This is a genomic window from Nocardia sp. NPDC057663 (assembly GCF_042799895.1).
GTDB lineage: Bacteria > Actinomycetota > Actinomycetes > Mycobacteriales > Mycobacteriaceae > Nocardia.
In genome coordinates this window covers 57,672-114,852 of record NZ_JBHVHX010000011.1, presented here as the reverse complement: position 1 = coordinate 114,852, position 57,181 = coordinate 57,672, and the positions used below count along the sequence as shown (strand labels likewise).

The following is a 57,181-nucleotide window of genomic DNA, read 5'->3' as shown; positions in this document are numbered from 1 at the left end:
ACGGTAGGCCTTGAGTCCTTCGAAGATCGCCTGACCGTAGTGGAACACCATGGTCGCCGGGTCCAGCGACAGCGGGCCGTACGGTTCGACCCGCGCGTTACCCCACTCGCCGTCGGCGTAGTCGATCGACACCATGTGATCGGTGAAGAACCGCCCGAAACCGGGGGCCGCCAGTACCTCTTCCCGCTGCTGCGCCGAACGGGGCGCCGGATGCGGAATACGAGTGAACTGTGCAGCGACTGTCATGATGCGATCCTATCCATTGCGCGGAATTACTTCGTTTTGGTGTCGACGAACGGCGGCTTGACCACCTCGCAGCGCAGCCTGCGCCCGCGCACGTCGACCTCCACCTCGTCGCCGGGCTCCAGCTTCGCCGTGGTGTCGAGCAGGGCCAGCGCGATGCCGACCTTCAGCGACGGCGAGAACGTGCCCGAGGTGGTCTCCCCGACCGGTTCGCCGTCGCGCAGCACGGTCTGACCCTGCCGCAGCACGCCGCGATCGAGTGCCTTCAGGCCCATCAGCGTGCGCCGCGGCCCGTCGGCCTTCTCCTGCTCCAGCGCCGCCTTGCCCCAGAACTCCGGCTTCTTCCAGCCGACCGCCCAGCCGGTGCGCGCCTGGTTCGGGGTGATATCGAGCGACAGCTCGTGGCCGTGCAGCGGGTAGCCCATCTCGGTGCGCAGCGTGTCGCGCGCGCCCAGCCCGGCGGGCTGTCCACCAGCCGCCAGCACCTGCTCGGTGAGCGCGCGGAATACCGCTTCCGCGTCGTCCCAGCGCGGCAGCAGCTCGTAGCCGTGCTCGCCGGTGTACCCGGTCCGGCACACCCGCACCGGGCGGCCGTCCCACTCGGCGTCGGCGTAGGCCATGTACTCCATGTCGGTCGGCAGGCCGAGCGCGGCGAGCACCTCGGTCGACTTGGGGCCCTGCACCGCGAACACCGCGTACTCGCGGTGCTCGTCGGTCACGGTGATCCCGGCAGGAGCGACCTTCTGCAGCTCGGCCACCACGGCCGCGGTGTTCGCGGCGTTCGGCACGAGGAACACCTCGTCGTCGCCGACGTAGTAGGCGATCAGATCGTCGATCACGCCGCCGTCGGCCGCGCAGCACAGCGTGTACTGGGCCTTGCCCGGCCGGATCCTGGCCAGATCGTTGGTCAGCGCCGAGTTCACGAACGCCGCCGCGCCGGGGCCCGCGACGGTCGCCTTGCCCAGGTGACTCACGTCGAACAGCCCGACCGTGGTGCGCACGGCGGTGTGCTCGCCGACGGTCCCCCCGTACTGCACCGGCATCTCCCACCCGCCGAACGGAGCGAAGGTGGCTCCGAGCTCGACGTGAACAGCGTGGATGGGGCCCTCGAGCAGCGCGTTGTCGGTCATGGGCCCGAGCTTATCGGTCGATCCCCGCGCCGCGCGAACCTCCCGATTCGGTGGGTAGCCGCTGGAATCGGGGGCATCGTCCTGACTCGATTCACCGAAAGCCGATGTTCGGCAACGGCGGTAAGGTCGTGGCCGTGAGTGAGTTGCCCGGCCGCAGGTTCCGCACGGTCTCCCGGATGGACGTCGTCATGAGCCGGGCGGTGTCCCGGATTCCGGAGTCGTCGGTCGATCGCGGCATGCTGCGGCTGACCAAGTCTGCCAACACCGGTGGCCTGTGGCTGGCGACGGCGGCGGTGCTGGCGGTCAAGCCGGGTCCGCCGCGGCGCGCCGCCCTGCGCGGGGTGCTCGCCCTGGCCGGGTCGAGCTTCGCGGTGAATCTGGTGCTCAAGTCACTGATCCCCCGCCGTCGTCCACCGGCCGAGCTCATGCCGCACAGCCGGCGGCTGGTCGACAAGCCGATCTCGTCGTCGTTCCCGTCGGGCCACAGCGCCAATGCGGCGGCCTTCGCCACCGCCGTCGCCCTGGAGAGCCCGCGCACCGCGCTGGCCGTCGCCCCCGTGGCCGCCGCCGTCGCCTATTCGCGCATCCACACCGGCGCGCACTGGCCCTCCGACGTCCTGGTCGGCGCCGCCGTCGGTACCAGCGTGGCGCTGGCCACCCGCCGCTGGTGGCCGATCCGCGAATCCGACGAGGCCGAGGCGCGGGTGGTGCGCGATGCCCCCGCGCTGGTCGACGGCAAAGGTCTACTGCTGCTGATCAATCCGCGGTCCGGCGACTCCACCTACGACCCCACCCCCGACATCGCCGAGGCGCTGCCCGCGGCGACCCTGCTGCACACCGAGCCCGATCGCGACGCCGCCGAGTTGTTGCAGGCGGCGCTCGACCCGTCGATCGTCGCGGTCGGCGCGGCGGGCGGTGACGGCACCATCGCCGCGGCCGCCGCCGTCGCGCTGCGCAACGAGCTGCCCCTGGTCGTCGTCCCGGCGGGCACCCTCAACCACTTCGCCCGTGATCTCGGCGTCTACGACCTGCGCGAGGTCGCCGACGCGACCGGCGCGGGCGAGGCCGTCGAAGTCGACATCGCCGCAGTGGAATTCGAGACCGCCGACGGTCCGCGCACCCACTACCTGATCAACACCGCCAGCATCGGCGCCTATCCCGATCTGGTCCGCCTGCGCGAGAAATGGGAGGACCGCTGGGGCAAGTGGCCCGCGTTCGCGGCCGCGCTGATCGTCACGTTGCACCAGGCCGAACCGATCCGCATCCGCCTCGACGACCGCTGGCACGATCTGTGGTTCCTGTTCGTCGGCAACGGCCCGTACCACCCGCACGGCGCCGTCCCCGCGTTCCGCTCCCGGCTGGACGAGGGCTTGCTCGACGTCCGGTGGCTGCGCGCCGATGTCCGGTTCTCCCGCACCCGCGCCGTCATCGCGCTGATGCTGGCCGCGATCGGGCACAGCCGGGTCTACGGCGAACGCCAGATGCACGACCTGCCGGTCGCCGTGCACAGTCCCGTCGCGGTGGCCGCCGACGGTGAAGTGGTCGGCACCGCAAGCGATCTGCGCTTCGTCATCGCGGGCAAGGTCGCGGTCTACCGCCGCAACGAGGACAACCCGCGCTGGGAGAACCGCGCCCGCCCGCACCACCGCCGTCCCCTGGCCTGGCTCCTCGACCGTCGTCGCTGATTCCTCACGAACCCGTCTCACCTCGATCACCATCGGCCACAACAACCTTGCGCGGGCCGCGCCGGTGGACATGATGGAGGCATGAGCTCGCCGGACGGTGCACGTCCGATCACCGCAACCGAAGCCGATCGCCGCTGGGACCCGTGGACTCCGAGTGTGGTCGCCGCCCGCCTGAATACCTGCTCCGCACCGTGGGCGGTGGCAGGCGGCTGGGCCATCGATCTGTTCGCGGGCGGGATCTCCCGCGCCCACGCCGACATCGAAATCACCGTCCCCCGAACGGCTTTCCCGGACATCGCGGCCGCGTTCCCGGAGTACGAATGGGACATCGTCGGCGACGGCCACCTCTGGCCCTACGCCCACGCCGCCGACCGCACCGACCTCCACCAGACCTGGCTGCGCGACCCGTTCACCGGTGCGTTCCACCTCGACGTCTTCCGCGAACCGCACCGCGGCGACACCTGGATCTGCCGGCGCGACCCGGCGATCACCCTGCCCTACGCCGAACTGATCCGCACCACCCCGTCCGGCATCCCCTATCTGATCCCGGAAGTCGTCCTGCTGTTCAAGGCAAAAGCCAACCGTGCCAAGGACGATGCCGATTTCCGCCGGGTCCTTCCGCTCCTGACCCAGGCCCGGCGAGCCCGCCTGGCGTCCTGGCTGGCGCGAGTCCATCCTGATCACCCATGGCTGAGTCCTGAAGAGGCTGTGAAATCGGCTGGGGTGCGACGTCAGTACTCGGACTAATCGCGCCAGACGGGTGAGCGCTTCTCCAGGAAGGCCGCCATCCCTTCCCGGGCGCCGGAAAGTTGAGCGGCGGCGGCCATGACTTCCAGCGCGAGGGCGTAGGCGTCTGCTTCGGGGCGGTCGAGTTGGCCGTAGAGCGTGCGTTTGCCGAGTGCCTTGCTGGCCCGGCTGCCCCGAGTAGCGCGGGCGAGCAACTCGTCCACCGCGGCGTCCAGTTCGGCGTCAGGCACCGCCCGGTTGATCAGGCCCCACTGCTCGGCGGTACGGGCATCGATCGGGTCGCCTGTGAGAGCCAGCTCCATCAGGCGTTTACGGCCGACGGCGCGGGCCACCGGCACCGCGGGGGTATGGCAGAACCAGCCGCCCTTGCCGCCGGGGAGCGCAAACCCGGCCGATTCCGCGGCGACCGCAAGATCACAGGAGGCCACCAGCTGGCAGCCTGCGGCCGTGGCCAGGCCGTGCACCCGGGCGATCACCACCTGCGGCACCGATTGAATAGTCGACATGAGTTCGGTGCACAGCGTGAGCAGTTCCCGCACGCCGAGCAGGTCACGCGCGGCGACGTCGGGAAATCGTGTCCCGCGGAGAAGACCGGACCGCGTGCCCCGAGCACTATCCCGGTGGCGTCGGTCTCGCCGGCGGCCTGGAACGAGGCGAGCAGCTCGGCCAGATGCTCACCCGACAGCGCATTGCGCCGATCCGGCCGGTTCATGGTGATGCGCACCGTGTCGCCATCCCGCGCGACAAGCACGTGCTGGTACTCCAAGGCGGTCATATCTCCACCGTAGCTCGCTCCGGGCAACGACACCTCCCGGAGTTCACGGCTGTCCTTCGCCCGGCGGCTTCGCCCCTCCGGGGGCTTGCGAACCGGTCTGCCCGGTCGAGGCGATCTACGCTTGACACCAATCTGGGGATCGCGCCGCGCCTGATCCCTGATGCCGTCGAGGCTCTCCTCGACTTTTCTCCGGCGCCACTGGGGACCGCCGATGCCATCGATTGCCCTATCGGCGATCAGGGCTCAACCGCAGCAGCCTGACCGGATCGGCTCAGCCGGGCAGTCCGCACCATCCCTGCCGATAGTCGGCCCAATCCTGGGGCCTGGCAGCGAAATCCACGTACAACGCCACCCCGAAGTTCGCGCGGTCGACATCGGCCCGCGTGAGCCCGAGCCGAATCCCGCGTACCGCGGCGGCCACCGTCTCGGCCGCACCGTGATGCCCCGGATCGTCGGCCCAGAACGCGGGCGCCCCCATCAGCAGATCCACCTCCTGCGGGGTCACCTCCGCTGCCAGTTCGGTCTGCTGCGCCAAGTACCCGCTGTAGAGCGCCTCGGTCGGCATCGCGGTGTCGTAGGACATCACCGCCACCTGGTCGACCCGGCGCGCCACATCGGCGAAATAGGCTTGGCTCCACCACTTCCCGTGATCGGCGACCGCGAGCCCCACCGAGTGCAGGCCCGGCAGCGGATCGATGACGGGCGCCGACACCGACAGTGGCACTCGCGCAGCCGAGGTCACCGCTTTGGTCGCGTCGAGCAGCGCGAGGAATCCCGGCGACCCCGACCGCACCGGCTCCAGGTCGTAGTGCACGCCGTCGAATCCGTACGCGAGCACCCGCCGCGCGGAAGCGACCACTCGCTCTCGCGACTGCGCCGATTCCACATCCAGGCCGTCGAATTCGGGCTGCACGACATCGCCCAGCCACGACTGCACCCGGATGCCGGGCACCTTCGCGTGCACCGCGTCGACGAACCATTGCGCCCGCGGCGCCAGCTCGTCGCGCAGACTCCCGTCGTGCTCGAGCGGACCGGTGTGCACATACAGGTCACGAATTCCGGTGCCCACCAGCACGGTCGCCAACTGGTCGACATCGGCATCGGTCTTGCGCCCGTCCACCCACGCGTGCCCGAGCCAGAACGCATCCTTCCCCCTGGTCCGCGCCTGGGCGGACTGCTCACCGATGTTCTGGGCCAGCAGGTACGACACCGCGACGACGACCGGCGACGACACCACCACGAGCAGCACGAGCGCGACCACCGCACCGCGCACCCACCACGACCACCCTCGCCACTTCCCCCGCATCCGACCTCCCCATCGTTCGAGACTCCGAGATTACCCGCAGGTACCGGTCGGCAGATTTCCGGCAAACCGCCCAGCCGTGAAACGCTGTGCGCCGCTGCACAACTGATCGGAGCACCATGAAATACGCCGTCACCCTCGGATCCGCCGCCGTCGCGGCCTTCGCCTTCGCGATCGCGACACCGACCGTGGCCACCGCACAACCGTCCGGCAACTGCCACAAGTCCTACTCTCCCTGCCTGCCCATCGTCAGCGATGTGGACTGCGAAGGCGGCAGCGGGAACGGCCCCTACTACACCGGGCGCGTCCAGGTGATCGGCCCCGACGAGTACGGCCTCGACCGAGACGGCAACGGCGTCGGCTGCGAGTAGTACGCGAAAGGGGCGTGCGATGTGGTCATCGCACGCCCCTTGTCGATGTCGATCAGCGGTTCTCTTCGGGCCCGCCGTAGCCCTCACCCGGCTTGCCCAGATCGGGGCCGGAGCCGGGACCACCGGGCGTTCCGTAGCCCGTTCCCTGGCCGGGGCCGCCGTAGCCCTGATCACCCTGGGCCGGGCCGCCTTCCGCCGGACCGCCGTAACCGGGGCCACCGGAGCCTGGCTGACCGCCGGACCCCGGCTGACCGGGCTGTCCTGGGTATCCGGGCTGACCGGGCTGACCGGGGTATCCCGGCTGACCGGGCTGACCCGGGTATCCCGGCTGACCGGGCTGACCCGGGTATCCCGGCTGTCCCGGCTGACCGGGCTGTCCCGGATACCCTGGCTCACCCGGGTACCCCGGCTGACCGAATCCGCCTGCGGGCCCGCCGTACTGCGGGTATCCCGGTTCCGGCGTAGCTGCCGCGCCGACCACCGGTCCGCCGGTCACCACCCGGTACGCGTAAGTGGAGGCGATGATCGTCAGCGGCACCGTCACCAGCAGGCCGAGGCCGCACAGCAGCGCGCCGACGATATTGATACCGAACAGCGCCAGCGCCAGCAGCAGCAACGGTCCGGCATTGCTGGAAATCGCCGAGAAGCTCGATTTGATCGCCGAGATCGCGTCCTGATCGCGATCGATCACGAACTGCATCGTCCACCAGGTGAAGAACGCGATCACCAGACCCGGCAGGATGCACAGCAGGAAGCCGATACCGGTCGCCAAACCGACCAGAATGCCCGCCAGGATCACCGCGCCGACATTCGTGAACTTGAAGAAATCACCGAATCCCGGCTTGCGCCCATCGGTTTCGTGCAGCGCGCCACGCACGAACGCGGCGGAGATCAAATAGCCGACGATGGCGCTGACGACCGTGCCGATGAACTGCCAGATACCGAATCCGATGCTGAAGTCACCGTCGGCATCGGTATCGGTCGTATTACCCAAACCGAACAGGAAGTTGATCGCCACCTGGATGATGAACGCGATGAGCACGATGGCGACCCACACCACCGCGTTGTTCTTGAATTTATCCCACCCGTAACCGATGGCGTCACCGACACCGAGTTTCGGCCCCGCCGGTGGATACCCGGGTTGCTGCTGTCCATACGTCATCCGAATCGCATCCCCTCACCTTGTGCGACGACCGAAGCCGCCGATATGAGTCTTCCGATCCGACGCCACGGTCACGCCGACACACCCGATCATTTCACACCACCCACCCCAAGTCCGGTTTCGTACACCAAAACCGGCGAATCGCGTTATCCCGTCACAACACCGAACCACACATAATCACGTGCCCTGGTCAAGGCCACCATCGTCTGCCGGGCCACCAGCTCGGCGTGATCCCGCTCGATACCATCCGCCGGGACTTGCGGACGTTCTGCGATGTGAAAGACCGCGGCGAAATCGAGCCCCTTCGCCCGATGAACGGTCCCGATTTTCACCGCATCGTGCTGTGTGCCGTCATAGCTGGTGAGCAGGCAAGTGGAGAAACCTGCCCGTTCCAGCCTGTTCTTGATGTTGCGCACGTCCGCCCTGGTCGCGACGAGCACAGCCACGTCGGTCATGTTGACCGCCTTGACCGCCCTGACCAACTCGGTCTCGACCGCGAAGCGCACTCCCGTGAACGTCTCCACCGTGCCGTCCGGCAGCACAGCCTGGCTGTCGCGCAGCGAAACGCCGGTGCCGCCGTCGAGGTCGTCGACGATATCGGTGGCGTCCACGTCTTTGGCATAGGCGTGGATGGCGGCGCGATTGCGGTAGTTCACCTTCAGCACGGCGCCGCGGCCGACGATCGGAATAGCGGCATCGGAGAGCCGCCAACCACCCGGATACACCTGCTGCTGACCGTCACCGACCAGAAGCAGCTGCGAGTTCGGCCGACCACCCGCGATCTGATGTACCAGCCGGAGCTGGGTCAACGTGAAATCCTGTACCTCGTCGACAACCACCACACCGTACGGGTCGGCGAGCGGCCGGGCCACGAGCTCGTCGAGCGCCCGTTGAATCACATCGTCGAAATCCCATATCTGGTTGTCGTGCAACAGGTTCTGATACGGAAGGTAGATCGAGTTCCAGACGATCGCGCGACGATTGCCATCCAGGCGTACCCGATTCCGACCCGGCCGATCGATCGACTGATATTCCGCGAGATCGGCAATTCCCCGGCCTTTGATCACCCGGCTGACTTCGTCGGCCCAGTACCGCCGTTCCGTCCCCCTGACATCGGCGAGCAGAGCTCCCGATTTCGCCCACACCTCGTTCATCGCGCCGCGAGAACCCTTGGCGTTCAACGGCACGTCGATTCCGCGCTCACCCAGGAATTGATTCGCCCACTTGTGCAATCCGGTGAACTCCGCCCGCGCACCGACTTCCGGCGCGATCCGATCAAAACCCGATCGATGATAGGCCGGAAGCGTTCTCACGAAACTCGTGAACAGAATCCGCCCGGGCTCGCGCTTGGCGAACCGCGCCATCCTATGCAGCGCAACCACCGTCTTACCGGTCCCAGCGGGCCCGCTGAGCCGCGCCGGCCCGTTGAAGTTGCGGTGCACCAGAGCCAACTGCTCGGGATCGAGGAAGGTCATCCAGTCGGCGAACGGCCGCCGCAACATCCGCTCGCGCTCGTTCACCCGCAGTTCGTCCCCGGTGAACAGGCCCTCGGCTACCGTCTGCTCCGGCACCGGCGCATCATCGGTGCTGATCAGGACGTATCTCGACGCGCGCCGGACAACGGTATCTACGACCGATCGAGCCCGCGTGGCGGTGAGCGCCCGATCACCGGCCAGAGCGCTCCCCACCGTCGTCGCATCGACCACCGTGACGCGCCCGTCCGCCCATGGCACCGCCCTGGGCAACGCCACCAGCACGCGCACCGTGTGCGGCACGAACGCACTCCCGGCCGATTCCAGCCCGGCGAACACCTCCTCGGCCTGTCGCCGCACCGCCTTCAGCACCGCTTCCGGAGGAACCTCGTCGGCGAAGAGTACGGCGAACGCCCCGGTCCGCCCGACGAGGAACGCGCCGACCCGCCCGCGCACAGGTTTCGCGACAAGGACGTGCCACCCATGTTCCATCAGCGGAACAGACAGCACAGTGCGCTGCTCCCGCCCGAGAAACGGCACAGCCGCCAGCTGTTGCTCGACCCAATATCTCCGTCGATCCCGCCCGATGCCAGCCATCATTCCCCCAAGATCTGATGCACGGTTGCGGATCCCAGGGTAAGCGAAAATGCACATTTCCCGCTGAATCATGCTCAGAATCAACAGGATTCAGCGGGCTGGCTAGTCCCGGGCAGGCGGAACGCCCCGGCAGGAGAGCCGGGGCGATCGGGGGCGGAGTTACTTGTCCGCGTTCTCCCGCTTGGGCAGCTTCCAGCCCGGCCGGGGGAAATGGCAGGTGTACCCGTCGGGATAGCGGATCAGGTAGTCCTGGTGTTCGGGTTCGGCGTCCCAGAAGGTGCTCGCGGGGGTCACCTCGGTGACGACCTTGCCCGGCCACAGGCCCGATGCGTCGACGTCGGCGATGGTGTCGATGGCGGTGCGGCGCTGGTCGTCGTCGAGGTAGAAGATGGCCGAGCGGTAGCTCGAACCGATGTCGTTGCCCTGGCGGTCCTTCGTGGTGGGGTCGTGGATCTGGAACAGGAACTCGAGCAGTGCGCGGTAGTCGGTCTGCGCCGGGTCGTATTCGATCTCGACGGCCTCGGCGTGGCCGGGGTGATTGCGGTAGGTGGGGTGATCGTTGCTGCCGCCGGTGTACCCGACCCTGGTGGACAGCACTCCCGGCTGCCTGCGGATCAGATCCTGCATGCCCCAGAAGCATCCACCGGCCAGAATCGCCTTATGGGTTTCGGTCACGCGTCCTCCTTCGTAGAGCTCCACGGTCGCACAGAACAGCCACAACCGCCTCTATGGAACTCCGATTTCGGGCCCGGAATTCCCACCAGTAAGCTCGCCGCGCAAGCGATACCTCATGAACGTCCGTGCGTGTCCCAGAGTCACCGAGGAAACAGGAGGAAGTCGGCGAAATGCCACGTAGCGTCGTTGCCCGGAGTTTGACGATCGGATTGGCCGCAGTCGCTGTGACAGCAGGCGCGGTGAGCAGCGCGGGAGCCCATCCCAGCGGTGCCTACACGGTCGAACAGATCTCGACCTGCGAAGTCAGACAACCGCGACAAAACGACCTACGCCTACGTCCGCCTAACCCGGCCGCCACCGGCCAGATCGACGCCGTCCTCATCGCCTCGACCACCCGCACCCCGATCGCGGGCGGCAAGGTCGCCCTCACCGGCCTCGACGCGTGTGGCGACACCATCCACCGGCACCTGTCGACCGGTGCGAACGGCCAGGTCAGCTTTCGCGGTCTCCAGCCCGGCCGCTATCGGGTGACGGCCTACCCCGGTGTGCGGAAGACGCAGTCCACGGCCGACGTGGAGCTGTCCACCCCCACCCTGAAAACGCTCCAGTTCACGGTCGCCACGAACCACGACTAGCGGCCGATCGGGCCGGGCGCTCGCCGCCCGGCCCGAAACCCGTTGACACCCAGCGCGGCCGCACGCCCCGTGATAGAACTCACCCCAGAGTAAGAAGGGGTGGTTTCCGCATGGAACCAACGGCCGAACAGCGGGCAACGCTGGGTTTGATCTGTGACACATTCCTGCCGGGTGACGGGCTCGAACTACCGGCGGCGACCGAGCTGGGCACGGTCGACACGATCTTCCGGATCCTGGGCCGCAATCCGCGCGAAGCCGAACAGAAGCAGTTCGCAATGCTGTTGGGGCTGTGGGACTCCCGCGCTTTCGGCCTGGTGACCGGCAGCGGATTCCGCCGGTTCTCGTCGCTGTCGCAGGAGCGGCGCGAGGCCGCGTTGCTGCGGCTGGCCGATTCCGGGCTGGCGCCGGCCAGGGCGGTGTTCCAGGCACTCAAGCAGGCGTCACTGCTGGCCTACAACGTGACCCCCGGCCCGACCGGGACGAATCCGCTGTGGGAGCAGATCGGCTATCCGGCCCCGACCGGCCCGTCGGCGAACGCGCCCGCGCCCGCGCTCACCCCGCAACGGTTCACCGAATCGACCACCCTGGACTGCGATGTCGTCGTGGTCGGCTCGGGTGCGGGCGGCGGCGCCGCGGCGGCGGTACTGGCCGAAGCCGGGCTCGACGTGGTGGTGCTCGAACGCGGAAACTATTACGACGACAAGGATTTCGGCAACGGTGAGCTCGATGCGCTGACCAGCCTCTACGCCCCTGGTCCCGCGGCGTCGACGGAGGGCCAGATCACGCTGGTGGCGGGCACCTGCCTCGGCGGCGGCACCGTCGTCAACTGGAGCACCTCGCTGCCCACCCCCGACGCGGTGCGCAAGGAGTGGGCGGAATCGGGTGTCCCCCAGTTCGCCGACGACGAGTTCGGCGACGCACTGGACGCGGTGCAGCGCCGCATCGGGGTCACCAGGACCAGGTCGCCGCTCTCGGCGCGCGACGGCATTCTCGAACGCGGCGCCAAAGCGCTCGGCTGGGATGTCGACACCTTGCCGCGCAATGTCGGCGATGCCTGTGACGCCGCGGTCGAATGCGGTCGCTGCGGGTACGGGTGCAGGCTCGGCGCCAAGCAGTCGGTGACCAAGACCTGGCTCTCCGACGCCGCCGCGCACGGTGCGCGCCTGGTGGTCGACGCCGACGTCCGCACCATCACGGTGAAAGCCGGTAAGGCGGAATCCGTGTCGGCGCGGACCTCCGACGGCGTCGAGATCACCGTGCGGGCGCGCGCGGTCGTTGTCGCCGCGGGCGCCATCCAGACGCCGGCGCTGCTCCAGCGATCGGGCTTGCGCAACAAGAACATCGGCCGCCATCTGCGCCTGCATCCCGCCGCCGCGGTGTTCGGGGTGTTCGAGGAGGAGATCCGGCCATGGGAGGGCGCGCTGCAGGCCCGGATCAGCAGGCACCACGCCGATCTCGACGGGAACGGCTACGGCGTCATCTACGAGACCGGACCGATCCACCCGGGCCTGGCGACCGGGTTCATGAGCTGGCGTGGCGCGGCGCAACATCGCGCCTCCATGCTCGATTTCGCGCGCACCAACTCGATCGGGGTGATCACCCGCGACCGCGATCCGGGCACCGTGTCGATCGACGGCAGCGGCGAGCCGGTGGTGAAATACCGCCTGTCCGGCTACGACGCCAACCACCTGCACACCGGCATCGTCGGCGCCGCATCCGTATTGGAAGCCGCAGGCGCGCAACGCATCTACTCCGGTCATCAAGCCGGCGTCTCGTTCGAACCCGGCCTCCGCGGTTCGCTCGCGGAGTTCGACGCGGCCTGCAAGAAGGCCGGTTACGGGCCGGGCCAGTGCTCGATGGGCGCGCTGCACATCATGGGTTCGGCCCGCATGGGTGGCACGGCGGAACTGTCGGCGACCAACCCGGACGGCGCCACCTGGGAGGTCGGCAATATCGTCGTGGCCGACGGGTCCAGCTTCCCCACCGCGCCCGGCGTGAACCCGATGGTGACCATCGAGGCCATCGGCTACATGAACGCCAAGCGGCTGGCGGCCGAGCTCGCCTAGCTGTCGACCCGGCGGATCCCCGCGAGGACGGCCCGCAGCACGTCGAGGTCGGCAGTGCCGACCGTCCGGTGCTGCGGGGCGCGGGCGACCAGCCTGCCCTCGTCGAGGAGGTCGGCGATGAGCACCTTGGCCAGGTTCAGCGGCAGGCCGAGGTGGGCCGACACCTCGGCCACCGCCATCGGCGTCCGGCATAGTTCGACGATCGCGGCGTACTCGGGTTCGGTGCGCCGTAAGCCGGTGCCCGCACCGGCGTCGACCAGCAGCGTCGTGAGGTCGAGTTCGTCGCGCTGGGTCCGGCCGCGCCCGCGGGTCACCGCGTAGAGGCGCACGATCGGCCCCGCGTCCTCCTCGTACCAGTGTTCGCGTTCGTCACTCATGCGCGCGGCGAGACGGCGGGGAACTGACCGGAGATCGGCGAGGACTGATCAGCGGCTTCGGCCAGCGCCGACGGGATCAGCACGACCGCGCGTACTCCGCCGTAGTCCGATTCGGCCAGCCGCACCGAGATATTGTGCCTGCCAGCCAGTTTCGCGACCACGAACAGTCCGAGCCGCGAACTGCCGGATAGTGTCGCCACACTGAACTCGGGTGGGTCGGCCAGCACCGCATTACGTTCGGCGAGTTCGGCTTCCGACATGCCGAGGCCCTGGTCGATGACCTCCACGGCCACCCCGCGCCCGACCACGACCCCCGACACGATGACCTGCGCCTCCGGCGGCGAGAACGCCGTCGCATTGTCCATCAGCTCGGCCAGCAGGTGGATCACGTCGGCCACGGCGTGACTGGCGATGCGCACCTCGGGCATCGGCTTGGTCTGGATCCTGGTGTAGTCCATGCTTTCCGCGATCGCGCCGCGCACCAGGTCCACCAGCGCTACCGGATTGCGCCAGCGCCTGCCCGGCTGCTCGCCGCCGAGGATGATGAGGTTCTCGGCATTGCGGCGGGACCGGGTCGCGAGATGGTCGAGCTGGAACAGCAGTTCGAGCTGGTCGGCATTGGCTTCGTCGCGTTCGGCGCGGTCGAGCAGGGCGAGCTGACGGTGCACGACCACCTGGCTGCGGTGGGCGATATTGAGGAACACCGTATTGATGCCGGCCCTGGTCTGCGCCTCGGCGACGGCGGCCGAGACCGCGGCGAGGTGGGCGCGGTTGAACGCGGCCGCGACCTGGCCGAGTTCGTCGGAGCCGAAGTCGAGCCGGGAGGACTCCTGCTTCGCCTCGACCTTCTCCCCCGCGGCGAGCCTGCGCATGAGATCGGGCATCCGCTCGTCGGCCAGTTCCAGGGTGTCGTGGCGCAGTCGTTGCATGCGGGCGATGAACCGGTTGGCCAGGAGCAGTGCTATCAGGAACGCGACCACCGCGAACAGCGCGACGACCGCGCCGCCGAGCAGCGCGTTGCGGCTGTCGGTCTCGCCCTGCTGCCGGGCGATGGCTTGCGCGTCGACGCTCTGGCCCAGCCACAACTTCTGCAAGGCGAGATTCACCTGGCGGGAGGCGTCCTGCCATCCCGCCAGGCTCAGCGGTAGCGACGCATCACCGCGATCGCTGGTGACCGGACCGCGCGACACCAGCGCGTCCTGCATCGACACCACCTGCTGCCAATCCTGACTCGCGGTGATGGCATCGAGTTGCGCGCGCCGGGTGCCCTTCAGCACCGTGGCGGAATAGGCCACCTCGCCCCGGAACTCACCGACCCGGCGACCGAAATCGAGCAGTTCGGCGGCCGACATCCGGCCGTTGGTCAACGCTACCGAGCCCAGGGTGTCGGCCTGCGAGAGCGCCTCGGCGGCCCGCAACTGCTCCACGGCATAACCCAATTCGATGCCGATCTTCGCGTCCGGCGCCACCCGGGCCGCCAGCACGGACGCGGCGACGATCGTGCCGATCACCTGGGTGAAGAAGGTGAATACCTCCCCGGGTGGGAGCTGCAGCGTGTCGACGCCACCGCGCACGGTCGGCACCATGGCGAACAGCTTGTTGTAGCCCTCGATGTCTTCCCGGGAGCCGTCCGGATTGAGCGCGCGAGCGGCGTCACCCTTGGCGATCACCGCGGCCAGCGCCTCGTCGGAACGCTGGCGGGCAGTGACCAGGGCAGGCGTGGACGGCGGATCACCGGCCAGGCGCAGCAGCGATAGTCGGCGTTCCTCCTGGAACGCCGAGACCATCAGGGTCGCGGGCGCGCTGGTGCTGGCGGCCAGATCGGCCCATTCGGTGGATTCCCGCGCCGAATCCACCAGGTAGACCGCCGTCCCACCCCCGATGGCCAGGAGAACGACACTGGAGCTGAGCACGATCGACAGGAGCCGGGTCCGCACGCTCACCCGGCCGCGAACACCGCGCCCGCCCCGCGAGTTCCCGAGCCATGAGCTACGCCAGATCTTCACACCGAATCTTTCCGCTCCCGGAGCCGCCCCCGGCCCTCCGCTGCGTGCCCGTATCGGGCGAAACCAACAATTCGGCACGCTTGTCTTCGCGCAGAGATTAGCCGACCCGCCGCGCCGGTGCGCGATTTGTGAATGAACCCAAAAAGCGGATACCCCAAGCAAACTCGCAGCTTACGAGTACCCGACGCCCGCAGTGCCCCGACTCTCCACGGCGCGGCCGCACCCCGCGGTCCGAGCGGCAGGTACGCCCGAATCAGTCGGCCGCGCGCACCCGGTGCCGAGACAGATGACTCAGGACGGCCTGATTCGCCTCCCAGCCGTCGGGGAACTTCACCGGCACGCCGAGGTGCACCGGCTCGGCCGACGGGTGCGCGTCGAGCAGTTCGGGGATACCGGCCCGGCCGACGAGGATGCACGCGTGCCGATGCCGCGAGGCCAGCACGCACAACCGGCCCGCCTCGAGGTGGAAAGCACTGGCGTCGCGGCGGCCCGACAGCGGATGCAGCACCAGGGTGACGTCGTATTCGCGGCCCTGCAGCCGGTTGGCGGTGTCGACGGTGACCGGCTCGGCCGCGGTGCCGCGCAGCGCGGTGCGGACGGCGTCGGCCTGATCGCGGTGCGCCGTGCCGATCGCGACCCGGTCGGTGGTCACCGGGCGGCTGCCCGACTCGGAGTGCGCGGTGGCGCCGCGCTCGATCAGCCGGGCGGCGATCGCGGCGATCGCGTGCACGGCCTCGCGATCGGTGCGCAGGGTGTGCCGGGCGGGCAGTTCGTACCAGCCCCACCCCGATGCGGCCGCCTCCTCGAGCACCGCGTCGATCGGGCCGCCCAGGCCGCGAGTCGTGAAATCCATTCGGCGGTCGCCGAATCCGGTGCCGGACTCGAAACCGGTGAAGGGGTAGAAGGCCTTCGACACGACCGGGGCCGCGGTGGCGGGCAGCCGCCAGGACACCGGGAGCCGGTGGATGGGGATGTTGTCGTTGTTGGCCAGCATCACGGTGACGGCACTCATCGTCGGGTCCCAGGTGAGACCGGCCCAGCGCGCGGTCTCGACCGTGGCGAACGGGTCGAGCTGCCCGGGATCACCCACGAACAGGCCGCGATCGAAGCGATTCGCGATGCGCAGCAACATGTCCGAGCGCATCTGGTAGGCCTCGTCGATGATCGCGTGCGACCAGCTGCCGTCGGTGATGGTGGCCCATTTGGCGGCGGTCCCGATGACGATCGTGGCATCGGCGAGGTCACCGGGTTTCGTGGCGACGCGGACGTTCTCGTGCTGGTCGACGCGATCGCTGGTCACATACGTGGCGCTGGAGAGCCTGCCGATGCGCAGCGCGGGGTCGGCGCCGGCCAGGCGGTCGATGAGGTCGTCGACCTGCTCGTTGGTCTGGGCGACGATCATCCGCTGGTCGTCGTCCTCGGCCAGCTGGCGGGCCGCGCGCACCACGAGGGTGGATTTGCCCGCGCCGGGCGGTGAGTCGACGACGATCGCGCGATGGCTGTCGTCGCGCAGATCGGTGAGGATGCCCGCGACGGCCTCGTCCGGTGTGGTCACTGGAGGTCCTCCCCGTCGTCGTCGATGTGCGGTGTCCATTCCGGCGGTGGGCCGCCGTGGGTCCACGGAGTGTCTTCGCGGGCAGGCAGATTCAGCTGACCGTTGAACGGTGCGGGCTTGAACCGCGCGAAGCCCAGGTTCTCGTGGGTCTCGGGCACGGTCCCCGGTTCGGCGACGAGTTTGCGTCCCATGCCGCCCGAGAGTTCGAGAACGATGCTGTCGCCGTCGATCTCGACCACCACCCCGCTCTGTTTCGGGCGTTCGACGCAGGTCAGTTCCTCGCCGACGACCGCGGTGAACGGGTCGGTGGTGCGAATGTGGATGTGCGGGCGCAGTTTCGGGCGCGCACCCGACCGGTCGAGGCGGTCCGGTTCGCTGTGCACCACTGTCCCGCGGAAGGCCGCACCAGTGACCCGGTGTTCGAGCATGAGCAGCGGATCGTCGAACGCGCACTGCGCTTGCAACGCCTCCAGCGCCCGCTCGCGCTCCAGCAGCCTGCGCACCGCGCGGACGGCGGGATCGCGCCGAGCCTGCGGTGTTCCCTCCGCCACCTCGGCCGCGAAATAGGAGAACGCGCCGCGATCGTCGGTCCACCGGTTGTCGACGCTGGCGCCCGGCGGCACGGCGCGGAGCAGCTCGATCGCCCGCCACATCAGCTGCCAGGTGGGTTCGAGCTGGCCGCGCAGGGAGCGCTCGAGCCGTTCGGCGGCAACGGATCTCGCGGTGTCGTCCGCGGCGGCGTTGTAGGCGGCGATCAGCGGGGCGAGCTCTTCGTTGTCGAAGCCGGGATCGGTCGCGGGACCGGCAGGTGGTGACTGCAGCGGGTCTTCGGCGATGGCGGCGGCTTCGGCGCCGGTGCGCCCGCGCGGCGGGTCGATCCAGCCGAGCAGGGCGGCGAGATTGCCGTCCTCCAGCGAGGATTGGCCCGTCGCCCAGTGCATCGACAGCACCGAGGTCATCGCGGGCAGCACCGCGGAACCGGGATGCTCGGCGCGATCGCCGAACCAGGTCAGCCAGCGACCCAGCAGCGGAATCGATGCCGGCACCGGATTGTCGCCGTCGGTGCGGTGGAAACGCACCGAGCGGCCGAGCAGTTTCAGGAAGGTCACCCCGCCCTGGTTCGGCGTCCACAGCTGGGGCGCGTCCAGGCAGCGGGTGTAGGTCTCGCCCGCCTTGCTGGTGAGTTCTTCGGTGTCGGCCAGGAACGACGAAAGATAGGGCAGCACAACATCGGCCAGCTGCTCGATGAACCGCAACCGCAGCACCCGGTCGCGCGGCTGCGGCACGATCAGCACATTCTGATCGCCGGGCGAGGTGCCGATCATGATCGCCAGCGGCGCCGCCGCCTCACCGGCCAGCCGCAGCGGAACCGCGACCAGCGGCCGATCGGCGAGATGCAGATGCCGCACCGCCGCGGTGGGCTGCGCGCGACCCGCCCGGACCGCCTCGGCCTTGGCGAGGGCCGACAGCACACTCATCCCGCGATCTCCAGCCGCAACCGGTGCGCGGTGCGCAGCATGGCGGTGATGTCGGCGTGCTCGGGCCCTGGTTCCAGGGTCCCGTCGGCCAGGCCGAGCACCGTGTGGATGTTGTCGATGCCGCCGACCTCGTCGCACACGCCGCGGCCGAGCGCGTCCACCGAACCGCAGGTCCTGGCCTCGTCGCGGCAGGCGAAGGCGAGCTCGCAGCTCGACATGCACTCCGGTGCGTACCGCGCGGGGATCGCGGCGATCGTCTTCTCCAGATCGTCGCCCGGCGCGAAGGTGGCCTCGGGCGGGAGCAGATCGAGCAGGTCGGGGATGGCGGTGAGCCGGGTCAGCTGCCGGGAGACGACGGCGAGCTGCTTGCGCAGGTCGACCAGCGCGGCGGTCGGCCGGTTGGTGAAGTCCTTCGCGCACACCAGGATCGTGTTGTGCGACACCAGCTCCGGTGACTCACCGATCTCGGTCATCAACTCGCGCAGCGCGATCACGTACACCGCGGACTGGCGTGCGGCGGCCGCGACCTGCGCCGGATCGGCCTGCCCGTCGATCACCGGGAACGCCTTGATCTCGACGACATGGAACTTGCCGTCGAGCTGCACGGCGACCACGTCCGGTTCCAGATAGGCGGTGGCGCCCGCGATGTCGAGACGCAGCATCGGATGGTCGAACAGGGTGCCGTCGCCGGCGGCGATCGTCGACTTCAGCAGCTGCCTGGTGCGCTGGTAGCGCACCGCGTTGCCGGTGTTCTCGCCGACCGAATTCAGGTCGTGATAGGCGACTTCGGGGATCGTGAGGCCGAGCTTGTCGCGCAGCAGCGCCAGCAATTCGGCGCAGCCGTTGGCCTTCACCATCGATTCGAAGGCATTGCCGCGGGTGATGGCGAACTGGGACTGGCCGAACTGCGGTGGGAAACCGAGCGATTGGGCGATCACGGTCTTGTCCACCGCGGCCGCGTCGAGCAGGGCGCGCCGGGCGCATCCGGGATTCGCCGTCAGCGCGGCGATGGTGCGGGCATTGTGCCTGGTCGCGGGCGCTGCGCCGCGCAACTGGTCCAACTGTGCTGCGAGAGTGCTCATTTCACCTCGATTCGTCGCCGATCGGCTACCCCGAGCCGAACACCGAATAGTTGTGCGGCCGGATCGGCCAGCTGCTCCCCCGCCCGACGCGCGGCCGCTCTCCGCTGCCGCGCGTCCTCGTCTTCGTGGACCGCCAGTTCCCGCCGGGCGGCCTCGATCACCAGCGCCGGATCGAGCGCGTCCGGCGCGCCTGCCACGCCCGGAATCGATACGGCGAGCCGCCACAGTACGCGCCTGCCCGCCTGCGCCACGGCAGGCTGCGCCGACAGATGTTCGGCCAGGCGGATCGCCGAGGTCAGCAGGTCGACGCGCGGACTCAGCGGACCGACCATCCGGCGCTCCAGCGGCCACGAGCTCACGGCCATCACGCCGCGCGCCGGGGACAGCAGATCCGTGGTGAGCGCCGCGCAGATGTAGTACGGGCGGGCATACGGCGCCGAGCGGAACGAGCGTTCCTCGTCGCGGCGCAGGCTGGTCAGCCGGGCGGGCAGGAGTTCGCCGGAGAAGAAGGCGTCATGGGTGGCCAGCACGAGTTTGGGTGCGGACGGCACCGACAGCAGCGTCAGCGCGCGGTGCACGTGCTCGCGCACCGGCACGGCGGGTGCGTCGGTGCGATCCGGTGCGGTCGGAGCCTCCGGGATCGATCCGAGTACGACTGCGTCCCAGGCGGATTCGGTCTTGCGCAGTTGCGCGCGCAACTGCCGGGCGGTGGCCCGGTCACCGGACGCGGCGGCACGGCGCACCTCGGCCCTGAGGTCGGCGATGCGCGCCTCCAGCTCCTCGGCCGAGTCCGTCACGAGCGTGAGCGTATTCAGCTGTTCCAGTGTTGTCCAGTGTTTGCCAGTATTCACCATGGGATTGCCACTCGGCACGCGATTGCGCGCCGAACTCACCGAAATCCTCGACCCGCGCACCCGCCCGGTCCTGCACCGGATGTTCGCCGCCGAGCCGCACGGACCCGACCTGGACTTCGACGAACTGCTCACCACCGGTGTCGGACTGCTGCTCGACGGCGTCGCGATGCGGCACCAGACACCGACCGCATAATCTGGGGCGATGACCGCTGTAGCAGATCGTTCACTCGGACCGGAATTGGCGCGCATCGAAACCATCAGCCCGGACACCGATGTGCTGGTGATCGGATTGACGTCCTCGGAGAACGGACCGGCCATCGTCCCCGCCGACCTGTTCGGCGACGTGCTCACCGCCGAGGTTCGGGCCGAACTGCTGGATGCCCTCGGCGCGGTCGGCGCCAAGGGCAAGCCCGAGGAACTGACCAGGGTGCCCGCGCCGGCGGCGCTGTCCGATGTGACCAGCGTGCTCGCGGTCGGCCTCGGCGCGGCCGAGAAGATCGATGCCGAGCAGGTGCGCCGCAGCGCCGGGGTGGCCGGGCGCGCGCTCAGCGGCACCGAACTGGTGGCGACCACCCTCTCCGGTGTCGACCTGGCCGCCGCGGTCGAGGGCTTCTACCTCGGCGCCTACACCTTCACCACCTTCAAATCCGCCAAGAGCGCGCCGAAGCCGGACGAGCAGCCGGTGCTGCGCGTCGAGTTGCTGGTGCCCCAGCCGGAATTCGGCGTGCTGGAACTGCTGCGCGCGCAGCTGGTCGCCGAGGCCGTCGCCACCGCCCGCGATTTCGTCAACACCCCGCCGAGCGCGCTGTACCCGGCCGAGTTCGCCGACCGGGCCCGCGTGCTCGCCGAGGCCGCGGGCCTCGAGGTCGAGGTCCTCGACGAGGACGCCCTCGCCGCAGGCGGTTACGGCGGCATCGTCGCCGTCGGCCAGGGGTCCTCGCGCCCGCCGCGGCTGGTGCGTATCACCTACGCGGGCGGCCCGAAGAAGATCGCGCTCGTCGGCAAGGGCATCACCTTCGACACCGGCGGCATCTCGATCAAGCCCGCGGCCAACATGGAGAACATGACCTCCGACATGGCAGGCGCCGCGGCGGTCATCGCGACCACCCTGCTGGCCGCCCGCCTCGGCCTGCCGGTCACCGTCACCGCGACCGTCCCGATGGCCGAGAACATGCCATCGGCAACCGCGCAGCGTCCCGGCGACGTGCTCACCCAGTACGGCGGCACCACCGTCGAGGTGCTCAATACCGATGCCGAGGGTCGCCTCATCCTGGCCGACGCGATCGTGCGCGCCGCCGAGGACGAGCCCGACTACCTGATCGACGTCGCCACCCTCACCGGCGCGCAGATGGTCGCGCTCGGCACCCGCACGCCCGGCGTGATGGGCACCGACGAATTCCGTGATCGCGTCGCCGCGGTGTCGCGTACGGTCGGCGAGAACGGCTGGGCGATGCCGCTGCCCGCCGAGCTGCGCACCGACCTCAACTCCAAGGTCGCCGACCTGGCCAACGTCGCACCGCACCGGTGGGGCGGAATGCTCTCGGCCGCACTGTTCCTCAAGGAGTTCGTGCCCGAGGGCGTGCAGTGGGCGCACCTCGACGTCGCGGGTCCGGCCTACAACACCGGCGGACCGTTCGGCTACATCGGCAAGGGCGGCACCGGCGTCCCGGTGCGCACCCTGATCACGGTGATCGAGGAGATCGGGGCGGAGTAGTCACTGCTCCTGCTCGCGGGCCCGCCGCTGCTCGATGCGGCGGCGGGCGTCGTAGTCGCGCATGCGCTGCGGATAGCCGATGCGGTTGACGTCGTAGACCGGGATCTTCAGCGCACCGGCCAGCCGCCGCGCGCCGCGCTCACCGACAATGCGACGGGTCCATTCGCCGTCCGCGGCCACCAGAACCGCCGTGACATCGGTCACAGCGGTTTTCGGTTCGACGAACGCCTCGACCCCGCGTCGCGCCGCCGCCCACTCGGCCAGCGCGGCGATCTCCGACGCGCTGTCACGGGCGACTGTCCTGCTCCTGCCGCGCGTCCCGCGGAAACGATCCAGCATACCCACCGGTAGCAACCTCCTGCTTTCCGACGGAATTCTGCTCACCGCCGTACATTCCATGGTGCCAGCTCTGCCCGTATTGCCGCCCTGCGCTACGTCGGCGGCGAGCGGGTGCAAGGATGGTTGCCGGAACAAGAAACCGACGATTCCCGGACGCCTCGCTCGTTGCGGCGGGGTGGACGTACGCCGCGACCCGCGACGCGTGTCTGCCGGGGTCGAAGCACTGTTGTATTACCCGTCTAACAGTCAGAGGAGACAGAGGACATGGCCTTCTCCGTCCAGATGCCGGCTCTTGGTGAGAGCGTCACCGAGGGAACGGTGACCAGGTGGCTGAAGCAGGAAGGAGACACGGTCGAGGTCGACGAACCGCTGCTCGAAGTCTCCACCGACAAAGTCGACACCGAGATCCCGTCGCCCACTGCCGGTGTGCTGTCGAAGATCGTCGCTCAGGAAGACGACATCGTCGAGGTCGGCGGTGAGCTCGGCGTGATCAGCGACGCCGGCGAAGCCCCCGCCGTCGCTCCCGCGCCTGCTGCCGCACCTGCCGAGCCCGCTCCGGCCCCCGAGCCCGCCCCCGCGGCGCAGGCTCCGGCCGCAGCCCCCGAGCCCGCTCCGGCCGCCGCGCCCGTCGCCGCGTCCGGCACGCCCGTCAAGATGCCCGAGCTGGGCGAGTCGGTGACCGAAGGCACCGTGACCCGGTGGCTGAAGGCCGTGGGTGACAGCGTCGCGGTCGACGAGCCGCTGCTCGAGGTGTCCACCGACAAGGTCGACACCGAGATCCCCTCGCCCGTCGCCGGCACGCTGCTCGAGATCTCGGCGCAGGAAGACGACGTCATCGCCGTCGGTGGTCAGCTGGGTGTGATCGGCAGCGGTGCGCCCGCGGCCGCTCCGGCGCCCGCGCCTGCCCCGGCACCCGCTCCGGCACCTGCCCCGGCTCCCGCGCCTGCCCCGGCTCCAGCGCCCGCCGCCGCTGCTCCGGCACCGGCCCCCGCGCCTGCTCCGGCGAAGGCTGCTGCTCCGGCGTCCTCCGCCAACGGCAGCACCCCGTACGTGACCCCGCTGGTCCGCAAGCTGGCCGACGAGAACAACGTCGACCTGGCGACCCTCACCGGTTCCGGTGTCGGTGGCCGCATCCGCAAGCAGGACGTGCTCGCCGCCGCCGAGGCCAAGAAGGCGCCCGCCGCGGCTCCGGCCGCCGCGGCCGCGCCCGCCCCTGTGGCCAAGCAGGCCGCCGCGCCGAAGCTGGCCGGGCTGGTCGGCACCACGCAGAAGGCCAACCGGATCCGGCAGATCACCGCGACCAAGACGCGCGAATCGCTGCAGACCACCGCGCAGCTGACCCAGGTCCACGAGGCCGACGTCACCAAGATCGCGCATCTGCGTCAGCTCGCGAAGGCCTCGTTCAAGAACCGTGAGGGCGTCAACCTGACGTACCTGCCGTTCTTCGCGAAGGCCGTCGTCGAGGCACTCGGTGTGCACCCGAACGTGAACGCCTCCTACAACGAGGACGCCAAGGAGATCACCTACCACGCGTCGGTGCACCTGGGTATCGCGGTCGACACCGAGCAGGGTCTGCTCTCGCCGGTCATCCACAACGCCAGCGACCTGTCGCTGGCCGGGCTGGCCCGCGCGATCGCCGACATCGCCCACCGCGCCCGCACCGGTGGCCTGAAGCCGGACGAGCTGTCCGGTGGCACCTTCACCATCACCAACATCGGCAGCGAGGGCGCGCTGTTCGACACCCCGATCCTGGTTCCGCCGCAGGCGGGCATGCTCGGCACCGGCGCGATCGTCAAGCGCCCGGTGGTGGTGACCGACGAGACCGGTGGCGAGTCCATCGGCGTCCGCTCGATGGTGTACCTGCCGCTGACCTACGATCACCGTCTCATCGACGGTGCCGACGCGGGTCGCTTCCTCACCACCATCAAGCACCGGTTGGAAGAGGCGGCGTTCGAGGCCGATCTCGGTCTGTAGTCGAGGAATTCGACAGTTATGAAGGTGGTGATCGCCGGTTCGTCCGGGCTGATCGGGACAGCGCTCGTCGCGGCTCTGCGCCGCGACGGGCACGAGGTGTCGCGATTGGTGCGCCGCGCCCCTGGCGCGCCGGACGAATTCGCGTGGGACCCCGCGCGCGCCCAGCTCGACGAGCGGGCGTTGCGCGGGGCCGACGCGGCGGTGAATCTGTGCGGCGCGAGCATCGGCGGGCGCCGCTGGAACGGCGGCTACAAGCAGTTGCTGCGCGACAGCCGCATCACCCCCACCGACGTACTGGCCACCGCGGTCGCCGCCGCGGGAGTGCCGACGCTGGTCAACGCCAGCGGCGTGCACTACTACGGCGGCGACACCGGTGACACGGTCGTCGACGAGACCTCCCCCGCCGGAACCGGTTTCCTCGCGACCCTGTGCCGCGACTGGGAAGCCGCGACCGCTCCGGCGAGCGCTGCGGGCGTGCGCACGATCCTGGTGCGCAGCGCCGTGGTGCTGGCCCGCAACGGCGGCATGCTGAGCATGCTGCACCCGCTGTACTGGCTGGGCCTGGGCGGACGCCTGGGCAGCGGCCGTCAGTACACGCCGTGGGTCTCCCTCGACGACGAGGTCGGCGCCATCATCTTCGCGCTCACCCATCCCGAGATCTCCGGCCCGATCAATTCCGCGGGCCCGGCACCGGTCACCAACGCGGAATTCAACCGCGCCCTGAGCCGCGCCGTGCACCGCCCCGCCCCGTTCATCGTTCCCGGTTTCGCCCTGCGCGCCCTGGTCGGCGAGCTCGCCGACGAGGCGATCCTGCGCGGCCCCCGCGCCATCCCGGCCGCGCTGGAACAGGCCGGCTACACCTTCCAGCACCCGACGATCCGCGCCGCCCTGGCCGCCACCGTCGCCCGCCCCGGAGCCCACTGATGTTCATCCGCGACGCCGACAAGGCCGACCTCCCCGCCGTCCTCGCGATCCACAACACCAATATCGCCGAGTCGACCGCGATCTGGGACACCGACGAGGTAGACCTCGACGACCGCATCACCTGGTTCGCCGACCGCACCGCCGCGGGCATGCCGATCCTGATCGCCGAGATCGACGGCGAGGTCGCCGGTTACGCCTCCTACGGCCGGTGGCGCCCCAAATCCGGCTACCGCTTCACCGTCGAGAACTCCGTCTACGTCGACCACCGCTTCCAGCGCCGCGGCGTGGCCACCGCCCTGCTCACCGAGTTGATCGCCCGCGCCGCCGATTCCGGCCGCGTGCACGCCATGGTCGCCGCCATCGAATCCGGCAACGCCGCCTCGATCACCCTGCACGAACGCTTCGGCTTCCGCACCGTCGGCGAACTCCCGGAAGTCGGCCACAAGTTCGACCGCTGGATGGACCTGACCCTCATGCAACGAAACTTCCCGGTCGAGCCGTGACCGGGGGCGATGACCGGTCTGCGCCGCCGTCGGCCGCGGGGCGTAACGTCGGGACGGTGAACGACACGCGCCCCACCGCGTCCGCTCGATTCGATACGACCCCGATCGTGGTCGAGGATCTCGGACTCATCGAATACAACGCCGCCTGGGAGCTGCAGCGGCAGATCGCCGACGAGCGCGCCGCAGGCGAAGGCGCCGACAAGCTGCTCCTGCTCGAGCATCCGTCGGTCTACACCGCGGGCCGCCGCACCGAGGCCGAGGACCTGCCGATCGACGGCAGCCCGGTCGTGCAGGTCGACCGCGGCGGCAAGATCACCTGGCACGGCCCTGGCCAGCTCGTCGGCTACCCGATCGTCCGCCTCGCCGAGCCCGTCGACGTCGTGCAGTACGTGCGACGGCTGGAGGAGGCCCTGATCCAGGTGGTCTCCGGCCTCGGGATCGAGTGCGGCCGCGTCGAAGGCCGCTCGGGCGTGTGGCTGCCCGCCACCGAGTGGTTCGCCGAGCGCAAGATCGCCGCGATCGGTGTGCGCGTGCAGCGCGGCGTCGCCCTGCACGGCATCTCCCTGAACTGCAATTCCGCCCTCGACGGCTTCCAGGCGATCGTGCCCTGCGGCATCAAGGACGCCGGTGTCACCACGCTGAGCCGAGAACTAGGCCGTGAAGTCACCGTCGCCGAAATCAAGCCCCTCGTCGCGACCGCCATCGTTGCCGCCCTCGACGGCGAAATTCCCGTTCAGCCGCATGATATTGATCGCACCACCATCGCCGCGGACGCCGTGGCCCCGAGCGTAGAGTCGGTTCAGTGACCTCCGTAGACGCCTCTGCCCCCGCCGGACGCAAGCTGCTGCGCATCGAAGCGCGCAACGCGGAGACCCCGATCGAGCGCAAACCCAAGTGGATTCGCACCCGCGCGACCATGGGCCCCGAATACACCGAGCTCAAGGGCCTGGTGAAACGCGAAGGCCTGCACACGGTCTGCGAGGAAGCGGGCTGCCCCAACATCTTCGAATGCTGGGAGGACCGCGAGGCCACCTTCCTCATCGGCGGTGAACAGTGCACCCGCCGCTGCGACTTCTGCCAGATCGACACCGGCAAGCCCGCCGCCCTCGACCGCGACGAGCCCCGCCGCGTCGCCGAGAGCGTCCAGGCGATGGGCCTGCGCTACTCCACCATCACCGGCGTCGCCCGCGACGACCTCGACGACGGCGGCGCCTGGCTCTACGCCGAAACCGTGCGCGCCATCAAGGCACTCAACCCCGGCACCGGCGTCGAGCTGCTCATCCCCGACTTCAACGCCGACCCCGACCAGCTCGCCGAGGTCTTCTCGACCAGCCCCGAGGTCCTTGCCCACAACCTGGAGACGGTGCCGCGCATCTTCAAGCGCATCCGCCCCGCCTTCCGCTACGAGCGCTCACTGGCGGTCATCACCGCTGCCCGCGAAGCAGGCCTGGTCACCAAGTCCAACCTCATCCTCGGCATGGGCGAAACCCCCGAAGAGGTCACCGAGGCGATGCGTGACCTGCACGAAGCGGGCTGCGACATCCTCACCATCACCCAGTACCTGCGCCCGTCCCCGCGCCACCACCCCGTCGACCGCTGGGTGAAGCCGGAGGAGTTCGTCGAGCACTCCAAGGTCGCCGAGGAACTCGGTTTCGCCGGCGTCATGGCAGGCCCACTGGTCCGCTCCTCCTACCGCGCCGGCCGCCTCTACGCCCAGGCCATGGCCCACCACGGCCGCGAGATCCCCGAGGCCATGGCCCACCTGGCCCAGGAAGGCACCGCCTCCCAGGAAGCCAGCTCGGTCCTGGCCCGTTACGGCAGCTGACCACGCCGGGCCAGGGCTCGGTGAGCCCTGGCCCGCCAGTAGACTAAGGGTCCCCTCACCCCCGGAAGGACCCATGTCGAAGTTCGAGAACGTCTCCGTTGTCAAGAAGGCCAACGTCTATTTCGACGGCAAGTGCGTCAGCCACAACATCGAGCTGCCCGACGGCACCTCGAAGTCCGTCGGCGTGATCCTGCCGTCCACCCTGACCTTCACCACCGGCGCCCCGGAGATCATGGAGCTCATCGACGGCGAGGCGAAGGTGACCCTGCCCGGCGAGACCGAGCCGAAGACCTTCCGCGGCGGCGAGTCGTTCTCGGTCCCGGGCAACAGCGCCTTCGACATCGAGGTCGTCGAAACCCTGCACTACGTCTGCCATTTCGGCTGATCGTCACGCAGACGAAGGCGGTGGCTCACCCCGGCCACCGCCTTCGTCGCATCCATACCCCCACTGACCTGCGGTGACACCATAGATCGCGCCGATGTCGGTGTGCCTTGCTACTTTTCGCTCGTTCGACACACCGCACGAGCTCAGCGAGGATCCATGACGACCGCCGAAACCACCTACCTGGAACTGTCCGACGACACCGGTTCCTCGCACAAGTTCTACGAGGTGATCGTCACCGGCACCCAGGTGAACATCCGCTACGGCCGGATCGGCGAGCAGGGCCAGTCCAAGGCGAGCTCGTTCGCCACCGAGGACAAGGCGAAGAGCGCCGGCCAGAAGAAGATCGGCGAGAAGGTCCGCAAGGGCTACGCACCCGCCGTGATGGGCGCGCGCGAGCGCCGCACGGTGACCCGCCGCGTGATCACCAGCCAGCGCTCGACCGCCAAGAGCGCCCCGGTCCTGTGGCGTTTCGACTCCGGCGCCGCCGCGTTCGGCATCTTCGTCGACGAGCAGCGCTGCTGGGTCGGCAACGAGAACGGCGAGGTCTTCACTCTCACCCCCGAGGGGGTGGTGACCAACCGCTACCAGCTGCCCGACGGCGTGAAATGCCTGGTGGCCGACGACTTCTGGATCTACGCGGGCTGCGACGACGGCCGCGTCTACGACCTGTCGGGCAAGGTCCCGCGCGCCGCCTACGACGTGTCGGCCACCGACGTCTACTGGCTCGACATCCACGACGGCATCCTCGCCGCCTCCGACGCCGCAGGCGGTCTGACCGTCATCGACCACGAGGAGGAATCCCTCTGGTCGGCCCGCAGCACCGGCTCGGCCGGCTGGATGGTGCGCCTGGACCCCACCGGCGTCTACCACGGCCACAGCAGCGGCGTCACCAAGTACCACCTGGAAACCGGTGCCACCCAGTGGCATTCACCCACCCACGGCTCCGTCCTGTTCGGCTGGCAGGAGACCTCCGACGTCTACGCCGGCACCGGAGCCAACCGCGTCGAAGAGATCACCAAGCAGGGCGTCACCACCCGCGCCTACCAGTGCGACGCCGCCGTCTTCTCCTGCGCCGCCTCCCCCGACGGCCGCTACGTCTTCGCCGGCGACTCGCACTCCTCGGTCTACTGCTTCGACGCCACCGGCACCCGCCTGTGGAAACTGGCCACCGGCTGCGGCTCGGCCTACTCCATGCAGTACCACGACGAGAGGCTGTACCTGGTCACCACCTCCGGCGCGCTGGCCTGCCTCGACGTGAGCGAGTCCGCCATCCGCGACGCCGACCAGGGCGTGCTCCCCAGCACCGTCTCGGTCAAGGCGCCCGAGATCTCCGCCGTCACCGCCTCCAGCACCCTCGAGGTCACCACCGACGCGGGCACCGGCATCGTCGTCGAATGCGTCGAACACGGCGGCTCCCTGCGCGTGCACGTCGTCAGCCCCGGCTACGAGCGTGGCTGGAACGTCCAGTTCCCCCGCGACATCCGCCAGGCAGGCACCCGCTACGTCGTCGATGCCGTCACCGAATCGGCCCGCGGCGGCTTCTACCGTGTCCGCGGCGACATCCGCCGCCTGAGCTGACCGACACGGCCGCTGGTCGGCGGAACCGAAGGGTCCGCCGACCAGCACCGAACTGCTCAGAAACTCTTGTGCGGCACCCCGACCGTGAGCCCGCCGTCGACGACGAATTCCGCACCGGTGGAGTACGACGACTCGTCCGAGGCCAGATACGCCACCAGCGCCGACACCTCGTCGGGTTCGGCCGCCCGCTTCACCGGAATCTGCAGGAAGTCCGCCGGAATCCCCTCGGTCATCGGCGTGCTGATCAGACCGGGATGCACCGAGTTCACCCGGATCCCCTGCGCCGCGAGCTCCAGCGCCGCCGACTTCGTGAGACCGCGCACCGCGAATTTCGTTGCGGTGTAACCGTGCAGCCCCGGACTGCCGCGCATGCCCTCGACCGAGGAGATGTTCACGATCGAGCCGCCGTCGGTCATCGCGGGCACCGCGGCCTGCATCCCGAGGAACGTCCCGGTCAGATTGATATCGATGATCCGCTGCCACTCCTCCAGCGCGAAGTCGACCAGCAGATTCCCGTTGACGATCCCCGCGTTGTTCACCAGCACGTGCAGCCCGCCGAACGTCTCGACCGCCGCCGCGACGACCGCCGCCCACTGCTCGGGCTCGCGCACATCCAGATGCTGGTAGATCGCGGCGTCGCCGAGCTCCTTGGCGACGACGGCGCCTTCGTCGTCGAGCACGTCACCGAGCACCACCGACGCGCCCTCGGCGATAAACCGGCGCGCGTGTGCCGCGCCCATCCCCCGCGCTCCGCCGCTGATCACCGCGACCTTGCCCGCCAACCGTCCCATGTTCACATTCCTCTCACCAGAACTGAGCCACTCTCACCGTAGGAGCGTGGCCCCGTTCCGCGTGGGGATATGCCTAAATGAACGGTCGACTCACAGGAAAGCCGACGAATCCACCCGATCCGGCCCGGTGATCACCCGCCCAGGATGCGTCGCCCGCCGGTTCACTATCCTGACGGCGGTGACGGTCCCCAGTTCTTCCCGCTCGAGCAGCCGAGTCGACGACCGGCGAGCCCAGCGGCGCGACCGATTCCTACTCGCCGGACTCGCCGTCTTCGGCGAAGCCGGCTACCGCAACAGCTCCATCACCAGCATCTGCAAGGCCGCCGGACTCGCCCGCGCCCAGTTCTACGAGCACTTCGCGAACCGCGAAGAACTGCTGCTCGCGGTTTACAACGCGGTGCAGGTCGACGCGCGCCAGGCCGTCGCCGCCGCGGTCGCCGACACCGCCGCCGACGATTTCGTCACCCGCGCGCGGGCCGCGATGCGCGCCTACGCGGAGTCGGTCGGCTCCGATGTCCATCGCGCGCGCGTCTCCTTCGTCGAATGTGTCGGCGTGAGTGACGATTTCGAGCGTCACCGGATCGAGCAGCGCGAGGTCTGGGCCGATTTCTTCGCTACGGAACTGCGGCTCGCGCTCGGCCAGGACTTCACCCCCGTAGGCGGGTATCGCACGGCGGCAACAGGATTCATCGGCGCGCTGATGGCGCTGGTGCACCAGTGGAGCAGCACCGAGCCCCGCACCGGTTTCGACGATCTCGTCGAAGTCCTCACCCGCTTCCTGGTCGCCCTCACCCTGCCCTGACTCCCACCGGGCTATTTGCCGAACCGCCCCGGCGCGCTGTAACGTGCGGCACAATTTAGACGATGGCGTCTAAATCTTGATCGAAGGGGTGCCGCGTGCTCCGTACGCGAAACAGATCCGACTACAGAGGACGGGCAGGCTTGCTCCGCCGCCTCACCACAGCGGGCGGAGCCACGCTCGGCATGCTGCTGATCCTCAGCGGCACACCGGCATCCGCCGATCCCTACGACGGCCCGGTGCAGCCCGCACCGCCGTTCTTCAGCGCACCGGCCATCCCGGAGTTCGACGGGTTCTATCGCCCACCCGCCGATGCCGTCGCGGCCAAGCAACCCGGCGAGATCATCGCCGCGCGCGAGGTCCGGGTCGCGAACTTCTCCCTGCTGCCGGTCAACGTCGACGCCTGGCAGGTGTCCTTCCGCTCCAACAACAGCTACGACCAGCCGATCCCGGCCGTCGCGACCGTGCTGAAGCCGCGCGGTGAGGTCGCCCCCGGCACCAGGAATCTGCTCTCGTATCACATGGCCGAGGATTCGACCGGCCAGTACTGCGCCTCCTCGTACGCGGTGCAGCAGTGGTCGATTCCCGGGCAGATCACCGGCCAGGCGGTGGCGCCGATCTCCTTCCTGGAGGTGCAGGTCGCGCTCCAGCAGGGCTGGGCCGTCGTCATCCCCGACCATCAGGGACCGAACGCGGCGTTCGCGCACGGACCGCTCGCCGGGCGCATCGCCCTCGACGGCATCAGAGCCGCGGAGAACTTCACCCCGCTCGGACTCGACGGCGTGGCAACCCGGGTCGGCATGATGGGCTATTCGGGCGGGTCCGTCCCGACCATGCACGCCGCGGAACTCGCCGCCACCTACGCACCCGAGTTGAACATCGTGGGAGCGGCCTCCGGCGGCACCGACGCCGACCTCGGCGCCCTGGTGAACCTCGCCAACAACAACGCGGGCTCGGGCGTCGTGTTCGGCGGCATCATCGGACTCGCCCACGAGGAACCCGAATTCAACGCGTTCCTCCGCCGCACCGGCACCCCGCTCGCCCAGACGCTGCTCGACGCCAAAGACCGCATGTGCGTCACCTACCAGGCACTCTCGTTGCCGTTCATGAACATCAAGGGCCTACTCGACACCCCGGGCGACCCACTCGACGCCCCCGAGGCGAAGAAGGTTCTCGACCGCACCCGCATGGGCAAGACCACACCGACCATGCCCGTCTACCTCTACCAGGCCAACATGGACTGGCTGGTCCCGGTAGGCCCGGTCAACACGCTGTACGGAACCTACTGCCAGGACCCTGCTGCCCGGATCACCTACACCCGCGACCATCTCAGCGAACACCTCTCGCTGGAACCGATCGCCGTGCCCAGCGTGATGATGTGGATGCGCGACCGCTTCGCCGGCGTGCCCGCCCCCTCCGGTTGCACGCTCAACGATGTCGGCTCGATGACCCTCGATCAGCGGACCTGGCCCGAATGGGTGTCGATCGTCGGCGAGACTCTCGCCGGGCTGCTCGGGGCGCCGATCGGCAACTGAGGCGACTTCTGCCGCGCCGCAGGCTGTTCGGGCCTGCGGCGATCAGCAGGTGAGGTTCGCCGCGCCGTACGAGGAGAACGACACGTGCACATGGTCGTAGTGGTTCTGGGTCGGGTCGCCCCGGTCCTCCATGAACGACCAGCCACTGCCGTCGTTGTAGCGCTGCTGCCAGATCACATAGGTGACGCCGAAGCGCGCCTTGTTGGCCAGGATGAACGCGGCCATCGCATCACCCTGCGCCGGATTCGCCGTCATGAGATCGAGAGCGAGTCCCGCACCGTGATCACCGTCGTAGCGCCCGTTCGCGCCACCGATGTCGGACAGACCGAACATCTTCTGGATCATGTGACTGACCTGCGCGACGTGCGGCTGCGTGCCCTTGAACTCCGTCGAGCACAGGTACTTCAGCTTCCCCGCCGACAGCGCCGCGAGCTCGTCGTCGGCAGCCACGGGTTCCGGCGCGCTCGTCGGCTCGTCGTGCGGCAACTGGGGCAGCGTGTCGATCTCGATCGCGGACGGCGTGTGCGGCTGGATCGCCGCGACCTGCTCCACCTCGGCCGCGGTGGGCCGTAACGCCATCCACAGCATTCCGGGAACCGTCGCCGCGAGGCTGCACACAGCCAGAGACGTGCGCCCCGTGGGCGGCGCAGGGGTGCGATGTTGACCAGGCACTTTACGAATCACCAGCTACTGTCGAGAACAAGTCACTATTACATTACGAAACGGTCGCGGAAATGTCACGCTCGTGCAGCGGGTTGCGCACGATCGGACCAGTATCCCTCACCGACCGCGATTGTGCGGCCCTAACGTCGCCGCGGAGTACGCTCATTTTCATCCGCGTCGGGGCGACGACCTGGAGGTCGGCAATGGACGTACTTCTCGGAATCGGAACCCGCAAAGGGTTGTTCCTGGCCCGCAGCACAGACGGCCGGGCGAGCTGGACCGTGCGTCCGCCGCAGTTCCCGATCGCCGATGTGAAGGCCTTGGCGATCGACACCCGACGACACACCCCACGCCTGCTCGTCGGCGTCCTGAACAGCCACTTCGGTCCGACCCTGGTAGGCAGCGACGACCTGGGCGAAACCTGGACCGAGCCCGACGACGCACCACTGGCCTTCCCCGAGAACACCGATGCCGCCTTGCAAGGTGTCTGGCAGATCACACCGGCGACCGACGCCGAGCCGGACGTGGTGTACGCAGGCGTCGAACCATCAGCCCTGTTCCGTTCCACCGACGGCGGTAGAACTTTCACGCTGGTCAGAGGCCTGTGGGACCATCCACACCGCCCGCAGTGGGAGCCGGGCGGTGGCGGTTTGGCGCTGCACACCGTCCTCCCACATCCCACCGACACCCGGCGGCTCGCCGTCGCCATGTCGACCGGCGGCGTCTATCAGACCTCCGACGGCGGAACCTCGTGGCACCCGACCAACCACGGCGTCACCGCCGACTTCCTGCCGGGCGAACTGCCCGACTGGGGCCAGTGCGTGCACAAGGTCGCCCGCGACGCCGAAACACCCAGCACCCTCTACCTCCAGAACCACGGCGGTGTGTTCCGCAGCACCGACGACGGCACGACCTGGCAGTCGATCGACGCCGACCTGCCCCCATCCAACTTCGGCTTCCCGATCGTCGCCCACCCCCACCGCCCCGGCGTCATCTACACCTTCCCCCTCGTAGCGGACATGGATCGCTTCCGCTTCCCCCCGGACGCCACCTGCGCGGTCTACCGCAGCGACGACAGCGGCCAGACATGGTCACCCAAAACCGAAGGCCTCCCGACGGTGCCGTTCTGGGCAGCGGTCATGCGCGACGCCATGTGCGCCGACGACGCCGACCCGACCGGCATCTACTTCGGCACCCGCAACGGCGAGGTCTACTGCAGCCCCGACGAAGGCGACCACTGGCACCTGGTCGCCGACAAACTCCCCGACGTCCTCTGCGTCCGCGCCGCCGTCATCGGATAACCCATGGCCCGCATCGTCCTACCTTCGGCCCTGCGCCCCTATGCCAACGGCGCCAAGGAATTCGACGTCGACGCCCCCACCCTGCGCGCCGCCCTGGACACCCTCCGCGACCGCTCCCCCGCCCTGGAACGCCGCCTCCGCGACGAACGCGGCACCCTCCGCCGCTACGTCAACTTCTACATCGACGGCAACGAATGCCGCACGCTGGACGGCGTGAACACCCCCCTGACCGCCACCACCGAACTGATGATCATCCCCGCGGTCGCCGGCGGATAGATCGTCGCCAGTGTCAGAGCAACTGACCGAATCCCCTCCGAGGGAATCAAACGGGCAGCCAGCTCGGCCACCACGGCGGCACATTCCCAGGCGGGCAAACCGGGATCCGAGCAGGCTGGCCGGGATCATGCAGCCAGAGCATCATGAACCATAGAAGGCCCAATGAGCCGAGCAAGCAGACCACGACGGCCAAGACAATCCGGAGTACTCCAGGGACCGCACCCCGGAAGCGTCGACTGATCGCCAGCGTTGCGCCCCACCAGAGAGCGACCACGACAATGTTCGGAACCAAGAGCAACAGCAAGGTGAGACCCTCACCAGCTCCAGCAACCCCGCAGTCACGCCACGACCGTGAGACCGTGTCGTTGATCGTTACGGATGTAATCCCGCCTGCGACAAGGCCGATCACGACATAGACCACGATGACGCGGGCAGACGGCCACGGTCGGTCAGTCGTGACGCTCGCCCGCGTCACAACCCGTACTTGCGCACGAACTCCTCGGTCACATCAACCGCGGGAACCCCCAGATCCGCGGCCCGCGTGTCGACCGTCGTCTCCTCGATGAGTTCCGAAGGCTCCGGCGGAAGTTCCCGCCACCGCGCCCGCGGATCGACTCCCTCATTCTGCTCGGACATCACCACTCCCCTCGTCCCTATCAAGCGTAGCTGTCACCGTCACGGAACGGATCGACGTGATCGACACGATTACAGGGCGGCACCTCCCGGCATGGTGTGCCGGGTTCATCGACAACTCCGCCGTACAGTTCCTCACCGAGAAGATCGTCGATCTGGACTACGACGGCGCGGCTGGCCGCAAGGCGGTGAGCACCACCCACGACTATCGTGTAATCGTCACTGCCACAACACTATCGAAGGAGCATGTCGGTGCCGGATCGACTCGACCCGCTGACCGCCACCCTCGGAGGCCCACCTCCGGCGGAGTTCGCGACGCTCGACATCGACGACCTCACCCGTCTCGACGGCTTCGTCGAAAAGGCGCTGGCAGCACGGAAAGCGGCCATGGACGACGCCCTGGGAGCCGGGATGCACCTGATCCCGCGCTTGGCCCGCCCCGCGGTGCGCAAGGTGCTGGGACTGTGAGCAGCATGCGGCACACCGTGGCCGAGATCGCGAAACTGGCCCGGGTACTCGGCGTCGACCCCGCCGAACTGGAATTCCTCACAACGCAATCACCCTCGGCGATCAAAGCATTCCGGGACCAGGTCAGCGACGAGATGTCGGGCCGGGACGTCCTGCGCATGCAACGAGTCGCCGCCGCGGTGAAATTGGTCCCGAAGCCGGTCGCCGCGCTAGTCGCGGAGAAGGCACTGGGCCCGGCCCTGGCCGCGGCGGTCGCCGGCGCGGTCGAGCCCGCCCGCGCAGTGGCGATCGCCGAATCCCTGTCCCCGAAGTTCCTGGCTGACGCGACCGTCCTGCTCGACCCGAAGCGAGCGGCGGAAGTGATCGCCCGCGTCCCCGACGCGATGGCCGCCGAGGTGGCCCGGGAACTGATCGAGCGCGGCGACTACCTCACCATGGGCAGGCTGGCCGGCGCCATGCCCGACTCGGTCCTGTGGGCGGCCCTCCCCCAGGCCGCCGACCGCGACATCCTCCAGGTCGGCCTCCACCTGGAGGACAGCTCCCAGGCAGAGCGCCTGCTGAACATGGTCACCGACCGTGTTCCGGGCATGGTCACCGCCATGTACGCCGAAGAGAAGTGGGCCGACGCGATCTCGCTCCTCGACATCATCGGCCCCCAGGAACGCGCCCGCATGGCCGATATCGTCGCCGAACAGGACGACGAGGTCCTCGACGGCCTCCTGACCGCCGTCACCCAACTCGACGCCTGGGACGCCCTGCTCCCCGTCGCGGCGGGCATGGCCATCACCGGCCTCCAACGCCTGGCCCAACGCCCGGTCATGCACAACCCCGCCACCCTGGAACGAGTCTCCGACATCTCCCTCGCCCAGGGCCTGTGGCTGGACCTGCTCCCCTTGGTCCGCCACCTCGACCTCGACCAACAGCGCTGCATCGCGAAACGCGTACTCGCCGAGGACGACAACTCGCTCCGCGACCTGATCATCCTGGCCAGCCCCGAAGCCCCCACCATGCTCCCGCTCGCCCTCGCGGTCGACGGCGAACCCCGAGCCCGCGTCCTGGCCCTCCTCGACGGCATGACCGAACTCGGCTCCCTCGTCGACCTCCTCGGCAGCGGCGACCACACCGCCTGGGAAACCCTCGTCGCCATCACCGACGAACTCCCCGACCGCGTCCGCAAACTCCTGGTCGTCCAGGCCCTCACCTGCGGCCTCGACGAGGTCGCGTCGGCGTTGTCGAACGAGACATAGTCAGCACGAGGGCACCCTCCGTCCGGTGTCTCGCTCCCACCACAACATCTTTCGCGCGTACGTGGTGCGATAGCTGCCACCGGATTGAAGTGGGGGCTATCGTGTCTTGTCCGTATCACGTTGTCGTACAACACAGCTCGACCAGCTTGGCCGGCAACGTTGCCATCCGGCCGTGTCGGTGATGGCATGACCGATCTCATCGTCGGCATCGGCTGCCTGACCGGATTCCAACTGGACCTCGAGGAAGCCCGAACGACACTCGCGTCGGTCGAGACACGGAACCAGCAGCTGTGACCACCCGTGCACGCCGCACGACAATACGAATCGTCGCCCTCGGATCGATGCTCGCATCAATAGTCGGCTGTTCGAACGAAAAGGCGGATCTGGGATCGATGGCCGCCTGTGGACAGTTGGTGTTCCCCGCCGACACCAAGCTCCGTGAATACAAGGAGGACACGTTCTTCAACGACCAAGCATCGACAGCAGTCGTAGAGATACCCTCGGACAAGATCGCCGAGTTCAAGCGCGAATCGGCACTCGATCGGTTCATGCCCGGCGTGCCGAGCTCCTGGAAACAGTACTGGAGCGACGCCGAACTACTCGGTTCCAGCACCGGAAGCGAGCACTCGGATGAACAGAACCGGGCCGATGCCAGATGGGTGGTGATCCATGACCTCGGAACAGGCACCAATCGGGTGCTCGTCCGAGCTGCCTGCTGACCGAACTCCCGACGCACACCCAGAGAGGGCGTCGACGGACGGCGGCCAGGTGATGACGGTGCTGAACGCGACCATCCAGGTGGTAGGCGGGATAGCCGTCGGATGGTCCGCCGGGATGTTCGCCCTTCCACGGACCGCGAAGCGGTTGAGACAGGCGCTCGGGTTGACCGACAACGCCGACCTATTCGCGTCGATCGCCTACTGGTCCATCGTCGGCGCGATGTTTGCCGCACTTGCCGCAGCCGCTATCACGCTCACCGTCAACAGGAACACGCGCTGGTTCGGCGCAGCGGCGGTGGCGTCACTGACACTGGCTGGGCTGATGCTGTCAGCATTCCTTGTCGTCTTCTCCACCTGACAGACCTCCACGTGCGGACTCGACGAGGGTCACTAGTCTGCGAGTATGGCGGCCATCCCACGGATGTCCGTCCCTCAACCGACGCCCGGCTCCTCGTGGTCCGCGTTCAACGCCGCCAACGTGACGAAGATCGGCACATCCGGTGCGGCCTCCACACCACGCCCCCGCAAAAACGCGTCGATCATCCCCCACACCAATTCCCCTACCCTGCGGACGAATTCACTCGATTCCGGTTCGGGATCGGTCAGCCACAGATCGGTGAGCGCGATCATCACCCCAACGATCGCCCGCGCCAGATATTCGATCCCCTCGGCATCGAGCGGAATCGAATCTGCCACCGCACGCGCCCTTTTCGTGAACCGGTCCGCGACCGCGCTACTGAGGTCGTACTGCCCGGTCGCACCGTCCCCGCTCGTTCCGGCATGCGCCTGCGCCAGGAACCGGAACACATTCGGGTGGTCGAGAATGCCGACGGCGTAGTCGCCGAGCGCCCGCGCGATCGCCTCACGCGGTGGCTGGAGCAGCAAGGTCAGGTCGGTGCCGGTCGCGGCGAAGGCGGTGTCGGCGAAGCGGTTGCCGATGGCCGTGTAGAGGTCACTCTTGTCGGTGAACTGGCGATACAGGCGCGGCTTGGTGATGCCCGCCTCGGCGGCGAAGGCGTCCATGCTGACCCGCGGCCCATCCCGATCGAGCACCCGGATCGCGGCGTCGACGATGGCATCCCGGGTCACCGGCGGGGGACGGCGGCTCGCTCTGCTCACCCCTGACACGGTACACGTACCGCAAGTACGAATCCCACACCTACCAACAACCCTGCTTTACATTCCCGTTCCGGACCGGCAGTATCGCAAAACGTACCGGCAGTACGTTCTGCCGGACGCCGCACCGAAGGAGACGGTCCGTGCCGGATGCCCTGGCCCAACTCACCGCGACGCTCGGCGCCCCGCCGCCGCCGGAGTTCGCCGAGCTCACCCCCGACGAGCTGACCCGCCTCGACGCCTACGTCCGCGCCGCGCTCGACAACCGCCGCGCCGCCCTCGACGACGCCGTCAACTCCGGCATGCGCCTGATCCCCCGCCTCGCCCGCCCCGCCGTGAAGAAGGTGCTCGGACTGTGACCACGACCCACCACAGCACCGCCGAACTCGCCAAGCTCGCCCGCGTGCTCGACCGCCCCGACCCCACCGACCTCACCTTCCTCGCCGACCTCCCACCCGCCGCCCTGCGCCAGTTCCGCGACCAGATCACCGGCACCATCGCCGACCGCGAATCCCACCGCATGCATCGCATCGGCGCCGCCGCCAAACTCATCCCCGCCCCGATCGCCGCCAAGATCACCGAAGCCGCCTTCGGCCCCGTCCTGGCCGCCGCGATCGCCGGCTCGGTAGACCCCGCCCGCGCCGTCGCCATCGCCGGCGCCCTCTCCCCCACCTTCCTCGCCGACGCCACCGTCACCCTCGACCCCCGCCGCGCCACCGCCCTCATCGCCCAGGTCCCCGACCGCATGGCCGCCGCCACCGCCCGCGAACTCATCGCCCGCGGCGACTACCTGACCATGGGCCGCCTCGCCGGCACCGTCCCCGACCAGGTCCTGCGCGCCGCCCTCCCCCACGCCGCCGACATCGACCTCCTCCACGTCGGCTACTACCTCGAAGACACCGACGCCGCCGACCGCCTCCTCACCATCGTCACCGACCGCGTCCCCGGCATGATCCGCGCCACCGCCGCCGAAAACCAATGGCCCGAAGCCATCGCCCTCCTAGACCTCCTAGGCCCCACCGAACGCTCCCACCTGGGCAACGTCGTCGCCGACCAGTCCCCCGAAATCCTCGACGCCCTCCTCACCGCCGTCACCGACCTCGACGCCTGGGACACCCTCCTCCCGGTAGCCGCAGGCATGAAACCCACTGCCCTGCAACGCCTTGTCGAACGCCCGACCATGCAGGACCCCGCCGTCCTCACCGGCATCGCCGACCTCGCCCTCACCCAGGACCTCTGGCTCGACCTACTCCCCCTCGCCGAGCACCTGACCCCCACCCAACTCCACATCGTCGCCGCCCGGATCTCCGCCGAATCCGACGACGCCCTCACCGCCCTCATCGAACAGGCCCACACCGGCAACCACTGGGACACCCTCATCCCCGTAGCCATGGCACTCGACGAATCCGACCGCCGCCGCTTCGCCGCCCTCCCCGTCATGCACCGCCCCGACACTCTGTCGGCCGCCATCACGACGGCCGCCGCCCACAACCTCTGGCCCGCGGCCCTCCCCCTCGTCGACGTCCTCCCATCCCACACCCACGACCTCCTCGCCACCACCATCTCCACTCTCTCCGCCCCGGACTTCCACGCCGCCCTCACCGCGGCCCCCGCCGCCGGCTCCACCACCACCCTGATCCGCATCGTCCTCCGCCAAGACCCCGCCGCCCGAGCCCACTCCCTGACCCTCCTCGCCGACTCCGACGACCTCGAGTCCCTGGTCACCTCCTTCACCACCACCGACCCGGAAATCTGGAAGTCCGTGGCGGCCATGAACTCCGAACTCCCACCCCGCCTCCGAACCCTCCTCGCACCCCAGGCAGCCCACTGCGGGCACAGTGACATCGCCGAGGTCCTGTCGACCTGACCCACCGACGAACCGCGGTCACCGCGACCGACCGCGATTCCCACTACCATCCGCGCCATGCACCCCATAGGCAGCCGAAAGCGCAACCAGCCCGCCCCACCCCAGGCCGTCTATGCCGCCCTCACAAACCCGGACCGCGACCCGTCCCGTCCCTGGCTGATCCTGCTCTCCGACGAGCAACGCCCGATCACCCTCGAGGACAACGATCCCGACCTCGTCATCTGGAGCTCACTGTGGCCGAAACACCCCACGGCCCGCATCCGCTTCGACCTCCCCGCGGCCGGCCGAGGCGGCACCGACCTCCGCTGGACCCTCTACATCGACACGCCGAACCTCGACGACTCGACAGTCGGGCATCTTCGCTACCGCCTGAACACGCTGATCAACGCGAACCTCAGATTCTCGTTCGGCCAATGAATCGAGATCCGTTGCGCGGGTATGGCGCCCGGAACCTGCCAACGCGCTCACGAATCGATCTTCGCCGCAGCCCATCACGAGTCAGAGCGAACCGATCACGCAACACCGGGTCCGCTTCGATACGAGCGACCGTGTCCGCATCGGGCAGGTACGGCCGAGCACGCACAACCCACTCCCGACGCAACTCCGGAATACACACCTGGATTTCGTCGAACTCCCAGGTCTTCCGGCCGGACCAATCCATCTGCTCGGGTTGATCCTGAAAACCGGTCGCATAGCCGAGATAGTCGTTCCACACCGCATACGAGGTCGCCAACGCCACTTCAGCGGGCACATCGAGCGTCAACAACCACCGACCGTGCGCCCATTCATGATCACCGAGCAGCATTCTCGCCGACGTCCGAACGGCCCCGCGCCGCCACGCACGACCGGGCCAGCACCACACCGGCGGCGCGTCACCACCATCGATGCCGCGCCGCCGCATCTCCGCCACCATCTCGACGTACGCACCACGCCAGTTACCGACAACCAGATCCCATTCGGCGCGGTAGACACCGACATGGCGCAACGTCGTCACCACTTCCGGCGCCTGCAGCGTCCAAAGTCTCATCCGCGCAACCATATCGGTGCACCTACCACCGGACTCGACTGAACCCGATCCACATCCTCATCGCCCACGGCCCTACCACACACCCGCGATCGCCTGCCGACAACACCAAGCCTCCAGCCACGACGACACGGGGCCACTGCGGTGAGACCCGAGAGTTCTATGTCCGAAGGGTCTCACCACGCGGTCGCTACCCGTCGCGCGGTAGTCGGCATGCCCCATGGCCAAACGACGAGTCTGTTAGAGCGCATCCCAGCGCCACGGTCGGCCAATTTCGCCCCGCAGGCAGGCAAGACGATGGCGCACCTGGCCCGCTGCGTTCTCGCTGGTTGCTGACCGCGATAGCGCGAAAACGGTCCAGCGGAGTTCTTGGATGTCGGCGAGCAGCCGGAAAGCCGGGTTCGTGGTGATGTCAGCGCCATAGGCGTCTACGAAAGCTAGGTAGTCGGCCTCCGACAGACGGTCGAAATCGGTGTGGTCAGCCGCTATCGGTATGAGGTCCCACTCTGGTCGGCTCAGAGAGACTCTGTCCAGATCAACGATTATCGGCCTTCCTCCGAACGGAACGACTAGGTTGCCTTGCCACGCGTCGCCATGAATGACCGACTTCCGAGCGGGAGGCCCAAGCTCGAAATGCTGGTCGCACAGTCTGTCGTGGTGGTCGAGAAGCCAAGCGCGGTCCTCAGCGGCCAGGCGACCTGTCGACGTGATTGCTCGGCGCAACCCGGCGAACGGTTCGTACTCTGGGAGCACGAACGTTGTCGGCGGCGCGAGGGCGTGAAGTTGGCGAAGCGTGGTCGCGAGTTCAGCAGGTGTCGCTGCGCGGTGGGCCGGAATCCGCTGCCACCAGGTGATCGGACGATCATCTACCACGACCAGGGGAATAGCGACATCGGCAATGTGAACCGCTGGCAGTCCAGAGGCGTTGAGCCACTGTGAGATTCGTAGTTCTTGTTCGGCCGCATCTGTTGTTCCGGCCTTGCCGACCCGCCCGATGATGTCGCCCACACGGTAAATCGTGTTGGACCCCGCCCGGACGAGCTCCGCACGAGTTGGATCGATGCCGCTGATAGCCGCCGCTTGCTCGAGAATGGCCAGCGCGCTTGCCTCGATAGGTTCGGGGCTGCTCATGAAGCTGGCTCGCGCGCCGCTGCCAGCCCGCGAAGCTCGGTTGCGATACGCGCCGATGTCAGTGCGCGGCTATGACCCACTGCTTCCATTCCGATCGCCGCCGCGTCGCGGGGGTCTCCGAGCTTCATCGTCAACGCTGCTAGCCGAATCTACAGGGACTACGAACTCGACATCCTGGCCGACGTGCCGGCCGACGCCACCATCCACCGTGTGAAGGTTTGGCGTGGTGCGAACCATGACGCGGGCAGCCCGTACCCAGGTTGGCGGATGCGAGTGGTCGTGGAGGCGGCGCGCCGAGACCCGCCGATCGTACCGACATTTCCGGAGGACTTCCCCGAGGAGTAGACATGTGAACCGGGCAAGATTCACCACCCACGAACGTTGGGTCCAGCCAGTACGACAAAGCACGGCCTGGCATCGACCGATGCGGATCTCAGCCACGCTGGACACCCCATCACCGGCGGATCAAATATCTAGCGGCACAACGCTATCCGAGTGCGGATTCCGATCCGATACGATGGCTGATTGGCGCTTGCTCTTCCTCGAACGTGCCAGAGCCCCTATCGAACAACCCCGGAGCGGACGGTAGTGACGAACGACGGCTGGGAAGAGATCGCGCCCCATCAGATCCGCAAGGAGATCGACAAGCCGATCTACGTGGTGGTTACCGAGCTAGTCGAGCAGCGCGGGTTTCGTATCCGGCGACAAGGCCACAAGATCGCGCTGTACTGCCCATGCGGGCCCGATGGAAGGTTCATCACTATCGGTGGCACAGTCCGGGACGCCGACGCCGCAGCCAAACGCATCAAACGCGCAGCCAAACGATGCCCTGACCAGCACGACCTCATGCGCTAGCCCCTGTTGTCAATTGACAACAGGGCAGGTGGAGGGCATCATTGAGGACATGACGACGCACGATGTCGCGAGCTTTGAGTTCATGTTCGTAGTCGAAGGCATCACAGACGCCTTCGACCCGAGAATCGAGCTCGTCGAGGCTCACCTCGATTGCGTCTTGGAACGTCACAGCGAACTGACGTTGGTGACACTGGCCGCGACTGGAACCTCGGCTTACATCGCGGGCGTGCATGCTGTGCACATCCTCGAAACCGCTGGAATACGCGTCACCCGCACCTACGCGGACCTTGTCACCAGGCAAGATATCGCCGACCGTGCCGAGGTCACTCGCCAAGCAGTCGGCAATTGGGTGCGTGGCGAACGGTGCGGAACGCAGCCGTTTCCTGCGCCGACGAATCTCGCAGCAGGTGGCTTGTGGCTATGGCGCGATGTGAACAAGTGGCTCGCAGCACGTGGACTCGAGCACGATTCCACCGACCACCTATCACTCGATACTCTCGCACAGATCGACGCGTGGCTTTCCAGCCGGAGCTGCGCGAGAACCGCTGACGCCTCCGTGTTTTCCGAGATCGGTTACATCGCAAACTCGCCACGGTTTGCGCATGCCGAGAGTTCTGTCGACACAACCCAATTCGAGCAGTGGACGGTCGCGCGGTGACCGAAGCCGACGAGACTCCGATCCAGGTCGACACTGTCGACGGGCTCGTCGATATCGCTGAGCTCGTCGATATCGTGTTTTTCGAGGTTGCCGGCAAACGCACAACCTCTAGTTCGCAGACAGAGGCCAACGGTTCAACCGACATCGATATCTCGGTGCGGACCACAAGCACCGGGATCGATGTTCGCTGCTTGTGCCGGGTCATTGGTGGTGGGGGTGAGTACGTGTGTGACGCGGCGGCACGATATGACTTCGGCCGATCGATCACGATCTCTGATTCAGTGCTCCCCGAGTTCGTTCAACGAGTTGGCGTTATGGCTGTGTACCCCTACCTCCGAGAAGCAATCACAGCATCTGCCGCAAAACTCCGTCTCACCCCACCGTTGTTACGGCTGTTGCGACCCGGGGACGTGCACGCTGCCCCCAAAGCACCGCCGCTATAGCAACTGATCAGCCACCCGCCGACCGATCGTCGACGAGAAACCGCTGCAGCGTCGCAGCCGCTTCCTGGGTCAGAGGATCGTGCACTCCACATGAATCTACGTAGAGTTCTCTTGATGTCGTCGATCTTCATCCTCACCGGGTGCGCCGAGACTCGAGATGAATCAGTCGCCCGATATTCAGCGATTTCGAGCATGCATCGTGCCAAGGTCGATGCCGCTACCACCACCACTCGCGTCCCGAATCGAACCGGGATCCACACTCAGCGGCACGGTCCGTGTGCGCCTACCACTGCAGGTGCTGCACCCGGAAGGACCCTCGGCGACCGAATACTTGCCACCTCTTGCCGGGCCCCCGTATTCGGTGTCGTTCTGTCTGGGTTTCTCGTCGACCGCCGGTCCCAATCCAGTCGATGTCGACGGCGAAGCCCTGTACGACGAGTTGGCCGCAGGGCCAGAGACCGTCGCATGCAGCACTCCACTCCAACTACCTTGAGCTGGACCGATCTCAGTCGACCCGATCAAGGTCACGGTCCGGACACATAACCCCGCCAGCATCGCCCGATTCCTGCCAAAATCGAGTCCCGAAGTTCTCTCTCGACGGAGCAGTGCGTGACGAAGATTCGATCCGACCGGAAGCAGCAGGCGATTCGCGCGGTTCTCGGTGCCGGCTCCCGAACTACTGCGGAGCTCGTCGCGCAACTCTCCGAACGAGGGATTCGGATCGATTCCACCGAACTGTTTCTGCTGTGCAGCGAATTCGGATTGGCAACCTTCGACGAGGTGACCAACACTTGGGCAGCGCCGGGTACGACCCGACCGGTGGCGACAACACGGCCAGAACGCCGGGAGGCCGACCGGCAGGTCGGTGTCCGCAGGCAGCCCGGTCTCGAGATCACCCGGCGCGTCGAACTCCAGAAGATGCGCGAATCCCTGCTCGACGACGAAAACCCGGACACACCTGTCGAATACCCGATCCATCCGAGCTGGCCTGCCATCGCCGCGGAGGTATCGGCGGCGCTGCGCGACGAACTGTCGACAGTCACCAGGCAGAGGACCCAGCAAGAAATACCATTGGTTGCAGGCGAACTCGTCGAGCGTACGCCCACCCGGATGATCGTCCGCTATGAGATCCAGAGCAGTGACAATGTCCGCGAGGGTCTCACCGCCACTCTCGTACCCGCCGAGAACTCTGGCGTTGCCGAGGCTGTAGAAGCCGAAGTCCTCACTCAGTTCGGCGCCGAGATCACGCTGAAACTTCCTGCCGACAGTGTCTTTCGGGAGACCGCGCGGCTGCGCTGCGACCTGTCGTGGCTGGTGCATCGCCAGATTCAGGCCTACGCCGAGTTCCGTGCCGATGCGGCACCCGGCTTCTGCACGGAGGCCGCGCTGGCCACGATCAGCCCCGCTGGTCTCCTCGACGCTGTCCCGCCGCTCGACCCGTGCACAGTCATCGGTCTGAACGATCGGCAGGCCAGCGCCGTCGCGCATGGAATGCAACCGCGCGTCACCTGGTTGTGGGGCCCACCGGGTACCGGCAAGACCACCACCCTTGCTGCGCTGCTCGCCGAGCTCCTCGATTCGGGAAGGACCGTGCTACTCGCAGCTCCCACGAATGCTGCGGTAGATGTCGCGCTCAGTGCTCTGCTTGCCCGGCGGCCGACATTCCGCAACGGTGAGGTTGCCCGTATCGGTGTCACCGACAGCACGGCGCTCGTCGGCTTGTCGAGGCCGGTCGTGCTCGACGAGATCGCGGCCGCCGCTGGGGAAAGGCCCGCCCGCCGGTTGGTGGAGGTCCAGGCCGAACTCGGCGAACTCCGTGGCCGCCTGCAGGCGGCCACCGAAGCGAAATCGCCCGACCGCATCGCGTTGACCCGCAAGATCGCCGACCTCACCGAATTCCAGCGCGAGCTCGGCACGCTGCTCCGGGACGTCCGCGACCAGGTAATCCGAAAGGCGAAGCTGGTCGCCTGCACGACGCACCAGGTGATGCTGAAGAGCCTGTACGCCAAGCACTTCGATACCGTCATCATCGATGAGGCAAGCATGGTCTCGTCGGCAATGGCGATGCTCGTCGCCGGTGCGGGTAACGGCCACACCATCATCGCCGGCGACTTCCGTCAGCTTTCGCCGATCGTCCAGGCCGAGTCACCCGGCTCTCAGGAGTGGCTCGGCCACAGCGCTTTCGAGAAGTCGGGTATCGCCGAGGCGGTCCGCCGCGGCCGTCCGCCTGCCAATCTGATCGCCCTGAACCAGCAGCACCGTATGCGCCGGCAGATCGGAGACGCCATCGGCACGGCCTTCTATCCCGAGGTGAACCTGCGCACCGCGTCGTCGGTCCACACTCGACCCACCCGGACTGTCCACACCGACCAAGCTCAACTGGTCATTGTCGATACCGGCGGCCTCGCCGCGCTTGTCGCCCGCCGTGGTGGCACCAGCTCCCGCTACAACCTGGCCAACGCCCAGCTCGCGGGCAATATCGTGCACGTCCCGCTCAACACAGCAACCAATCCGGGTTCGGTCGGCCTGATCAGCCCGTTTGTGCCGCAAGCCCGCCTGTTGCAAGCCCTCACGGCCGGCCGGCAACCCGCGGCAGTGGCGTCTACCGTCCACCGCTTCCAAGGCGGCGAAACCGATATCGTGCTCTACGACGCCGTCGAGTCCACCGGCAGTCGATTCGACCCGCATGCCTGGTTCACCAAGACCCACATGGGCAGCGAGGGCGCCCGGCTACTGAACGTCGCCATGAGCCGCGCCCGCGAACAAGCAATCCTGTTGGCCGACATGAGTTATCTCCGCACCATCTGCCCAGCAGGCACGCCGGTGCGCCGATTCCTCTCACACATGAGCGAATACGCCGAGCTTCGCTCCTGGTCGGCGGTTGCCGACAGCTCAGGCCCGACACGGCGCGAGCAAACCCTCACCCAGGTGCTCGAGGACATCGCCGCCGCGACCAGCACCATCGACATCTTCACCGCCGCCACCGACGGGCCGCTCACCCGCGAGATATCCGAGGCAATCGCCGCCCTCCCCGACACCGTGAAAGTGTCGATCTGGTACCGCGCCGACGACCCCACCAGCTTGCGGTGCGTGGAAGACCCACTCCGCCACCACCACACGATGCTGCACCCGCTGCGCCCGGTCTACGAGTCATGCATCGTCGCCGACTCTGTCGTCTGGTCGGCAACCGGCCCGATCCTGGGCAGCCGACCCGGCACCCTGCTCCGCACACAACACGCCAACCTGGCTGACGCCTTGCGACGCCAATTCCTGCGCCGCACGATCGGTGACGCACCCGGTACCGGCGAACACGCGGTGCGCTGCGGATGCGGTTCGCTGCGTGTTCGGGAGGAAGCCAGCGGCGGGCCCAGGAAGGGCGCCTACAGCGTCTGCCGGTCTTGCGGCGATTAGAGCTACACGGCCGGTCCAACCACCTGCGACCTCGTCAGCAGAGTAGGTCGAACGCGCCGGCCACGAACCAGATCCGATCAATCCGGCGGCGGCTCTATGGCCGTCAACTGGTCGAGCGCATCCAGCGCCGCGCGGGTGATGGCGTCGTCAGTGCCGCGCAGAAGGAGTAGATCGTCGTAGACCTCGTTCAGCACGACAGCGGCTTCGAGCCGCTCCCCGATCAGAGTCAGCAGCCGACCGAGACTGAGACGCAGTTCCAACGCGAGTTGACTTCCGTCGCCTTGGCTTCTACGCACCTGCGCCAGCAGCATCCTGGTCTCGGCTACGGCAGTAGCCAACTCACCCAGCTCGGCCCGACAGGTCACCGCGAATTTCCGGCACTGCAGAGCCAGCTCGTCATCGGGGCCGACCAGCAGCGCGAAGCCATCGGCAAGCTGATCGAATGTTGTTCCAGCCCTGCGGAACTCACCGCCAGACAAGAACGCTTGGGCAATCTTCCGCCGCAGTTCGAGAGACCGGCGATCCTCACTATCGGGGGCTGCTTCCGGCACTACCCTGGCGAGCACATCCGCAGCCTGCGCAAAACGACCTTCGTCGACCAGCTGCTGATACTCGGCCTCCCCCGCCGCAATCTGCTCGTCGAGTTCAGAATTGGCCGGGAGCACGGCATCGCAGCCGAGAAGCGGAGTCGAGGCCCGACGTAAACCAGGTTGCCTCGGTGCGTTCGGCCGCCGGAAGATCTCGACTGGGTCCGGGAATCCAGTCGGCACCAACTCCGAACACAGCGGTGTGGTGGGAGATTGCAGCAGCGCCAGTAGTCGGTCGAAGACCGATTCCGCATCGATCGGCCGACGCTCGGGTGACTTCGCCAGCAGGTCGAGTACCAGCATATTCAGGTCCGGCGGAATGTCCGCACGAAGTGAGGCAGGCGGGACCGGGTCGGTAAAGGCGTGGTGGTGGGAGACGGTGGGCGCACTGCCGATGAAGACCGGTCGTCCGCAGAGCATTTCGTACAGGATGCAGCCCAGTGCATAGAGATCGCTCCGTGGCGTGGGTTTGACCCCGATACCTTGCTCGGGCGACATGTAGGCGACGGTGCCGAGCATCATGCCGGTCATCGTCAGTTTGGGAGTGTTGGAGGCCAGGAGGGCAGCGAGGCCGAAGTCGATGATCTTCACCGTGCCGTCGGCCGACAGCAGGATGTTGTCCGGCTTGAGGTCGCGGTGCACCACCGGGAGTGCATGTGCGTAGGCGAGCGTGGTAGCGATCTGAGCGGCAACGGCGACAGCCCAGCCGACCTGCAGCTCGATGTCCTGGCTCAGGTAGTACTGCAGGGTGGACGCATCGGCGACGTACTCCATCACCAGGCACACTTCGGCGAGATCGGCGTCGAGGATGGCGTCGAACACTTGCGGTACGCCGTGGTGCCGGATCCGCGCGGTGACCCTGGCTTCCCGACGGAACCGTTCGGCGAGTTCGGCGACCTCGGCGCTGGATCGGGCCTGACTCAATCGGATGAGTTTCACCGCAACCTCACGGTCGAGCACGGTGTCGTAGCCGCGCCACACCGATCCCATCGCGCCTGAGCCGATCTCGTCGATCAGCTCGTACCGCGTACCGATGCGCGTTCGCACCGTCCATCACCTGCCGTTCCTTCGAGCCCCACGATGTCGTCGCCCAGCGGGATCGGCTGGAATTGCGCAGCCAGTCAGTCGTTCCGGACATTTCTGATCTGTGCCGCCAGTTCGATGACGCGACGGTCCTGCTCACCGTACCGAACGGCCATCCGCGTGTGGAGCTGCTGCAGCCGCTGCACAGCACCGCGAGCGTCACCGGCGCCGACATCACAGCGTGCCAGTTGCCGTTGGCAATACGTCACCTGGTCGTCGTAGGGCCCCCAGACCTCGGTCAGCTCGTCGATCAGGGGGCGGTACAGGTCGGCGGCTTCGCGGTATTCACCGGTCTCGAGGTGGAGGTCGGCGAGCCTGGTCCGTGCTTCGACCACCTCGCGATCGTGTGCACCGAGAACCGGGGCGACTGCCTCGACAACGGTCTTCAGCCGGCTCGCGGTATCCGCGGGTCGCGCGGCGCCGGTGAGCTCCCGCGTGCGTTCGATCGCCTGCCGCAAACCGACCCTTTCACTGTTCACCACGGCGGTCGATGCGCCGTCGGGCTCATCCTCGGGCTCGGACCGTGTGTGTTCCGCGGCACCGACTGCCAGCGCGTACATCAGCGCGGGCCCGTCGAGCCCGGTCACTTCCGACAGCGAACCCAACCCGGCCGCGTGCCGGAGCAGACCGGCGTGCACCACGGCAGCGTCGTGTGGTCGTTGCGCAGGCGACTTGGCGAGCATGCACATAACCAGCTCGGCCATGTCCGCCGGAATCCCGAGACATGCGGTCACGATCTCGGGTGCCGGCCGATGAATCTGGTTCTGCCACACAACAAATGGTGTCCCACCGGTCATCACCCGTTTCCCGGTGAGCAGTTCGTGCAGTACCAGTCCGAGCGCGTACAGATCGGTCTGCGGCACGACAGCTTTGGCTTCGACCTGCTCCGGCGCCATGAAGGCGGGCGTACCGAGCGTGGCTCCCGTCGTGGTGTAGCGCGTCACGTCACCATCGAGGACTACGGCGAGCCCGAAATCGAGGACCTTCACGGTCCCGTCGGGACACAACATGAGGTTCGACGGCTTGAGATCCCGATGGAAGATCCGGTGACGGTGCGCGGCGGCCAGCACCGCGGCCGTTTGCGCACCGAGCGCGGCCACGACACCGACCGGCAGCGATCCGTGGTTGGCCAGCAAATCGTCGAAGGTGATGCCCTCGACGAATTCCATCACCAGATACGGCCGTTCCGGGCTCCCTGGAAGAAGGCCCGCGTCGTAGATTGCGGGCAATCCCGGGTGGCTCAGTCGCGCCATCACCTCGGCCTCGCGCAAGAAGCGCTTGGTCCAGCCCGGGTCGTTGTCCAGGCTCGGCTGGGTGAACTTCACCGCGATCCGACGCTTGAGATTGCGGTCGAATCCTTCGTAGACCCGCCCCATCCCGCCGGACCCGATCTGCGCGAGGAGCTCATACCGATCCCCGACAACCTGCGGTTGCACGGCAACTACCTCCGTCAGTCCGACCACGATGCCACGGCGAGCAGCCTGCACACCTCCCTCATCTTCCCATCTCGTCTGCCGATCTGTTTGCCGTAGCGCAACCAGGACAACAACCACATCACGATTGACAATGCTTTCAGCAATACATATGATTTACATCGCTCAGCGGAACACTCCCGTAGAGCAACGTCATCAGAGCGCAGTCAGGCTCATCCCGACCACACGCTCAGCCCCACCGCACCATCGAGGACCACCCATGCGCACACCCACCCTCTCGGCCCTGCTCGCCATCGGCGCAGCCACGCTCACCCTCACCGCCGTCGCGCCCAGCGCTGTCGCCGCCCCGAACACCGGCTCCGCCGGCGGTTCTTCGAGCAGTGGATGCGGCCCACGCAGCAACGCCGATCGACTGTTCCTGCGCGAGTCCTACCACGACCGCGAGGATTGTGAAGTCCAGGATGCCGCCATTCAGCTGGCCCTGTCGGAGTGCAGGTGGCTCGATACCCACGGAGGCTCCGCAGCCAACCAGATCGAGCTCGCAGAAAGCACCAGGGACACGCTCGAGTACCCATTCACCTTCCTCGACGCAGCCATCCAGGCGTATTGCCCGCAACACATGCTCTAGCGGCAGGAACTCACGGATGGCCGTCGATGCTTCGAGCAAGCATTCCGGCGGCTACTGTGGTCTTCGCGACGGCGGGGGCCGGGCGATGTAGGGACAACGAGAACAGGACGCGCGAGTATGGACGAGGGTCGGTGGACAACGGTCACCGAGTCGAGTTTCGAGCACGAGCGCCGGGGGCTGGAAGCTATCCGGACACAGTTGCCGAATGTCGATCCGTGGTTTGCCTGGTCGAACTTCACCTTCACCGCCGACACCGGCCATGTGCGCGAGATCGATCTGCTGGTGATCGCCCCGAACGGGGTGCACATGATCGAGCTCAAGGATTGGAGCGGTCGCCTGTCCGCAGAGGGCGGCGACTGGGTTCAGACGAACAAGCGTGGCGACCGCAGGCTGTTCCGGAGCCCGCTGCATCTGGTGAACCAGAAGAGCAAGGAACTAGCGAGCCTGCTCGGCGCCAACGGAACTCGCGTCTTCGTCAGCTCGGCGGTCTGCCTCACCAACCAGGGGTTGCGGTTCGAGTTGCCCGCCGGAGACCGCGCCAATACGCACACGGTCAAAGAGCTGCTGGACCGACTCAATGCTCCGGTCACCGACGTCAGGCGCCGCATCGACGCCCAGCAGGCCAAGCGGATCAAGAAAGCGTTCGAAGACGCGGGCGTCCGACGCAGCGACGCCGAGTTCACCGTCGGCCCATATCTGTTGCAGCGCAAGCCGATCGACGCGGGTCCGACGTGGCAGGACTACCTCGCCGTCCACGCCGAGCTGCGAGAACCGGTTCGTGTGCGCGTCTACCTACGTGAACGCGGCGCCGATGAAGAGTCCCGCAAGTCGGTGGACGCCGCAGCACGCCGAGAAGCGGCCGTGCTGCGCCGATTCCGGCACCAGGGCGCGGTGCAGCTCGAGCATTTCGATTCCTCGGGCCACTCTGCAGGCCCCGCGCTCATCTTCCGGTACCACCCCGATACCCTGCACCTCGACGAATACCTCGCCCGCTACGGCGAATCGCTCGACATCGGCGATCGCATCGGTTTGGTGCGCCAGCTGGCGGAGACACTGCGCTCTGCGCATTCCTCACGCTTGTACCACCGCGCGCTCGCCGCCCGGTCGATTCACGTGATTCCCCAACGTGGTTCGGCCGAAACCCAGCGGTGGCGTGCGCCACTGCTGCAGATCTCCGACTGGCAGGTGGCGACGCAACGCTCGGCAGGCACTGCCCTGTCCATGACCCGGCACGCACCGACACTGCTGTCGGCGCAACACCTGTCGACAGGGTCGGACGCCTACCTCGCCCCCGAGGTCGCGGCAACGTCTCCCGACCCCATCGCGATGGATGTCTACGGCCTCGGCATGCTCACCTATCTGCTCGTGACGGGCAGAGCACCGGCCACGGCGCAAGCAGAACTCTTGGCGCGCTTCGAAGCAGGCGAGGATCTGCGGCCCAGCGCTGTGGTCGATGATCTGCCACCGGACGTCGACCTCCTGGTCGCGGCGGCGACGGACTATCGACCCACGCGGCGGCTCACATCGATCGCCGAGTTCATCGAGCTGCTCGAAGATGTCGAGAATGCGCTGACCGCTCCCGACGAGGAAGAGCTCAGCGCACCGGACAAAGACCCCCTGGAAGCGGTCCGCGACGACGTGCTGGCAGGCCGTTGGCTGGTGCGTCGCCGCCTTGGAACCGGGTCGACGAGCCGCGCCCTCCTTGTCCGCGATCTGGAGGCCGACTCCGACAATCGCAAGAACCATGTGGTGCTCAAGGTCGCGCTCTCCGACGACCGCGGCGAAGTGCTGACCCGCGAGGCGGGAGTACTGCGCGGTCTGCGGCGCCACTCAGGCATCATCGACCTGGTCGATCCCGGAGTGCTGACCCTCGCTGACCGGACCGCGTTGGTTCTCGAATATGTCGGCGACGAACAGGGACTGGAGCAGGAGTCCAAGCACCGCACCGAGGAGACGGTCGCCCGCGAACTGCGCGACAACGGCCGCCTGCAGGTCGGCCGTCTGGAAACCTACAGCGACTACCTGTTCGGCGCCCTCGACTTCCTCGAAGGCGAAGGCGTCTGGCATCGCGACCTGAAGCCGGACAACATCGCTATTCGCGTTCGCCCCAACCGGACTCGCGAACTGGTCCTCATCGACTTCTCGCTGGCCGGTTACCCGGTGCAGAACACCGAAGCAGGCACCGAAGGCTATCTAGACCCATTCATCACCACGTTGACTCGTGGTGTCTACGACGCTCACGCCGAGCGCTATGCGCTGGCGGTCACCCTGCACGAGATGGCCTCGGGCGAGCTGCCACGCTGGGGCGATGGCAGTGTCCTGCCGCGCCAACTCGATGCCGCGGAATTCCCGTATCCCGAGGTCGCCGCGGACGCATTCGACCCGTCGGTGCGCGACGGCCTGGTGAAGTTCTTCCGCCAGGCCCTGCACCGTGATGTAGCCCAACGCTTTTCGGATCTGAAGCCGATGCGCGATGCGTGGCGCAAGATCTTCCTGGACATGAGCCGCTCGGTACCGTCGCGGCCGCTGAGCGCGCATCCGGCACCGCCGGCCGACGTGGACGAGGTGTCGCCGGAGGACCAGCGGCGCCAGATCGCCGAACAGGCGACCGTCGAGACCCACCTGTCCCAGGCTGGGATGACCGCGGCCACTGAGCAGTTCCTCTACGGCCTCGGCGTCAACACCGTCGGCGAGCTGCTCGACTACGGCCGCGGCAAGCTGATCAACGCCCCCGGCCTGGGCGCTCGCGCCCGCCGCGAGATCCAGGACCGGATCAAAGAGTGGGGCAGGCGCCTGGGCAAAGAGGAGCCGACGCCGCTCACTTCGGAGGCAAGGAAGGAAGCGAAAGCCGAGCTCACCGCGGCCAGCGCCGACCTCAGCGCAGGACTGCTGCGCACGCTCAGCCTGGACACGCTCGCTGCGGGTTTCGTCCCCGAGCGCAAGAACAACGGCGCCGGCGGCAACGCCACCAAGGTCGATGCGGTTGCTCGCTTGCTCCGCATTCCTGGAGCGGGTGATCTGCCCGAACTCGATGCGTGGCCGACCCAGTCGGCGGTGGCCGAAACCCTGGGCTTGACCTCGGGCCGAGTCGCGCAGTTGCTGAAAGCTCAACGCACGCAGTGGAAGAAGGACCCTGCTGTTCAGGCGCTGCGCGAGCAGGTGCTGGAACTGCTGGACAGCTTCGGGCGTGTCGCAGCGGCGACGGAACTCGCGGATGCGCTGATCGCCCGACGCGGCACCCGCCTGCACGAGCGCGCGCAACGTCGGGCCTTGGGTTTGGCTGCGCTGCGGGTGGTCGTGGAAGTAGAACAGCTCGCGCCGGACGAGGCCGCGTTCTACGTCGCCCAGAAGCGTGATTCCGGCGCGAACCCGGTAGTCGTGCTGGCCTTGGAGGCCGACGACGACGCATCGTTCGATACACCTGCCGCGCCCGCATTGGCCCAGTACGCCTTGCGCCTGGGCAAAACCGCGGACGCACTGGCCGACCAGGAAACTTTGCCGACCGCTGCGACGGTCCTCGACCGGCTCGGCGCCATCGAGCCGCCGGAAGGCGCCTTCACCTTGGACGAGCGCCGCCTGGTGCAGGTGGCGGTCAGCGCGTCCCGCAATGCGGCGGTCACCCCGCGTCTGGAAATCTATCCGCGCGACCTGCCTCTGGTGCGAGCCGTCCGGTTGACCCAGGCCGGCCTGGTCACCCTCACTCCCGGCATGCCGCTCCCGCAGCAGCCTGGCCTGCGGCCACAGACGGTATTCGACCGGATCCTGGCGAGGTTCCCGGAACTGTCCGTCGCAGGCAGCAACAAGGATCTGCCGACCCCGGAGCTCACAAAAGCACTGCGGGAGGCTGGCTTCGGCCTGGTAGTTGCGACGCACCCGGTCTCGCGGGCCCAGCGCTACATCCCCGAGCACGCCGACGAAACCTCCAGCTTCACCGAGCACGCCCCCCGCTGGACAACGGCCGTCAACTCGCACGCACTGGGCCGCTACTCCGACGACCCGAACCTCGCCAAGGCCGCACGCGCCGAAGAACTACTTGTCGGTGCAGCGCCGCGGGACGGATTCCGCGTACTCACCGCGCCGATCATGCGCAACGACGACAAGGACCGCCCCAACGCCGCCGCCGAATTGCGGGACCGTTTCGCGGCCCGCCCGATGTCGGCGACAGCGCTGTTCCTGGCCACCATGCACGACCTGGTCCCCCCGAACACGAAGCCCACCTGGGAAACGATCCTGCGCGCGGACATCGCGCCGCCCGGCTCCCGTCCCGCCATGAAGTTCTCCGAATACGCACGCACCGCGTGGAGCCGTATCGAAGCCGAGATTGCCGACAACATCACCGGTAACGGGCCGCTGCTGCTTACCGACACCCTGGTGTTCGCCCGCTACGACGCCATGGGTGTGCTCGGCCGCCTGGCCGAACAGGCCCGCCGCGGCAAAGGCGGTCTGTGGCTGCTGTGCCCGCAGTCCGACCCGATGCGCCCACCGCACCTCGGTGCCGTTGCCGTGCCGTACCAGTCCGCTCTCAACGAGTGGATCCAACTACCTGCCTCGTGGATCAACAACATCCACCGCGCCAGCCCCTCGACCGATTCAGGAGTCTCCGCATGATCGACCGCGCCGCACTGCTCTCCGACCTGAAGAAGCAGGTCACCGCGGCAGAGGACGACCTGAACAAACAGCTGCGCGCCCTACCAGAGGTGAAATCCCGCCTACACGACGAGTGGGCCCACGCCCGCAAACTCAACCGCACCGCAGCCACCGAAACCTCCTGGCTCGATGAGCGCATCACCCAGGTCGCCGTCGCCTGGGTCCTCGGCACCGTCTTCGTCCGCTTCTGCGAAGACAACCGCCTGATCGCCGAGCCCTACCTCACCGGCCCCACCGACGACCGCCGCGAACTCGCCCACGCCCGCTACGACGCCTACGTCGAATCCGACCCAGACCCCACCTACCGCGGCTGGCTCACCACCGCCTTCGCCGAACTCGGCGCAGGCCAGGCAGGCAAACTCCTCTTCGACCCCGCGCACAACGCCCTCTACCAAATCCCGCTCTCCCACG

General features: G+C 67.8%; 55 protein-coding genes (2 of these 55 only partly in view). 32 read left to right on the top strand and 23 right to left on the bottom strand.

Annotated features, from left to right (window positions below; all coding sequences use genetic code 11):
- On the bottom strand, nt 1-246 hold the 5' portion of the coding sequence (locus tag ACFVAV_RS22760) for a branched-chain amino acid aminotransferase (protein WP_379037114.1). It extends 852 nt beyond the left edge of the window; the window shows 246 of its 1,098 coding nt (coding positions 1-246); it begins with the start codon at nt 244-246; the stop codon falls past the left edge of the window.
- 26 nt (nt 247-272) lie between these two features.
- On the bottom strand, nt 273-1,373 hold the full coding sequence (gene gcvT / locus ACFVAV_RS22755; RefSeq protein WP_379037113.1) for a glycine cleavage system aminomethyltransferase GcvT: 1,101 nt from the start codon (nt 1,371-1,373) through the stop codon (nt 273-275).
- Nucleotides 1,374-1,507: 134 nt separating this feature from the next.
- Between gcvT and ACFVAV_RS22750 the strand changes: the two genes are divergently transcribed.
- Nucleotides 1,508-3,058, top strand: a complete 1,551-nt coding sequence (locus ACFVAV_RS22750) for a bifunctional phosphatase PAP2/diacylglycerol kinase family protein (RefSeq protein ID WP_379037111.1) — start codon at nt 1,508-1,510, stop codon at nt 3,056-3,058.
- Nucleotides 3,059-3,139: 81 nt separating this feature from the next.
- Nucleotides 3,140-3,805, top strand: a complete 666-nt coding sequence (locus ACFVAV_RS22745; protein ID WP_379037109.1) for a nucleotidyltransferase domain-containing protein — start codon at nt 3,140-3,142, stop codon at nt 3,803-3,805.
- On the opposite strand, the gene ACFVAV_RS22740 is transcribed toward ACFVAV_RS22745, so the two are convergent.
- The 3 genes from ACFVAV_RS22740 to ACFVAV_RS22730 all read right to left on the bottom strand — a co-directional run bounded on the left by ACFVAV_RS22740 (nt 3,802) and on the right by ACFVAV_RS22730 (nt 5,886).
- Nucleotides 3,802-4,311: an enoyl-CoA hydratase-related protein gene (locus tag ACFVAV_RS22740; protein ID WP_379037108.1), complete on the bottom strand. Its 510-nt coding sequence runs from the start codon at nt 4,309-4,311 to the stop codon at nt 3,802-3,804. The genes ACFVAV_RS22745 and ACFVAV_RS22740 overlap by 4 nt on opposite strands.
- Nucleotides 4,278-4,580: an enoyl-CoA hydratase-related protein gene (locus tag ACFVAV_RS22735; protein ID WP_379037107.1), complete on the bottom strand. Its 303-nt coding sequence runs from the start codon at nt 4,578-4,580 to the stop codon at nt 4,278-4,280. The genes ACFVAV_RS22740 and ACFVAV_RS22735 overlap by 34 nt, the downstream gene beginning before the upstream one ends.
- 271 nt (nt 4,581-4,851) lie before the next feature.
- Nucleotides 4,852-5,886 carry a hypothetical protein gene (locus tag ACFVAV_RS22730; RefSeq protein WP_379037106.1) on the bottom strand — a complete coding sequence of 345 codons (1,035 nt, stop codon included), beginning with the start codon at nt 5,884-5,886 and terminating at the stop codon, nt 4,852-4,854.
- Nucleotides 5,887-6,002: 116 nt separating this feature from the next.
- On the opposite strand from ACFVAV_RS22730, the gene ACFVAV_RS22725 reads away from it, so the two are divergent.
- Nucleotides 6,003-6,254, top strand: coding sequence for a hypothetical protein (locus ACFVAV_RS22725; protein WP_379037105.1), 252 nt, complete (start codon nt 6,003-6,005; stop codon nt 6,252-6,254).
- Nucleotides 6,255-6,306: 52 nt separating this feature from the next.
- On the opposite strand, the gene ACFVAV_RS22720 is transcribed toward ACFVAV_RS22725, so the two are convergent.
- The 3 genes from ACFVAV_RS22720 to msrA all read right to left on the bottom strand — a co-directional run bounded on the left by ACFVAV_RS22720 (nt 6,307) and on the right by msrA (nt 10,160).
- Nucleotides 6,307-7,416 (bottom strand): hypothetical protein, encoded by a 1,110-nt coding sequence (locus ACFVAV_RS22720; protein ID WP_379037103.1) that lies wholly within the window; start codon nt 7,414-7,416, stop codon nt 6,307-6,309.
- Between the two features lie 146 nt (nt 7,417-7,562).
- Nucleotides 7,563-9,488: a UvrD-helicase domain-containing protein gene (locus ACFVAV_RS22715; protein WP_379037102.1), complete on the bottom strand. Its 1,926-nt coding sequence runs from the start codon at nt 9,486-9,488 to the stop codon at nt 7,563-7,565.
- Nucleotides 9,489-9,644: 156 nt separating this feature from the next.
- Nucleotides 9,645-10,160: a peptide-methionine (S)-S-oxide reductase MsrA gene (msrA, locus tag ACFVAV_RS22710; RefSeq protein WP_379037101.1), complete on the bottom strand. Its 516-nt coding sequence runs from the start codon at nt 10,158-10,160 to the stop codon at nt 9,645-9,647.
- A gap of 239 nt (nt 10,161-10,399) precedes the next feature.
- On the opposite strand from msrA, the gene ACFVAV_RS22705 reads away from it, so the two are divergent.
- A complete protein-coding gene (locus ACFVAV_RS22705) occupies nt 10,400-10,795 on the top strand; it encodes a carboxypeptidase-like regulatory domain-containing protein (RefSeq protein ID WP_379037100.1) in 396 nt (131 codons plus the stop codon).
- 110 nt (nt 10,796-10,905) lie between these two features.
- Nucleotides 10,906-12,861 carry an FAD-dependent oxidoreductase gene (locus ACFVAV_RS22700; protein WP_379037099.1) on the top strand — a complete coding sequence of 652 codons (1,956 nt, stop codon included), beginning with the start codon at nt 10,906-10,908 and terminating at the stop codon, nt 12,859-12,861.
- On the opposite strand, the gene ACFVAV_RS22695 is transcribed toward ACFVAV_RS22700, so the two are convergent.
- The 6 genes from ACFVAV_RS22695 to ACFVAV_RS22670 form a co-directional block, all read right to left on the bottom strand.
- Nucleotides 12,858-13,238, bottom strand: a complete 381-nt coding sequence (locus ACFVAV_RS22695) for a DUF742 domain-containing protein (protein ID WP_379037098.1) — start codon at nt 13,236-13,238, stop codon at nt 12,858-12,860. The two genes, ACFVAV_RS22700 and ACFVAV_RS22695, sit on opposite strands and share 4 nt — an antisense overlap.
- Nucleotides 13,235-15,181: a nitrate- and nitrite sensing domain-containing protein gene (locus ACFVAV_RS22690; protein WP_379037097.1), complete on the bottom strand. Its 1,947-nt coding sequence runs from the start codon at nt 15,179-15,181 to the stop codon at nt 13,235-13,237. Before ACFVAV_RS22690 ends, ACFVAV_RS22695 begins: the two co-directional genes overlap by 4 nt.
- Before the next feature lie 316 nt (nt 15,182-15,497).
- Nucleotides 15,498-16,799 carry an AAA domain-containing protein gene (locus ACFVAV_RS22685; protein ID WP_379037096.1) on the bottom strand — a complete coding sequence of 434 codons (1,302 nt, stop codon included), beginning with the start codon at nt 16,797-16,799 and terminating at the stop codon, nt 15,498-15,500.
- Nucleotides 16,796-18,277: a hypothetical protein gene (locus ACFVAV_RS22680; protein WP_379037094.1), complete on the bottom strand. Its 1,482-nt coding sequence runs from the start codon at nt 18,275-18,277 to the stop codon at nt 16,796-16,798. The genes ACFVAV_RS22685 and ACFVAV_RS22680 overlap by 4 nt, the downstream gene beginning before the upstream one ends.
- Nucleotides 18,274-19,359, bottom strand: a complete 1,086-nt coding sequence (locus tag ACFVAV_RS22675; RefSeq protein WP_379037093.1) for a hypothetical protein — start codon at nt 19,357-19,359, stop codon at nt 18,274-18,276. The genes ACFVAV_RS22680 and ACFVAV_RS22675 overlap by 4 nt, the downstream gene beginning before the upstream one ends.
- Nucleotides 19,356-20,156: a hypothetical protein gene (locus ACFVAV_RS22670; RefSeq protein WP_379037092.1), complete on the bottom strand. Its 801-nt coding sequence runs from the start codon at nt 20,154-20,156 to the stop codon at nt 19,356-19,358. Before ACFVAV_RS22670 ends, ACFVAV_RS22675 begins: the two co-directional genes overlap by 4 nt.
- Before the next feature lie 55 nt (nt 20,157-20,211).
- Between ACFVAV_RS22670 and ACFVAV_RS22665 the strand changes: the two genes are divergently transcribed.
- A complete protein-coding gene (locus ACFVAV_RS22665; protein ID WP_379037091.1) occupies nt 20,212-20,406 on the top strand; it encodes a hypothetical protein in 195 nt (64 codons plus the stop codon).
- A gap of 9 nt (nt 20,407-20,415) precedes the next feature.
- Entirely contained in the window at nt 20,416-21,927 is a 1,512-nt protein-coding gene (locus ACFVAV_RS22660) for a leucyl aminopeptidase (RefSeq protein ID WP_379037090.1), read from the top strand.
- Here the strand turns inward: ACFVAV_RS22660 and ACFVAV_RS22655 are convergent, their stop codons facing one another.
- Nucleotides 21,928-22,272: an oxidoreductase gene (locus ACFVAV_RS22655; RefSeq protein ID WP_379037089.1), complete on the bottom strand. Its 345-nt coding sequence runs from the start codon at nt 22,270-22,272 to the stop codon at nt 21,928-21,930.
- A 258-nt stretch (nt 22,273-22,530) separates the two neighbouring features.
- Between ACFVAV_RS22655 and sucB the strand changes: the two genes are divergently transcribed.
- From sucB to ACFVAV_RS22620, 7 genes are all read left to right on the top strand, one after another.
- Nucleotides 22,531-24,240, top strand: coding sequence for a 2-oxoglutarate dehydrogenase, E2 component, dihydrolipoamide succinyltransferase (gene sucB / locus ACFVAV_RS22650; RefSeq protein WP_379037088.1), 1,710 nt, complete (start codon nt 22,531-22,533; stop codon nt 24,238-24,240).
- An 18-nt stretch (nt 24,241-24,258) separates the two neighbouring features.
- Complete coding sequence (locus ACFVAV_RS22645; RefSeq protein WP_379037087.1) at nt 24,259-25,164, top strand: TIGR01777 family oxidoreductase; 906 nt, start codon at nt 24,259-24,261, stop codon at nt 25,162-25,164.
- Complete coding sequence (locus ACFVAV_RS22640) at nt 25,164-25,667, top strand: GNAT family N-acetyltransferase (protein WP_379037086.1); 504 nt, start codon at nt 25,164-25,166, stop codon at nt 25,665-25,667. The genes ACFVAV_RS22645 and ACFVAV_RS22640 overlap by 1 nt, the downstream gene beginning before the upstream one ends.
- Before the next feature lie 56 nt (nt 25,668-25,723).
- The gene (gene lipB, locus ACFVAV_RS22635; RefSeq protein WP_379037085.1) at nt 25,724-26,473 is read left to right on the top strand and encodes a lipoyl(octanoyl) transferase LipB; all 750 of its coding nucleotides are present in this window, start codon (nt 25,724-25,726) and stop codon (nt 26,471-26,473) included.
- Nucleotides 26,470-27,492 (top strand): lipoyl synthase, encoded by a 1,023-nt coding sequence (gene lipA / locus ACFVAV_RS22630; RefSeq protein WP_379037083.1) that lies wholly within the window; start codon nt 26,470-26,472, stop codon nt 27,490-27,492. The genes lipB and lipA overlap by 4 nt, the downstream gene beginning before the upstream one ends.
- Before the next feature lie 73 nt (nt 27,493-27,565).
- A complete protein-coding gene (locus ACFVAV_RS22625; protein WP_379037081.1) occupies nt 27,566-27,877 on the top strand; it encodes a pyrimidine/purine nucleoside phosphorylase in 312 nt (103 codons plus the stop codon).
- Between the two features lie 156 nt (nt 27,878-28,033).
- Nucleotides 28,034-29,455 (top strand): WGR domain-containing protein, encoded by a 1,422-nt coding sequence (locus tag ACFVAV_RS22620; protein ID WP_379037080.1) that lies wholly within the window; start codon nt 28,034-28,036, stop codon nt 29,453-29,455.
- Nucleotides 29,456-29,511: 56 nt separating this feature from the next.
- Here ACFVAV_RS22620 and ACFVAV_RS22615 read toward each other — a convergent pair whose 3' ends face one another.
- Entirely contained in the window at nt 29,512-30,246 is a 735-nt protein-coding gene (locus ACFVAV_RS22615) for a glucose 1-dehydrogenase (RefSeq protein WP_379037079.1), read from the bottom strand.
- Between the two features lie 178 nt (nt 30,247-30,424).
- Between ACFVAV_RS22615 and ACFVAV_RS22610 the strand changes: the two genes are divergently transcribed.
- Both ACFVAV_RS22610 and ACFVAV_RS22605 read left to right on the top strand, forming a co-directional pair.
- A complete protein-coding gene (locus tag ACFVAV_RS22610; protein ID WP_379037077.1) occupies nt 30,425-31,048 on the top strand; it encodes a TetR/AcrR family transcriptional regulator in 624 nt (207 codons plus the stop codon).
- Between the two features lie 182 nt (nt 31,049-31,230).
- Complete coding sequence (locus tag ACFVAV_RS22605; protein ID WP_379037199.1) at nt 31,231-32,580, top strand: lipase family protein; 1,350 nt, start codon at nt 31,231-31,233, stop codon at nt 32,578-32,580.
- A 42-nt stretch (nt 32,581-32,622) separates the two neighbouring features.
- Here ACFVAV_RS22605 and ACFVAV_RS22600 read toward each other — a convergent pair whose 3' ends face one another.
- Complete coding sequence (locus tag ACFVAV_RS22600; RefSeq protein WP_379037076.1) at nt 32,623-33,159, bottom strand: hypothetical protein; 537 nt, start codon at nt 33,157-33,159, stop codon at nt 32,623-32,625.
- A gap of 287 nt (nt 33,160-33,446) precedes the next feature.
- Between ACFVAV_RS22600 and ACFVAV_RS22595 the strand changes: the two genes are divergently transcribed.
- Nucleotides 33,447-34,544, top strand: a complete 1,098-nt coding sequence (locus tag ACFVAV_RS22595) for an exo-alpha-sialidase (protein ID WP_379037075.1) — start codon at nt 33,447-33,449, stop codon at nt 34,542-34,544.
- Nucleotides 34,545-34,547: 3 nt separating this feature from the next.
- Nucleotides 34,548-34,820: a MoaD/ThiS family protein gene (locus ACFVAV_RS22590; protein ID WP_379037074.1), complete on the top strand. Its 273-nt coding sequence runs from the start codon at nt 34,548-34,550 to the stop codon at nt 34,818-34,820.
- Nucleotides 34,821-35,291: 471 nt separating this feature from the next.
- Here ACFVAV_RS22590 and ACFVAV_RS22585 read toward each other — a convergent pair whose 3' ends face one another.
- Nucleotides 35,292-35,456, bottom strand: a complete 165-nt coding sequence (locus ACFVAV_RS22585; RefSeq protein WP_379037073.1) for a hypothetical protein — start codon at nt 35,454-35,456, stop codon at nt 35,292-35,294.
- Nucleotides 35,457-35,705: 249 nt separating this feature from the next.
- Here ACFVAV_RS22585 and ACFVAV_RS22580 point away from each other — a divergent pair, with 249 nt between their 5' ends.
- The 4 genes from ACFVAV_RS22580 (at nt 35,706) to ACFVAV_RS22565 (ending at nt 38,245) form a co-directional block, all read left to right on the top strand.
- Entirely contained in the window at nt 35,706-35,921 is a 216-nt protein-coding gene (locus tag ACFVAV_RS22580; protein ID WP_379037072.1) for a hypothetical protein, read from the top strand.
- The gene (locus ACFVAV_RS22575) at nt 35,918-37,168 is read left to right on the top strand and encodes a hypothetical protein (protein ID WP_379037071.1); all 1,251 of its coding nucleotides are present in this window, start codon (nt 35,918-35,920) and stop codon (nt 37,166-37,168) included. The genes ACFVAV_RS22580 and ACFVAV_RS22575 overlap by 4 nt, the downstream gene beginning before the upstream one ends.
- A gap of 290 nt (nt 37,169-37,458) precedes the next feature.
- Complete coding sequence (locus ACFVAV_RS22570; RefSeq protein WP_379037070.1) at nt 37,459-37,887, top strand: hypothetical protein; 429 nt, start codon at nt 37,459-37,461, stop codon at nt 37,885-37,887.
- A gap of 52 nt (nt 37,888-37,939) precedes the next feature.
- On the top strand, nt 37,940-38,245 hold the full coding sequence (locus tag ACFVAV_RS22565) for a hypothetical protein (protein ID WP_379037069.1): 306 nt from the start codon (nt 37,940-37,942) through the stop codon (nt 38,243-38,245).
- A 74-nt stretch (nt 38,246-38,319) separates the two neighbouring features.
- On the opposite strand, the gene ACFVAV_RS22560 is transcribed toward ACFVAV_RS22565, so the two are convergent.
- Entirely contained in the window at nt 38,320-39,006 is a 687-nt protein-coding gene (locus ACFVAV_RS22560; RefSeq protein ID WP_379037068.1) for a TetR/AcrR family transcriptional regulator, read from the bottom strand.
- A 140-nt stretch (nt 39,007-39,146) separates the two neighbouring features.
- Here ACFVAV_RS22560 and ACFVAV_RS22555 point away from each other — a divergent pair, with 140 nt between their 5' ends.
- From ACFVAV_RS22555 to ACFVAV_RS22545, 3 genes are read left to right on the top strand one after another with little or no spacing between them, the layout of a single operon-like run.
- Nucleotides 39,147-39,362, top strand: coding sequence for a hypothetical protein (locus ACFVAV_RS22555; RefSeq protein WP_379037067.1), 216 nt, complete (start codon nt 39,147-39,149; stop codon nt 39,360-39,362).
- Nucleotides 39,359-40,870, top strand: coding sequence for a hypothetical protein (locus tag ACFVAV_RS22550; RefSeq protein ID WP_379037066.1), 1,512 nt, complete (start codon nt 39,359-39,361; stop codon nt 40,868-40,870). Before ACFVAV_RS22555 ends, ACFVAV_RS22550 begins: the two co-directional genes overlap by 4 nt.
- 57 nt (nt 40,871-40,927) lie before the next feature.
- The gene (locus tag ACFVAV_RS22545) at nt 40,928-41,287 is read left to right on the top strand and encodes a hypothetical protein (protein WP_379037065.1); all 360 of its coding nucleotides are present in this window, start codon (nt 40,928-40,930) and stop codon (nt 41,285-41,287) included.
- On the opposite strand, the gene ACFVAV_RS22540 is transcribed toward ACFVAV_RS22545, so the two are convergent.
- Both ACFVAV_RS22540 and ACFVAV_RS22535 read right to left on the bottom strand, forming a co-directional pair.
- Nucleotides 41,265-41,897: a hypothetical protein gene (locus ACFVAV_RS22540; RefSeq protein ID WP_379037064.1), complete on the bottom strand. Its 633-nt coding sequence runs from the start codon at nt 41,895-41,897 to the stop codon at nt 41,265-41,267. The genes ACFVAV_RS22545 and ACFVAV_RS22540 overlap by 23 nt on opposite strands.
- Before the next feature lie 237 nt (nt 41,898-42,134).
- Nucleotides 42,135-43,025 (bottom strand): phosphotransferase family protein, encoded by an 891-nt coding sequence (locus tag ACFVAV_RS22535; protein ID WP_379037063.1) that lies wholly within the window; start codon nt 43,023-43,025, stop codon nt 42,135-42,137.
- A 588-nt stretch (nt 43,026-43,613) separates the two neighbouring features.
- On the opposite strand from ACFVAV_RS22535, the gene ACFVAV_RS22530 reads away from it, so the two are divergent.
- The 4 genes from ACFVAV_RS22530 (at nt 43,614) to ACFVAV_RS22515 (ending at nt 48,392) form a co-directional block, all read left to right on the top strand.
- Nucleotides 43,614-43,880 carry a hypothetical protein gene (locus ACFVAV_RS22530; RefSeq protein WP_379037062.1) on the top strand — a complete coding sequence of 89 codons (267 nt, stop codon included), beginning with the start codon at nt 43,614-43,616 and terminating at the stop codon, nt 43,878-43,880.
- Between the two features lie 49 nt (nt 43,881-43,929).
- The gene (locus ACFVAV_RS22525) at nt 43,930-44,538 is read left to right on the top strand and encodes a hypothetical protein (RefSeq protein WP_379037060.1); all 609 of its coding nucleotides are present in this window, start codon (nt 43,930-43,932) and stop codon (nt 44,536-44,538) included.
- Nucleotides 44,535-44,981, top strand: a complete 447-nt coding sequence (locus tag ACFVAV_RS22520) for a hypothetical protein (RefSeq protein ID WP_379037059.1) — start codon at nt 44,535-44,537, stop codon at nt 44,979-44,981. Before ACFVAV_RS22525 ends, ACFVAV_RS22520 begins: the two co-directional genes overlap by 4 nt.
- Before the next feature lie 819 nt (nt 44,982-45,800).
- A complete protein-coding gene (locus ACFVAV_RS22515) occupies nt 45,801-48,392 on the top strand; it encodes a DEAD/DEAH box helicase (protein WP_379037058.1) in 2,592 nt (863 codons plus the stop codon).
- A gap of 77 nt (nt 48,393-48,469) precedes the next feature.
- Here ACFVAV_RS22515 and ACFVAV_RS22510 read toward each other — a convergent pair whose 3' ends face one another.
- Both ACFVAV_RS22510 and ACFVAV_RS22505 read right to left on the bottom strand, forming a co-directional pair.
- Nucleotides 48,470-50,026 carry a protein kinase gene (locus tag ACFVAV_RS22510; protein ID WP_379037057.1) on the bottom strand — a complete coding sequence of 519 codons (1,557 nt, stop codon included), beginning with the start codon at nt 50,024-50,026 and terminating at the stop codon, nt 48,470-48,472.
- Nucleotides 50,027-50,100: 74 nt separating this feature from the next.
- On the bottom strand, nt 50,101-51,498 hold the full coding sequence (locus tag ACFVAV_RS22505; RefSeq protein WP_379037056.1) for a protein kinase: 1,398 nt from the start codon (nt 51,496-51,498) through the stop codon (nt 50,101-50,103).
- A 256-nt stretch (nt 51,499-51,754) separates the two neighbouring features.
- Here ACFVAV_RS22505 and ACFVAV_RS22500 point away from each other — a divergent pair, with 256 nt between their 5' ends.
- The 3 genes from ACFVAV_RS22500 to pglX all read left to right on the top strand — a co-directional run.
- Entirely contained in the window at nt 51,755-52,123 is a 369-nt protein-coding gene (locus ACFVAV_RS22500) for a DUF732 domain-containing protein (protein ID WP_379037055.1), read from the top strand.
- A 117-nt stretch (nt 52,124-52,240) separates the two neighbouring features.
- The gene (gene pglW, locus ACFVAV_RS22495; protein WP_379037054.1) at nt 52,241-56,731 is read left to right on the top strand and encodes a BREX system serine/threonine kinase PglW; all 4,491 of its coding nucleotides are present in this window, start codon (nt 52,241-52,243) and stop codon (nt 56,729-56,731) included.
- Nucleotides 56,728-57,181, top strand: the 5' end (the start) of a protein-coding gene (gene pglX / locus ACFVAV_RS22490; protein ID WP_379037053.1) for a BREX-2 system adenine-specific DNA-methyltransferase PglX. 3,179 nt of this gene lie beyond the right edge of the window; 454 of the gene's 3,633 nt are visible here — the first part of the coding sequence; its start codon is at nt 56,728-56,730; its stop codon lies off the right edge, out of view. Before pglW ends, pglX begins: the two co-directional genes overlap by 4 nt.

Excerpts from the sequence above, each read along its gene's own strand:
- ACFVAV_RS22735 (WP_379037107.1), bottom strand. The coding sequence starts at position 4,580 with ATGACCGCCTTGGAGTACCAGCACGTGCTTGTCGCGCGGGATGGCGAC.
- ACFVAV_RS22715 (WP_379037102.1), bottom strand. The coding sequence starts at position 9,488 with ATGATGGCTGGCATCGGGCGGGATCGACGGAGATATTGGGTCGAGCAA.
- ACFVAV_RS22680 (WP_379037094.1), bottom strand. The coding sequence starts at position 18,277 with ATGAGTGTGCTGTCGGCCCTCGCCAAGGCCGAGGCGGTCCGGGCGGGT.
- ACFVAV_RS22585 (WP_379037073.1), bottom strand. The coding sequence starts at position 35,456 with ATGTCCGAGCAGAATGAGGGAGTCGATCCGCGGGCGCGGTGGCGGGAA.
- ACFVAV_RS22625 (WP_379037081.1), top strand. The coding sequence starts at position 27,566 with ATGTCGAAGTTCGAGAACGTCTCCGTTGTCAAGAAGGCCAACGTCTAT.
- ACFVAV_RS22725 (WP_379037105.1), top strand. The coding sequence starts at position 6,003 with ATGAAATACGCCGTCACCCTCGGATCCGCCGCCGTCGCGGCCTTCGCC.
- ACFVAV_RS22640 (WP_379037086.1), top strand. The coding sequence starts at position 25,164 with ATGTTCATCCGCGACGCCGACAAGGCCGACCTCCCCGCCGTCCTCGCG.
- ACFVAV_RS22645 (WP_379037087.1), top strand. The coding sequence starts at position 24,259 with ATGAAGGTGGTGATCGCCGGTTCGTCCGGGCTGATCGGGACAGCGCTC.
- ACFVAV_RS22600 (WP_379037076.1), bottom strand. The coding sequence starts at position 33,159 with ATGGCGTTACGGCCCACCGCGGCCGAGGTGGAGCAGGTCGCGGCGATC.
- ACFVAV_RS22545 (WP_379037065.1), top strand. The coding sequence starts at position 40,928 with ATGCACCCCATAGGCAGCCGAAAGCGCAACCAGCCCGCCCCACCCCAG.
- ACFVAV_RS22540 (WP_379037064.1), bottom strand. The coding sequence starts at position 41,897 with ATGAGACTTTGGACGCTGCAGGCGCCGGAAGTGGTGACGACGTTGCGC.
- ACFVAV_RS22700 (WP_379037099.1), top strand. The coding sequence starts at position 10,906 with ATGGAACCAACGGCCGAACAGCGGGCAACGCTGGGTTTGATCTGTGAC.
- ACFVAV_RS22535 (WP_379037063.1), bottom strand. The coding sequence starts at position 43,025 with ATGAGCAGCCCCGAACCTATCGAGGCAAGCGCGCTGGCCATTCTCGAG.
- sucB (WP_379037088.1), top strand. The coding sequence starts at position 22,531 with ATGGCCTTCTCCGTCCAGATGCCGGCTCTTGGTGAGAGCGTCACCGAG.
- ACFVAV_RS22605 (WP_379037199.1), top strand. The coding sequence starts at position 31,231 with ATGCTGCTGATCCTCAGCGGCACACCGGCATCCGCCGATCCCTACGAC.
- pglW (WP_379037054.1), top strand. The coding sequence starts at position 52,241 with ATGGACGAGGGTCGGTGGACAACGGTCACCGAGTCGAGTTTCGAGCAC.
- ACFVAV_RS22665 (WP_379037091.1), top strand. The coding sequence starts at position 20,212 with ATGGGATTGCCACTCGGCACGCGATTGCGCGCCGAACTCACCGAAATC.
- ACFVAV_RS22615 (WP_379037079.1), bottom strand. The coding sequence starts at position 30,246 with ATGGGACGGTTGGCGGGCAAGGTCGCGGTGATCAGCGGCGGAGCGCGG.
- ACFVAV_RS22620 (WP_379037080.1), top strand. The coding sequence starts at position 28,034 with ATGACGACCGCCGAAACCACCTACCTGGAACTGTCCGACGACACCGGT.
- ACFVAV_RS22500 (WP_379037055.1), top strand. The coding sequence starts at position 51,755 with ATGCGCACACCCACCCTCTCGGCCCTGCTCGCCATCGGCGCAGCCACG.
- ACFVAV_RS22590 (WP_379037074.1), top strand. The coding sequence starts at position 34,548 with ATGGCCCGCATCGTCCTACCTTCGGCCCTGCGCCCCTATGCCAACGGC.
- ACFVAV_RS22595 (WP_379037075.1), top strand. The coding sequence starts at position 33,447 with ATGGACGTACTTCTCGGAATCGGAACCCGCAAAGGGTTGTTCCTGGCC.
- ACFVAV_RS22720 (WP_379037103.1), bottom strand. The coding sequence starts at position 7,416 with ATGACGTATGGACAGCAGCAACCCGGGTATCCACCGGCGGGGCCGAAA.
- ACFVAV_RS22525 (WP_379037060.1), top strand. The coding sequence starts at position 43,930 with ATGACGACGCACGATGTCGCGAGCTTTGAGTTCATGTTCGTAGTCGAA.
- ACFVAV_RS22730 (WP_379037106.1), bottom strand. The coding sequence starts at position 5,886 with ATGCGGGGGAAGTGGCGAGGGTGGTCGTGGTGGGTGCGCGGTGCGGTG.
- ACFVAV_RS22740 (WP_379037108.1), bottom strand. The coding sequence starts at position 4,311 with ATGTCGACTATTCAATCGGTGCCGCAGGTGGTGATCGCCCGGGTGCAC.
- ACFVAV_RS22745 (WP_379037109.1), top strand. The coding sequence starts at position 3,140 with ATGAGCTCGCCGGACGGTGCACGTCCGATCACCGCAACCGAAGCCGAT.
- ACFVAV_RS22695 (WP_379037098.1), bottom strand. The coding sequence starts at position 13,238 with ATGAGTGACGAACGCGAACACTGGTACGAGGAGGACGCGGGGCCGATC.
- ACFVAV_RS22660 (WP_379037090.1), top strand. The coding sequence starts at position 20,416 with ATGACCGCTGTAGCAGATCGTTCACTCGGACCGGAATTGGCGCGCATC.
- ACFVAV_RS22675 (WP_379037093.1), bottom strand. The coding sequence starts at position 19,359 with ATGAGCACTCTCGCAGCACAGTTGGACCAGTTGCGCGGCGCAGCGCCC.
- ACFVAV_RS22565 (WP_379037069.1), top strand. The coding sequence starts at position 37,940 with ATGACGGTGCTGAACGCGACCATCCAGGTGGTAGGCGGGATAGCCGTC.
- gcvT (WP_379037113.1), bottom strand. The coding sequence starts at position 1,373 with ATGACCGACAACGCGCTGCTCGAGGGCCCCATCCACGCTGTTCACGTC.